Annotated in this window: 55 protein-coding genes, 2 pseudogenes and 1 riboswitch (1 of these 58 only partly in view); of the genes and pseudogenes, 28 read left to right on the forward strand and 29 right to left on the reverse strand. The window is 62.6% G+C overall.

Annotation, left to right across the window (positions count from 1 at the left end; translation table 11 throughout):
• Positions 1 to 313: pseudogene (locus tag EG244_RS13865) on the forward strand (integrase core domain-containing protein); the annotation flags it as partial.
• A gap of 219 nt (positions 314 to 532) precedes the next feature.
• Here EG244_RS13865 and EG244_RS13870 read toward each other — a convergent pair.
• Entirely contained in the window at positions 533 to 1,408 is an 876-nt protein-coding gene (locus tag EG244_RS13870; protein ID WP_233589013.1) for an IS110 family RNA-guided transposase, read from the reverse strand.
• Positions 1,409 to 1,504: 96 nt separating this feature from the next.
• Between EG244_RS13870 and EG244_RS20990 the strand changes: the two are divergent.
• Positions 1,505 to 2,408: pseudogene (locus EG244_RS20990) on the forward strand (IS5 family transposase); the annotation flags it as partial.
• Between the two features lie 39 nt (positions 2,409 to 2,447).
• Here EG244_RS20990 and EG244_RS13885 read toward each other — a convergent pair.
• The 3 genes from EG244_RS13885 to repA form a co-directional block, all read right to left on the reverse strand.
• Positions 2,448 to 3,623: a helix-turn-helix domain-containing protein gene (locus EG244_RS13885; protein ID WP_124965590.1), complete on the reverse strand. Its 1,176-nt coding sequence runs from the start codon at positions 3,621 to 3,623 to the stop codon at positions 2,448 to 2,450.
• Between the two features lie 219 nt (positions 3,624 to 3,842).
• Positions 3,843 to 4,802, reverse strand: a complete 960-nt coding sequence (gene repB / locus EG244_RS13890; protein ID WP_124965591.1) for a plasmid partitioning protein RepB — start codon at positions 4,800 to 4,802, stop codon at positions 3,843 to 3,845.
• A 3-nt stretch (positions 4,803 to 4,805) separates the two neighbouring features.
• Positions 4,806 to 6,002 (reverse strand): plasmid partitioning protein RepA, encoded by a 1,197-nt coding sequence (gene repA / locus EG244_RS13895; protein WP_124965592.1) that lies wholly within the window; start codon positions 6,000 to 6,002, stop codon positions 4,806 to 4,808.
• A 242-nt stretch (positions 6,003 to 6,244) separates the two neighbouring features.
• Here repA and EG244_RS13900 point away from each other — a divergent pair, with 242 nt between their 5' ends.
• Positions 6,245 to 6,799: a DNA-3-methyladenine glycosylase gene (locus EG244_RS13900; protein ID WP_124965593.1), complete on the forward strand. Its 555-nt coding sequence runs from the start codon at positions 6,245 to 6,247 to the stop codon at positions 6,797 to 6,799.
• Here the strand turns inward: EG244_RS13900 and EG244_RS13905 are convergent.
• Positions 6,777 to 7,070 (reverse strand): GIY-YIG nuclease family protein, encoded by a 294-nt coding sequence (locus EG244_RS13905; protein WP_124965594.1) that lies wholly within the window; start codon positions 7,068 to 7,070, stop codon positions 6,777 to 6,779. The two genes, EG244_RS13900 and EG244_RS13905, sit on opposite strands and share 23 nt — an antisense overlap.
• Before the next feature lie 173 nt (positions 7,071 to 7,243).
• Here EG244_RS13905 and EG244_RS13910 point away from each other — a divergent pair, with 173 nt between their 5' ends.
• Positions 7,244 to 7,510, forward strand: a complete 267-nt coding sequence (locus EG244_RS13910; protein ID WP_124965595.1) for a spike base protein, RCAP_Rcc01079 family — start codon at positions 7,244 to 7,246, stop codon at positions 7,508 to 7,510.
• Between the two features lie 60 nt (positions 7,511 to 7,570).
• Here the strand turns inward: EG244_RS13910 and EG244_RS20440 are convergent, their stop codons facing one another.
• Positions 7,571 to 7,735 (reverse strand): hypothetical protein, encoded by a 165-nt coding sequence (locus EG244_RS20440; protein ID WP_158617315.1) that lies wholly within the window; start codon positions 7,733 to 7,735, stop codon positions 7,571 to 7,573.
• 268 nt (positions 7,736 to 8,003) lie between these two features.
• On the opposite strand from EG244_RS20440, the gene EG244_RS13915 reads away from it, so the two are divergent.
• Complete coding sequence (locus EG244_RS13915) at positions 8,004 to 8,210, forward strand: cold-shock protein (protein WP_124965596.1); 207 nt, start codon at positions 8,004 to 8,006, stop codon at positions 8,208 to 8,210.
• Between the two features lie 158 nt (positions 8,211 to 8,368).
• On the opposite strand, the gene EG244_RS13920 is transcribed toward EG244_RS13915, so the two are convergent.
• The 3 genes from EG244_RS13920 to EG244_RS13930 are packed head-to-tail and all read right to left on the reverse strand — an operon-like array spanning position 8,369 to position 11,837.
• Positions 8,369 to 8,689: a hypothetical protein gene (locus tag EG244_RS13920; RefSeq protein WP_124965597.1), complete on the reverse strand. Its 321-nt coding sequence runs from the start codon at positions 8,687 to 8,689 to the stop codon at positions 8,369 to 8,371.
• The gene (locus EG244_RS13925; protein WP_124965598.1) at positions 8,686 to 11,151 is read right to left on the reverse strand and encodes a cytochrome c oxidase subunit I; all 2,466 of its coding nucleotides are present in this window, start codon (positions 11,149 to 11,151) and stop codon (positions 8,686 to 8,688) included. The genes EG244_RS13920 and EG244_RS13925 overlap by 4 nt, the downstream gene beginning before the upstream one ends.
• The gene (locus EG244_RS13930; RefSeq protein ID WP_199737977.1) at positions 11,148 to 11,837 is read right to left on the reverse strand and encodes a cytochrome c oxidase subunit II; all 690 of its coding nucleotides are present in this window, start codon (positions 11,835 to 11,837) and stop codon (positions 11,148 to 11,150) included. The genes EG244_RS13925 and EG244_RS13930 overlap by 4 nt, the downstream gene beginning before the upstream one ends.
• A gap of 54 nt (positions 11,838 to 11,891) precedes the next feature.
• Between EG244_RS13930 and EG244_RS13935 the strand changes: the two genes are divergently transcribed.
• Positions 11,892 to 12,440, forward strand: a complete 549-nt coding sequence (locus tag EG244_RS13935; RefSeq protein ID WP_124965599.1) for a DUF2231 domain-containing protein — start codon at positions 11,892 to 11,894, stop codon at positions 12,438 to 12,440.
• Here EG244_RS13935 and EG244_RS13940 read toward each other — a convergent pair.
• The 4 genes from EG244_RS13940 to EG244_RS13955 form a co-directional block, all read right to left on the reverse strand.
• Positions 12,407 to 12,883 carry a CopD family protein gene (locus EG244_RS13940; protein ID WP_124965600.1) on the reverse strand — a complete coding sequence of 159 codons (477 nt, stop codon included), beginning with the start codon at positions 12,881 to 12,883 and terminating at the stop codon, positions 12,407 to 12,409. The two genes, EG244_RS13935 and EG244_RS13940, sit on opposite strands and share 34 nt — an antisense overlap.
• Entirely contained in the window at positions 12,880 to 13,608 is a 729-nt protein-coding gene (locus EG244_RS13945; protein ID WP_124965601.1) for a cytochrome c oxidase assembly protein, read from the reverse strand. Before EG244_RS13945 ends, EG244_RS13940 begins: the two co-directional genes overlap by 4 nt.
• A gap of 175 nt (positions 13,609 to 13,783) precedes the next feature.
• Entirely contained in the window at positions 13,784 to 14,551 is a 768-nt protein-coding gene (locus tag EG244_RS13950; RefSeq protein WP_124965602.1) for a cyclase family protein, read from the reverse strand.
• 31 nt (positions 14,552 to 14,582) lie between these two features.
• Positions 14,583 to 15,575, reverse strand: coding sequence for a fumarylacetoacetate hydrolase family protein (locus EG244_RS13955; RefSeq protein ID WP_124965603.1), 993 nt, complete (start codon positions 15,573 to 15,575; stop codon positions 14,583 to 14,585).
• A 110-nt stretch (positions 15,576 to 15,685) separates the two neighbouring features.
• On the opposite strand from EG244_RS13955, the gene EG244_RS13960 reads away from it, so the two are divergent.
• The 10 genes from EG244_RS13960 to EG244_RS14005 all read left to right on the forward strand — a co-directional run bounded on the left by EG244_RS13960 (position 15,686) and on the right by EG244_RS14005 (position 24,918).
• Positions 15,686 to 16,615 carry an ABC transporter substrate-binding protein gene (locus EG244_RS13960; protein ID WP_124965604.1) on the forward strand — a complete coding sequence of 310 codons (930 nt, stop codon included), beginning with the start codon at positions 15,686 to 15,688 and terminating at the stop codon, positions 16,613 to 16,615.
• A 21-nt stretch (positions 16,616 to 16,636) separates the two neighbouring features.
• Positions 16,637 to 17,311, forward strand: a complete 675-nt coding sequence (locus tag EG244_RS13965) for a GntR family transcriptional regulator (RefSeq protein ID WP_124965605.1) — start codon at positions 16,637 to 16,639, stop codon at positions 17,309 to 17,311.
• Positions 17,312 to 17,332: 21 nt separating this feature from the next.
• Positions 17,333 to 18,100 (forward strand): ABC transporter ATP-binding protein, encoded by a 768-nt coding sequence (locus EG244_RS13970; protein WP_199737978.1) that lies wholly within the window; start codon positions 17,333 to 17,335, stop codon positions 18,098 to 18,100.
• Positions 18,097 to 18,885: an ABC transporter permease gene (locus EG244_RS13975; RefSeq protein ID WP_124965607.1), complete on the forward strand. Its 789-nt coding sequence runs from the start codon at positions 18,097 to 18,099 to the stop codon at positions 18,883 to 18,885. Before EG244_RS13970 ends, EG244_RS13975 begins: the two co-directional genes overlap by 4 nt.
• Positions 18,882 to 19,658 (forward strand): ABC transporter permease, encoded by a 777-nt coding sequence (locus EG244_RS13980; RefSeq protein WP_124965608.1) that lies wholly within the window; start codon positions 18,882 to 18,884, stop codon positions 19,656 to 19,658. Before EG244_RS13975 ends, EG244_RS13980 begins: the two co-directional genes overlap by 4 nt.
• A gap of 12 nt (positions 19,659 to 19,670) precedes the next feature.
• A complete protein-coding gene (gene lhgO / locus EG244_RS13985) occupies positions 19,671 to 20,867 on the forward strand; it encodes an L-2-hydroxyglutarate oxidase (protein WP_124965609.1) in 1,197 nt (398 codons plus the stop codon).
• Between the two features lie 55 nt (positions 20,868 to 20,922).
• Positions 20,923 to 21,678, forward strand: coding sequence for a fumarylacetoacetate hydrolase family protein (locus EG244_RS13990; RefSeq protein WP_124965610.1), 756 nt, complete (start codon positions 20,923 to 20,925; stop codon positions 21,676 to 21,678).
• 254 nt (positions 21,679 to 21,932) lie between these two features.
• On the forward strand, positions 21,933 to 22,895 hold the full coding sequence (locus EG244_RS13995) for a Bug family tripartite tricarboxylate transporter substrate binding protein (RefSeq protein ID WP_124965611.1): 963 nt from the start codon (positions 21,933 to 21,935) through the stop codon (positions 22,893 to 22,895).
• A 79-nt stretch (positions 22,896 to 22,974) separates the two neighbouring features.
• A complete protein-coding gene (locus EG244_RS14000; RefSeq protein ID WP_124965612.1) occupies positions 22,975 to 23,412 on the forward strand; it encodes a tripartite tricarboxylate transporter TctB family protein in 438 nt (145 codons plus the stop codon).
• Between the two features lie 9 nt (positions 23,413 to 23,421).
• Entirely contained in the window at positions 23,422 to 24,918 is a 1,497-nt protein-coding gene (locus EG244_RS14005; protein ID WP_124965613.1) for a tripartite tricarboxylate transporter permease, read from the forward strand.
• 33 nt (positions 24,919 to 24,951) lie between these two features.
• On the opposite strand, the gene EG244_RS14010 is transcribed toward EG244_RS14005, so the two are convergent.
• Both EG244_RS14010 and EG244_RS14015 read right to left on the reverse strand, forming a co-directional pair.
• Positions 24,952 to 25,746: a crotonase/enoyl-CoA hydratase family protein gene (locus tag EG244_RS14010; protein ID WP_124965614.1), complete on the reverse strand. Its 795-nt coding sequence runs from the start codon at positions 25,744 to 25,746 to the stop codon at positions 24,952 to 24,954.
• 12 nt (positions 25,747 to 25,758) lie between these two features.
• The gene (locus EG244_RS14015; protein ID WP_124965615.1) at positions 25,759 to 27,534 is read right to left on the reverse strand and encodes an acyl-CoA dehydrogenase; all 1,776 of its coding nucleotides are present in this window, start codon (positions 27,532 to 27,534) and stop codon (positions 25,759 to 25,761) included.
• Positions 27,535 to 27,616: 82 nt separating this feature from the next.
• Between EG244_RS14015 and EG244_RS14020 the strand changes: the two genes are divergently transcribed.
• Positions 27,617 to 28,675 carry an AraC family transcriptional regulator gene (locus tag EG244_RS14020; protein WP_124965616.1) on the forward strand — a complete coding sequence of 353 codons (1,059 nt, stop codon included), beginning with the start codon at positions 27,617 to 27,619 and terminating at the stop codon, positions 28,673 to 28,675.
• Here the strand turns inward: EG244_RS14020 and EG244_RS14025 are convergent.
• The 6 genes from EG244_RS14025 to EG244_RS14050 all read right to left on the reverse strand — a co-directional run bounded on the left by EG244_RS14025 (position 28,657) and on the right by EG244_RS14050 (position 35,560).
• A complete protein-coding gene (locus EG244_RS14025; RefSeq protein ID WP_233589014.1) occupies positions 28,657 to 30,294 on the reverse strand; it encodes a long-chain-fatty-acid--CoA ligase in 1,638 nt (545 codons plus the stop codon). The genes EG244_RS14020 and EG244_RS14025 overlap by 19 nt on opposite strands.
• Before the next feature lie 200 nt (positions 30,295 to 30,494).
• Entirely contained in the window at positions 30,495 to 31,208 is a 714-nt protein-coding gene (locus EG244_RS14030) for an ABC transporter ATP-binding protein (RefSeq protein ID WP_124965617.1), read from the reverse strand.
• Positions 31,205 to 31,975: an ABC transporter ATP-binding protein gene (locus tag EG244_RS14035; RefSeq protein WP_124965618.1), complete on the reverse strand. Its 771-nt coding sequence runs from the start codon at positions 31,973 to 31,975 to the stop codon at positions 31,205 to 31,207. Before EG244_RS14035 ends, EG244_RS14030 begins: the two co-directional genes overlap by 4 nt.
• Complete coding sequence (locus EG244_RS14040) at positions 31,972 to 33,090, reverse strand: branched-chain amino acid ABC transporter permease (RefSeq protein WP_124965619.1); 1,119 nt, start codon at positions 33,088 to 33,090, stop codon at positions 31,972 to 31,974. The genes EG244_RS14035 and EG244_RS14040 overlap by 4 nt, the downstream gene beginning before the upstream one ends.
• A 1-nt stretch (position 33,091) precedes the next feature.
• Positions 33,092 to 34,120 carry a branched-chain amino acid ABC transporter permease gene (locus tag EG244_RS14045; RefSeq protein WP_124965620.1) on the reverse strand — a complete coding sequence of 343 codons (1,029 nt, stop codon included), beginning with the start codon at positions 34,118 to 34,120 and terminating at the stop codon, positions 33,092 to 33,094.
• A 96-nt stretch (positions 34,121 to 34,216) separates the two neighbouring features.
• On the reverse strand, positions 34,217 to 35,560 hold the full coding sequence (locus EG244_RS14050) for a substrate-binding protein (RefSeq protein ID WP_233589015.1): 1,344 nt from the start codon (positions 35,558 to 35,560) through the stop codon (positions 34,217 to 34,219).
• A gap of 183 nt (positions 35,561 to 35,743) precedes the next feature.
• Here EG244_RS14050 and EG244_RS14055 point away from each other — a divergent pair, with 183 nt between their 5' ends.
• Complete coding sequence (locus EG244_RS14055) at positions 35,744 to 37,282, forward strand: helix-turn-helix domain-containing protein (protein WP_124965621.1); 1,539 nt, start codon at positions 35,744 to 35,746, stop codon at positions 37,280 to 37,282.
• Here EG244_RS14055 and EG244_RS14060 read toward each other — a convergent pair.
• Genes EG244_RS14060 through EG244_RS14070 form a run of 3 tightly spaced genes read right to left on the reverse strand, consistent with a single transcriptional unit; the run spans position 37,249 to position 40,625 of the window.
• The gene (locus EG244_RS14060; RefSeq protein WP_124965653.1) at positions 37,249 to 40,002 is read right to left on the reverse strand and encodes a sensor histidine kinase; all 2,754 of its coding nucleotides are present in this window, start codon (positions 40,000 to 40,002) and stop codon (positions 37,249 to 37,251) included. The genes EG244_RS14055 and EG244_RS14060 overlap by 34 nt on opposite strands.
• Complete coding sequence (locus EG244_RS14065) at positions 40,002 to 40,235, reverse strand: hypothetical protein (RefSeq protein ID WP_124965622.1); 234 nt, start codon at positions 40,233 to 40,235, stop codon at positions 40,002 to 40,004. The genes EG244_RS14060 and EG244_RS14065 overlap by 1 nt, the downstream gene beginning before the upstream one ends.
• Before the next feature lie 3 nt (positions 40,236 to 40,238).
• On the reverse strand, positions 40,239 to 40,625 hold the full coding sequence (locus EG244_RS14070; protein WP_124965623.1) for a response regulator transcription factor: 387 nt from the start codon (positions 40,623 to 40,625) through the stop codon (positions 40,239 to 40,241).
• 142 nt (positions 40,626 to 40,767) lie between these two features.
• Between EG244_RS14070 and EG244_RS14075 the strand changes: the two genes are divergently transcribed.
• On the forward strand, positions 40,768 to 41,535 hold the full coding sequence (locus EG244_RS14075) for an aspartate dehydrogenase domain-containing protein (RefSeq protein WP_124965624.1): 768 nt from the start codon (positions 40,768 to 40,770) through the stop codon (positions 41,533 to 41,535).
• A 6-nt stretch (positions 41,536 to 41,541) separates the two neighbouring features.
• On the opposite strand, the gene EG244_RS14080 is transcribed toward EG244_RS14075, so the two are convergent.
• From EG244_RS14080 to EG244_RS14095, 4 genes are all read right to left on the reverse strand, one after another.
• Positions 41,542 to 42,519 carry an ABC transporter substrate-binding protein gene (locus EG244_RS14080; protein WP_124965625.1) on the reverse strand — a complete coding sequence of 326 codons (978 nt, stop codon included), beginning with the start codon at positions 42,517 to 42,519 and terminating at the stop codon, positions 41,542 to 41,544.
• Positions 42,516 to 43,250, reverse strand: a complete 735-nt coding sequence (locus EG244_RS14085; RefSeq protein WP_124965626.1) for an ABC transporter ATP-binding protein — start codon at positions 43,248 to 43,250, stop codon at positions 42,516 to 42,518. The genes EG244_RS14080 and EG244_RS14085 overlap by 4 nt, the downstream gene beginning before the upstream one ends.
• Positions 43,243 to 43,998, reverse strand: coding sequence for an ABC transporter permease (locus EG244_RS14090; RefSeq protein WP_124965627.1), 756 nt, complete (start codon positions 43,996 to 43,998; stop codon positions 43,243 to 43,245). Before EG244_RS14090 ends, EG244_RS14085 begins: the two co-directional genes overlap by 8 nt.
• 21 nt (positions 43,999 to 44,019) lie before the next feature.
• Positions 44,020 to 44,631, reverse strand: coding sequence for a YkoF family thiamine/hydroxymethylpyrimidine-binding protein (locus tag EG244_RS14095; RefSeq protein WP_124965628.1), 612 nt, complete (start codon positions 44,629 to 44,631; stop codon positions 44,020 to 44,022).
• Positions 44,622 to 44,731, reverse strand: a riboswitch (TPP riboswitch). (Overlaps the previous gene by 10 nt.)
• Before the next feature lie 462 nt (positions 44,732 to 45,193).
• On the opposite strand from EG244_RS14095, the gene EG244_RS14100 reads away from it, so the two are divergent.
• The 9 genes from EG244_RS14100 to tpa are packed head-to-tail and all read left to right on the forward strand — an operon-like array spanning position 45,194 to position 54,695.
• On the forward strand, positions 45,194 to 46,378 hold the full coding sequence (locus EG244_RS14100) for an ABC transporter substrate-binding protein (RefSeq protein ID WP_233589016.1): 1,185 nt from the start codon (positions 45,194 to 45,196) through the stop codon (positions 46,376 to 46,378).
• A gap of 58 nt (positions 46,379 to 46,436) precedes the next feature.
• On the forward strand, positions 46,437 to 47,291 hold the full coding sequence (locus tag EG244_RS14105; RefSeq protein ID WP_199737979.1) for a branched-chain amino acid ABC transporter permease: 855 nt from the start codon (positions 46,437 to 46,439) through the stop codon (positions 47,289 to 47,291).
• Between the two features lie 3 nt (positions 47,292 to 47,294).
• A complete protein-coding gene (locus tag EG244_RS14110; RefSeq protein ID WP_124965631.1) occupies positions 47,295 to 48,266 on the forward strand; it encodes a branched-chain amino acid ABC transporter permease in 972 nt (323 codons plus the stop codon).
• Complete coding sequence (locus EG244_RS14115) at positions 48,263 to 49,033, forward strand: ABC transporter ATP-binding protein (RefSeq protein ID WP_233589017.1); 771 nt, start codon at positions 48,263 to 48,265, stop codon at positions 49,031 to 49,033. The genes EG244_RS14110 and EG244_RS14115 overlap by 4 nt, the downstream gene beginning before the upstream one ends.
• Positions 49,030 to 49,734, forward strand: a complete 705-nt coding sequence (locus tag EG244_RS14120; protein WP_124965632.1) for an ABC transporter ATP-binding protein — start codon at positions 49,030 to 49,032, stop codon at positions 49,732 to 49,734. The genes EG244_RS14115 and EG244_RS14120 overlap by 4 nt, the downstream gene beginning before the upstream one ends.
• A 2-nt stretch (positions 49,735 to 49,736) precedes the next feature.
• Positions 49,737 to 51,002 carry a Zn-dependent hydrolase gene (locus EG244_RS14125; RefSeq protein ID WP_124965633.1) on the forward strand — a complete coding sequence of 422 codons (1,266 nt, stop codon included), beginning with the start codon at positions 49,737 to 49,739 and terminating at the stop codon, positions 51,000 to 51,002.
• A 3-nt stretch (positions 51,003 to 51,005) separates the two neighbouring features.
• Positions 51,006 to 52,511 carry a M81 family metallopeptidase gene (locus tag EG244_RS14130; RefSeq protein ID WP_124965634.1) on the forward strand — a complete coding sequence of 502 codons (1,506 nt, stop codon included), beginning with the start codon at positions 51,006 to 51,008 and terminating at the stop codon, positions 52,509 to 52,511.
• On the forward strand, positions 52,492 to 53,292 hold the full coding sequence (locus tag EG244_RS14135) for a FadR/GntR family transcriptional regulator (RefSeq protein ID WP_124965635.1): 801 nt from the start codon (positions 52,492 to 52,494) through the stop codon (positions 53,290 to 53,292). The genes EG244_RS14130 and EG244_RS14135 overlap by 20 nt, the downstream gene beginning before the upstream one ends.
• Positions 53,293 to 53,315: 23 nt before the next feature.
• A complete protein-coding gene (tpa, locus tag EG244_RS14140; RefSeq protein ID WP_124965636.1) occupies positions 53,316 to 54,695 on the forward strand; it encodes a hypotaurine--pyruvate aminotransferase Tpa in 1,380 nt (459 codons plus the stop codon).
• Positions 54,696 to 54,737: 42 nt separating this feature from the next.
• Here the strand turns inward: tpa and EG244_RS14145 are convergent, their stop codons facing one another.
• Positions 54,738 to 54,993, reverse strand: the end of a protein-coding gene (locus tag EG244_RS14145) for a TetR/AcrR family transcriptional regulator (RefSeq protein ID WP_124965637.1). It continues 353 nt past the right edge of the window; 256 of the gene's 609 nt are visible here — the last part of the coding sequence; the start codon falls outside the window, past its right edge; its stop codon occupies positions 54,738 to 54,740.

The raw sequence follows: 54,993 nt of genomic DNA on the forward strand, positions 1-54,993 counted from the left end.
AGCGCTTACCTTCGACATGATCTGTGACGCGCACGGCATCGAGCATAGGCTGACAAAGCCCAATCACCCCTGGACCAATGGCCAAGTGGAGCGGATGAACCGAACCATCAAAGAGGCAACGGTCAAACGCTTCCACTATCAGGATCACCAGCAGCTCAGGGCCCACCTTGGAGACGACATGGCCGCCTACAACTACGCCCGCAGGCTGAAGACCCTGAACGGCCTGACGCCCTACGAATACATCTGCAAAATCTGGACTTCAGAGCCGGAAAGATTCATCCTCGATCCGATCCACCAGATGCCGGGACTGAACAACCGGCCAGTTTCACCAGCTCATGGCGCGGATCGATCAGATCGACCAGGCGCGGCCGCAAAAGGTCATCTTGTTCTTCAATGCGAGGACGGTGCTTCATGGCCAGAACCGAAATTACAGAGTTTCAAACGAGATTACCCGAAATCCTGCAACAGAAAACGAGAAAAATTACAACAATTCTGCGTAAAATCAGACGGTTGAGAATTATTCAGACCGAACTCAATACATGTGGTGGACCCGCGCGTTTCCGGCACGGGGGATGCCGCCCCGACGGGTTGATTTGCCGGTAGAATATTCACTGGGCACCAACCCCAGATAAGCCATCAGCCTGAGCGGTATCTCAAACCGGCGCCCCTCCCCGACCTCAGCCATGAATGTCACTGCGCTGATCAGCGCGACGCCGCGCAGAGCCTGGAGCGCATTCACGGCGGGTGCCAGGTCCCACTCAGGCACCCGCGCTTCAATATGGCGGGTTAATCTTTCGAGGCGTTCATTTGCGTGCCGCTCTGCCTGCAGCATTTCCTGCAGAGCAATTTGATGGGCAGGGTGGCCGAAGGACAGGGTTTGCAGCCAGCGCAGATACCGCATCGTCCAGGCCCTGGTTCTCGGGCAGCTCTGTCCGTGCCGTAAGAGAAAGGCCGTGATGAGCTGACGCTTGTGGCGGTGATCCTCTGCTGCCCTCTCGCGGGTCCGAACCAGATCGCGCATTGCCTCATGGGTCACATCGGGCACCCAGATCGGTGCCAGTTCGCCCGCGCGAAGCAGGCGCGCCAGACGCATGGCATCCAGCCGGTCGGTCTTCACTCTGCCGTCTGCGCGGGAGGGGATAAGGGACGGAGCGACGACACAGCACTCAAAGCCGTGTGCATGTATCTGTCGATAGAGCCCGTAACCAGTGGGTCCAGCCTCATAGCAGGCAGAAACCCCGCCGTACCCCGACAGCTTCTTCAGACGTTTTTCAACGCCGACAGGGGTGTTTTCAAAAACTCCCGGATAAAGCGCATCGCCCTGAGCTCCGGCATCAGCCAATGCGACGGCCAGCTTGTCTTGCGAAACATCTATCCCGACAAACAGCCCAATCCCTTTGTGGGTCATGCCTTCCTCCATCACAATGACGGCCGGCGCCGCCTCTGAGCAGAGTAACCGCTGAGCGGTCAGAGGCGGCCGATGAAAAAATCATGCGGTCTTACGATGGAGCAGATGAACGACAGCCTGCTGTTGTGCGGGTTCTTGGGCCTGAGCGTGGAGGAGCGTGTCTGGGTTCCTGCCGTATTCAGCAAGCACCGTGATCGGTTGCTGCACACGGACGTGTCCCGCCGCATCATGGCGGCGATCCTTGCCCATCGTGAGGTAAAGTCCCTCTTGTCCGATGAGCATTTCTCGGTTGATGGCACTCTGGTCAAAGCCTGGGCTTCCATGAAGAGTTTTCGCCGGAAAGGGGGAGTGGCCCCGGAAGAGATGCTCCAGGCATATTTCCAGGCCTGCAAGCCGACATCCTAGCGCCAGTCACGTCCCAGAATACCGAAGCCGGCCAGATACCCACAGAGCCGCAATGCGGCAGTCGATTTCCGCGCGGAGACGCGCAGCAACGCAACTCATGCCTTGGCAACGGATCCGCAGGCACGGGCTTTACAGGAAGTCGCCGGGTGCCAGTGTGTGCTACATTGGCCATGCGCTGATGGAAAACCGTGCGGGCCTGATCGTGCAGGGCGATCTGACCCAGGATGATGGACGGGCAGAGCGCAGCGTCGCATGATCCATTGTCAGTCATCCGGGTCCACCCGCAGATTGACGTTGGGTGGTGACCGGAACTTCGATGTCGCCTCCTTCGTGTCCGACCTGCGAAAAGCTTGTGTCACACCCCATGTTGCCCGGAAATCACAGCACTCAGCCATTGATCGTCGGACTACACGCCACAAGGGATACGCCATGTCCTTCAAACATCGCAAACGGATCGCGGACGCGTTCGGCTGGGCAAAAACCATCGGAGGAATTGCACAAACTGCCTGTCGCGGCATCGGATTCATGCGCACGCTTCATCAGGGCCATGGCAGCCAGCAATCCCGCAAGGCTGCCGAAATTGTTGGCGGCATGACGATCTTAGGCAAACACGGCATGCAATTAGGACGAAAAATCAAAGCAAAACCGGCCGCGGTGAAGAATAACCGTCCTGCGCGCCGGATTTTTTCAGCAGCCTGTCAGTACGATTGACGCACTCATGGGCAACCGGCGCCTCCATAATTGTCCGCGGACAACGGTCGACGTTCATTTGTCCGCGGACAAATTTTCTCACGCCAGTTCGAAACCACCTGATTGGGTCTAGTTGTTCGATGCTCCGACCTAATGCAGCTGCATAGAAATAGGCCGAAGGATGCCGCACAGCACTTCCACGCTGCAGCAAATGCCAGACAAGGGCCGTGATCGTCATGGCTGAATGCCGAACAACTGCCTGATCAAAATGCTGGACAGAAATACCCATCATTGGGGCCAACATCCTGGCATGCGCCAGCGCTTCTCGTTCCGTGCGGATGGGGCTTTCGGCAAAAGCTAAGGCTTCAGGGCAAAGCTCTATCAACAAATTCAAAGTCTCGGCAGCATCTTTATCTAAATGTTCTTTATTGAGACTATGATGATGACGGTCAATTTGTCCGTCACTGCCGGACAAATCATGAGTTGCAGGGTTGGCAGTGGGCAGGGCAGGGTGGTCGTTTACTGCCGGGAGAGTCTCAAGACGCGCTTTCAGTTCATCAGCCGTGATATTCCGCCGGGCGGCTTTGAGGGCATCACACGCTGCTTCATGATCCGGATCCACCACCAGCAGCCGAGCGGCTGCCGCGCGCAGGCGTGCTTTCAGGTAACGAAGCTGGCGCAGGCGTGCTTCTGCTTCAGTTGCACGGGCCTTCAGCTCACCATAGCCTGCGAAAATCGGTGACAGATCAAGGCCAAAGCGTAAAACGCGGTCCTCAACCGGATCAAAACGAGTGAAGCGCTTACGGTTCGCGCTGTCGCTGCGGGTCAGCAGGCCTGCGTCCCGCAAAGCCTCGATATGGCGGCGCAGACTGCGCTCACTGAGGCCACCTGCCCGCGTGATCAAAGTTTCATTCGAGGCGAAGACGATATGGTGGTTGCGCTGCGGTGGCAGGAAGCTGAGCAGGACTTCCAGCGTTCTCAGGACCTGCGGGCTCAGGCCCAGATCCGCTGCGCAAAGCCGCAGGACCGGCAGCAGTTCAGCCATGTTTACAGGGTCTGGCGTGGCGCTGCGCACCACCGACAGGCCCTCATCCTGTGAGGGAAATCTCTGATGGATCATTGTCTTCGGGCAACCTGTCTCCGGTCGCGCCCGTCAAAGTGGCCCGTCTGCTGTCAAAAGGCAGCAAAAATCCTACGGCAGAAACTGCCGGACTTGACTCTTATGGAGAGGAATGGCAGATCTGGTTTGCTGAACACAGATCGGGCTCTCCGAGGGAAACCTTGGGGGGCTCGTTCCTTTTTGGGCTGGCCGTTCCTCCTTTCTCTTTTATTTACAGTCTCAGGTCTGCATGTCAGACCAGCGGCGATGAAGCGCCTGAAGCTCTTCTTCGGCATTGGCCTCAAGCCAGGCCGCGAAACCCGGGTTCTGGCGGTTGTCGATCTTCAGCGTCAGGCTGCGTGCACCGGATTTTAACTCAGCGAGCGGCTGTCCCTGCTCAGAGGTGATCTGGCGCAGGGCGTCGCGCATCGCGGGCCGGGCAGGGGCGGCGCCGACGCGGGCAATGGCCTGCACCGCGGATTCAAAGCGGTCATCGGAGGACAGGCCGGCCGAACCGGCGTCCAGATCCTTGATCAGCTTGCCAAAATCAATTCCGCTGTTTCGCACGGCATCGGCCAGATCTTCCCAACGACGGCGGCCGACACCATGGGCCGGGCCAATGGCCTCAATCAGGCTCATCGGCAGGCTGCGGGCAACTTTCTGCATCCGCGACAGCATCGGGCGATCAATCGCCAGCGCATCCAGGATAACGTTCTGCGTATGACCGCTTTCGCCAAGCTGCGCTGCGAACATGGCTTTTTCGATGAAACTCGGGTCAAGGCGCTGGCTGTTTTCCTGGCCCTGGGCCAGAATCGCCTGGGTGTCATCAAGGGTGCGGACCATCGCGCGCGCAGGCTGTTTAAGCACCCGCAGCGCGGCAAGGCGGCGGCGGCCATAGACGACCTGATAGCGCCCTGGCTGGTCGCGCAGCGGGCGCACCATGATCGGCACCTGCTGACCGTGCAGTCGGATGCTCTCAGCCAGTTCCGCAACGGCCTCCGGACCAAAGGCCAGGCGGTCGCGCGGGCCATCGTCTTCAATCAGCGCCGGGTCGATTTCGCGCACGGCATTGCTGGACATATCGCGCAGGGTGGATTTCATCCCCGTCATCGTGCCGGTATTGGGAAAGCGTGGCGCCCCCGCAGCCTCGCTGGACGGGGCAGGGGGCGGCGGGGGCTGAAACAGATTACGGCGTGCCATGTCTTAAACTTTCCTTCCCCAGGCCTCCTGGAGGACCTTCTCAAACTCGTCTGCAACCCCGTTTACGCTCTCCAAAATCCGCTCAAGTGTGCGGCGGACGACCTGAGAGGGGTCGATCTCATAGATCGTCTGCTGCGTCATCCCGGCGTCAGAGATGGCGGTGGATTTCAGCATGGGCGTATTGAGAACCTGATCGAGCAGGATCGAGCGCAAAAAGCCCGCCATCTGCGACTGCGGCACATCCGTCGGCTCATAACGCGCGATCAGAAACTTCAGGAACCGCCAGTCGGTCGGACCGGTGATTTCTTCCAGAGTTCGGACAGTTTCCCCAGCCATTTCAAGGAATTGTGCCATGGAGGCCACATCAAGCATCGAGGGCACAACCGTGATCAGAAGACCGGTCGAGGCCAGCAGAGAGGTCATGGTCGTAAAGCCCAGTTGCGGCGGGCAATCGATGATGACGAGGTCGTAATTCTCTTCAATTTCTTCCAGCGCGATGGCCAGACGCTGGGTGAAAGCGGGCTCTATCCGGTGCTGCAGCGCGTAAGCCGTCTCGGTTTCATATTCCGAAAGCATCAGGCCCGCAGGCGCGAGATCGAGATTGTGGAAATAGGTTTTGCGGATCACCTGGCTCAGCGGCACCGGGTCGCTGTAACGCAGCGCATCATAGATCGTGCCGCCGTCGGCAAACTCAATCTCGGGACGATAGCCAAACATGGTGGTCAGGCTGGCCTGAGGATCCATATCCAGTGCCAGAACCCGGTAGCCCCGCAGAGCATAGCGCTGCGCCAGATGAATCGCCGTGGTGGTTTTTGAGGAGCCGCCCTTAAAATTCACAATCGAAATGACCTGCAGATCATCACCTTCGCGCCGGCCGGGGCGGTAAATCTCGCCATTGCGGCCCGTGCGCACCATGACGTCGCGAATCGCGTCGATCTCGGCCGCGGTATAGAGGCGGCGACCGCGGCTGTCGGTTTCAACTGCCGGAAAATCGCCTTCCTGATGCCGCGTGCGCAGATTCGACAGGCTGATCCCCGTCAGTTCAGCCACTTCAGCCGGATGGAATTTGCGCAGAGTTTTCCGCACTTCCGGGTGAAAACTGTTGCGCATATGGTCATTTAACGCATGCGAAAGCCGTTCCGCGCTTGAGCTGATGCTGCCTGCGATGGATCCGGGCGTGGGACGAGCTGTGCCTGCCATATGCTGTGGTGCCTCTTGTCGGGCGTGATGTGAGTTGACGCAGAATTGCACAAACATGCGGATTTAGCGACAGAAAAGTTTCTGGCACGCAAGCTGCCGTCTGACAAGCAGATTCGCAACCTGGCGATGGCGATTCCGCGCCGGGGGCCACGGCTCTTCTCTGGTCGTGCCGGAACGCTGGACAGGCCAGCGGGTCCGGCACAAACTGCGGGATCAGACCTTCCCATGCTGAAGATCGCAGAATGACTGTAGCGCCACCCTCTGACTTCTACCTGCGCGATGTGCTGTCGCTCGCGCGCGACCTGATCGGGGTGAGGCTGGAGGGCCGGGGCGCCTCTGGTGTGATTGTTGAGACCGAGGCTTACCGCGCGGATGATCCCGCTTCGCACAGCTTCAACGGGCTCACCCCCCGCAACAGATCGATGTTCGGACCCGCCGGGCGGGCCTATGTGTATCGCGCTTACGGGGTACATCTCTGTCTGAATGTGGTGGGCAGGCCAGGAGAGGCGGTTTTAATCCGCGCCCTTGCGCCTGTTGAGGGGCTCGATCTCATGGCAAAGCGGCGCAGCGGGCGTCTGCCGCTTTGCGCAGGGCCGGGGCGGCTTTGTGAGAGCCTCGGGGTCAGCCTGGACGACGACGGCACGGATTTCGCAACCGGGCCTCTCAGGCTTTGTCTCACAGAAAAGACGACAGGTGCCGTGCTCTGCGGTCCGCGCATCGGCATCAGCCGGGCCAAAGAGCTGCCCTGGCGCTTTGGGCTGGCGGGGGCCCCGCTCAGCCGGAAGATCCCGGGGTAAAGCTCTCGCGCAGGCGGCGGCGAAAGCGGTGATCGCGCTTCAGGTGCCATTCGCGTGACATCGCGCTTTGGCGGTCTGCGCAGGGCTCAAGATGCACAAGGGTCCAATATGCGCCACGGGTGCTTTTCGCGCCCCGGGCGCGGCCTGAATTATGCTCCGCCAGACGCCGCTCAGGGTCCAGGCTCCAGCCGACATAAGTCCGTACACCCCGCGCGTCTTTTGTCGCCAGAACATAAACATAGGCGGTCTCGGCGGCGGGGTCTGTGCTCACTGGATCTGTCTGCGCGAAAGAGGGGGCGATACCGCGACCCTGCAGGCTCTGGCGTCAAAAGTCCAGATCATGAGGCCCCGGCTGCGCCCGCAGGCCCAGGAAAGTGTAAGCCTTTGCGCGGTTATCTGGCCGTGACGCCCGGGCGGTTCCCGGCCTATCTGACAGGAGACAGCATGAGTGATCCGTTCAAAAGCCACGCCCTCGGCCCCGCTGGTCCCGCGATCGGCGGTTTTGCGGTGACGCCCTCTGACAGCAGCGATCTGGCACAGGCGGTGCGCGCGGTGTCAATCGGCGGGGAAGGGGGGACGCTCAGCTTTATCAGCTCGCGCGATGCGCAGACCTATACAACGGGCGAGCTGTTGCCCGGAACCTATCCGCTTTTTGCCCGCCGCATCCGCGCTACGGGCACCACGGCGACGGGTCTGACCGGCTGGATCTGAGACGGAATGGCCCGGCCTTTTCCTGCCCCTTTGTGGGGCAGGAGCCCGCGTCAGAGGCGTTCAGGGCGTCTCAGATTTCACCTCAGGCTCCGCCGAGGCGGTCGCGGCCTTGCGGGTATCTTTGATCCGGCGGTTCTTTTGATATTTGCGGATCCGCTCCGGATCGGATTTTTCGGCAAGAAACGCCGAGAGATCGAACTTTGGCTTCATGGTGAACATCTGCACGGTGCCGTCCTCAGCAGCGAAAGGCTGCGGTTCAGCTATAGCGGGTTTGGCCGGTTTTGTCCGATTTTTCACAGTGTTTCGCGGCTGCTGGGAAAATTCGGGGGCCTGTGTGAAAATTTTTAAAATACCCTCTTGTTATCTTCGGGCTTAACGCGCATCTTGTGTTTGCAGTTACGTTTTTGGGCCTGGTCTTTCGGCGCAGTTCTCGATCATCGCGCTTGCCGGGCCATCGCATTTTGCGGGTGGCGTTTATAAAAGGAACTCCACGATGGCTATGGGCACCGTGAAATGGTTTAACTCGACCAAAGGTTTTGGCTTTGTTGCTCCGGAAGGCGGCAAGAACGACGTTTTCCTGCACATCTCCGCTCTTGAGCGCGCTGGCATCCGCAGCGTGAACGAAGGCCAGCAGATCTCGTTCGACGTCGAAACCGGCCGTGACGGTCGTGAGTCGGCGACCAACGTTCGTCTCGCCTGAGGTACGAATAACCCGCCTTCTGATGGTTATCGCCGCTGATTCTCGAATTGGTGTGCTTGCATAGCTGTCAGGTTTAAAGACGGGAGATACAGAGCCCGGAGATCCTCAGGATCTCCGGGCTTTTGTTATGTCCGGGGTGTTCTCCTGATCACCGCGGCTCACGGCGGCAGGATCTCGCAACTGCTGAGGCCCATCACGGGAAACAGCGTCAGTGCGATGGACGCCAGGCCAATCCAGCCCCCGGCGCGTGCGATCTGCGCCCCTGTGCCGTCGCCGCGCGGTGTTCGCCACAGGATCACTATGGCTCCGGCAAGTGCAGCCAGCCAAAGCGTGTTCAGCGTGAAAACATGCAGATTGCCCAGCGGCGCAGGCTGCAGCACCCACCCCCGCGCACAGCCAAGGCCATGAACCGCATAGATCAGCGCAAAGGCCAGGGCCCAGAGACCCGGTCCCAGCAAGGCACGGGTGGCCCAGTTCATGACAGCCCCTCCTGCAATCCGACCGTGGCAATCAGCAAAAGCGCCGTCACCGTGGTGTAATCCTGCCAGAGCCGCCAGACCGGGGCCGCCCCTGGCCGGTTCGCGGCCATCCTCCCGTCGCGGCGCTGAACCCTGCAAAGCCCGGCCAGCAGAGCCGCGATGACGCAGTGAAGCGCGATATAGCCTAAGGCTGCCGCCCGCAGCGCGTTGCGGGCATGCGCCGTGGGGTCCTCCAGAATGAGCGCCAGCCCGATCACCGCGCCAAGCGCAAGGATCAGAATAATCAGCGCGGGACCCGCGCCGCTCCCCAGGCGCGGTCGGGCCAGCAGGCTGCTGAGCACCAGGCACAGCGCAAGTCCGAGCGACAGCAGCAGCGCAGGCTCTGCGGGCAGGGCGCTTTGCGGGGCAGGCCAGTTCGGTGCAATCACCGACAAAAAGCCCAGCGAAAACAGGAAGCAGCCAAAAAGCGCCCCATTGGCGATCAGCAGGCAGATCAGCCCGCTGCGCGCCAGACTGTCGGGGACCTCATGGTGCACCGGCAGGTAAAGTCCGGGCGCTGCGGGGATCAGATCCTCGCCTTGCGCGCTGCCCATCCAGCGCTGCCACTGCCAAAAAACTGCCGCCACGGCAAAAAGCCAGCAGCCCGCCGCCACATAAAAGCTGCTCAGCATCAAAAGCACAAAGCCCCCGATCACAGCCGCGCTGAGAATGGGCAGCGCACTGTTTGAGGGCAGAACCGCCACATGGCGCGCCTCACCGCTGAGGGCATCGACCACCAGGGTCTCGCGGCGATCGCGCGGCGCGCCAGGCAGGGCTCCCTCGCCACGGGCAATCTGCAGCGCAGCCTGGCCGGGCAGGGGGAGGGAGGCGATGTTGTAGCCCGGCGCGGGCATCAGCATGGCCCATTCCAGGGTTTTCGCCCCCCAGGGGTTGCGCCGCGATTTCGCGCCAAAGAGCCATTGCAGGATCAGATCCAGCGCAAAAAGCGCAAAGCCCGCGGCCATGATGAAGCTGAAAAAGGAACTGCTGAGGTTCAGCCAGATCCATTCAGGATTGTCGGGATAGGTGCTGATCCGTCGCGCCATACCCATCAAGCCGGTCAGATGCATCAGGAAAAACGTGCCGTGAAAGCCGATCAGGATCAGCCAGAAGGCCATGACCCCCGGCCCCCGCACAGCGGCTTTGCCCGTGAAGAGCGGCATCCAGTAGACCGCCGCCGCCATCATCGGAAACACAAATCCGCCAATCAGCACATAATGCAGATGCGCGGTGACAAAGGCGGTGTCATGGGCCTGCCAGTTGAAGGGCACAATGGCCAGCATCACCCCGGTCAGCCCGCCCATCACGAAGGTCGAGAAAAATCCCATCAGATGCAGCATCGGCAGATGCATCTCAGGCCGCCCTTTCCACAGCGTACCGATCCAGGCGAAAATCTGCACCGCCGTTGGCACCGCCACCAGCGCCGAGGCCGCCGAGAAAAACGCCAGCGCCATATGGGGAATGCCCGTGGTGAACATATGATGCACCCAAAGCCCGAAAGACAGAAACACCAACCCCAGGATCGCCGCCACAATCGCGCCGTAGCCAAGGATTTCTGTGCGCGCCATCACCGGCAGGATCGTAGAGATCGCCCCTGCGGCGGGCAGGAAAATGATATAGACCTCCGGATGGCCAAAGAGCCAGAACAGATGCTGCCAGAGCATCGGATCACCGCCGCGGGTGACATCAAAAAACGGCCAGTCGAAGGCGCGTTCCAGCTCCAGCAGAACCGAGGCCAGGATCAGCGGCGGAAAGCCCACCAGCATCATCGCCGCGGTGCCGAGCATATACCAGGCAAAGAGCGGCATCTGCGTGAGCTTCATCCCCGGCGCGCGCATCCGCAGGATGGTCACGGTGATCTCAACAGCCGCTGCCACGGCGGAAATCTCAACAAAAGTAATCCCCAGCAGCCAGACATCGGCGTTGATCCCGGGGCTGTAGGCCTTTGAACTGAGGGGCGTATACATAAACCAGCCGCCATCGGGGGCCACGCCTGCGGCCAGTGCCGTCAGAAGGATCAGCCCCCCGAAGAAATAGCACCACCACCCGAAAGCCGAGAGGCGCGGGAAAGCCAGATCACGGCTCCCCAGCATCTTCGGCAGCAGATACATGCCAAGCCCCTCCAGCAGCGGCACGGCAAACATGAACATCATCAGGCTGCCGTGCATGGTGAAGAACTGGTTATAAAGCCCGACATCCAGGAAGGCCCCGGCGGGCGTCGCCAGCTGCGCCCGGATCAGCATGGCCAGGCAGCCCGCGATGGCGAAGAACACGAAGGCCGCGATCATGAAGCGCAGGCCAAGCTCGCTGTGGTTCACCGAGATCAGGATCCCGCGCAGCCCCGGTGGCCGCCCCCAGACGCGGTCCAGCTCGCGGTGCAGTTTCAGGGCGGATTGCGGCAGATTGGGTTGGGGGGGGGTCATTCTGCGCGCGCTCCTTCGGCATCTTTGTCGGTGAAGGGCGGTGGGGTGTCGCCCTCCCAGGCCAGGACCTCAAAGAGCATTCCGGCAAATCCGGTGCCGGAAAACTCAGCCGAGCGGCCCTGGTAAACCCCGGGGCGGTCTGCCTGAATGCGCAGAAGGTTATCCCGCCCTGGCACGGCATCCATCTTTCCCGCCAGCTGCGGCACCCAGAAAGCATGGATCACATCCTCTGAGCGGATCACCACATCGACCGGGCGTCCCGCCGGGATATGAAGCCGCCCAAGCGTCTCAATCAGCGCGCCACCCGGCCCGGGCTGCCGAAAGCGCCATTCCCACTGACGGGCGATCGCCTCTACCCGCAGCACGCCGGGATCGGGATGGGGCTGAATACGCTCGCCCGTGCGGATGCCGGCGCCGACGACCAGCACCAGGATGCTGAGGGTAAATCCAAGCCCCATGCCGCGGATCCAGAAGCCTTCGCCCGGGCCATCATCCGCCCGCCGGGCAAAGCCGCGCCAGACCAGCGCCAGCACCAGAAGCGTAATCAGCCCCGCACCGATCAGCATGGCCCACCACAGCAGTGCAATCACTGCCGCCGCAGGCCCGTTCGGCTCCAGCGTCGAAAGCGGGCCACGACAGCCCGCCAGCAGCGCCACCGCGCACAGCGGAACCATGCGCAGCCCCACCCGTTTTCCTGACGACCCCCGACAGACCCACACGCCTGAGGAGTGCGAGACCTGATGCCCAGCCCCCGCCGATCCCGCCGCAGACTGAGCGACCCGATCCATGAGCACCGGAGCTTTCACCGGACCGAATCCAAAATTGCCGTCGCGGGTCATCCGATCCATGCCATGCTGGTCACCTTTCCGATCGCGCTCTGCGCCAGCACCCTTGGGGCGGATGCACTCTATTGGTGGACGGGCGATCCCTTCTGGCCCCGTGCGGCACTCTGGGCTGCGGGGGTGGGGTTCCTCATGGGGATCCTTGCGGGTCTTGCGGGCACGGCTGAGCTGTTGCTGGTTCCGGGCATTCGTATCCGGGCGGCAAGCTGGACGCATTTCATCCTCGCGGTGATGCTCCTGTCGGTTCTGGGGCTGAACTGGGGGCTGCGGCTCTCTGATCCGGTCGCGGCGGTGCTGCCCTGGGGGATACTGACCTCGCTTCTGGCGGCGGGAATGACCGCTATGACCGGCTGGCACGGTGGCAAGCTGGTCTTTGATTATGGCCTTGGGACACAGACTGCGGCGGGGTCTGCTCATGGCGGCGAGACCCGCGGGGACAGGAACTGAGCCGGGATCAGGTCCCGAAAAGGTCCTGGGGCGGGCTTCAGCAGCACCAGCCCGAGGACCACCGCCATCAGCGGCATCACCACCACCAGACCCGCAAGCGGGGCCGCCCGCCAGCGGCTGCGCCGCTCCTCGCCGGACCGCTGGATCATATGGCCAAACCAGATATGGATCATCACCATAGCGGCGACAAACCCCAGCTTGATAATCAGCCAGGGCTCAAAGATCCCGGCGGCGAAGATCAGCGCTGTGCCCGCCGCCACAGTGACCAGAGCGGCGGGGGTGGCAAAGCCGATATAGCCAATATGCGTCAGCAGCCGAAAGCGGTCATACTGCCTTTGCCCCCGCGCCGCGCCATGCCCCTGCAGCAAAAGCGGCAGCGCGATCAGCGCGGCACACCAGCAGATCAGGCCCGCGATATGAAGAAACTTCAGCGCCGCGATCATGCGGCCAGCCCCCGCGCCCAGGCCCGCCGGGCGATGATCGCCGCAACAATCCCTGAGGGCAGCAGCCCCGGCACCCACATCAACAGCCCCGCCGCCCGCTGATCGGACAGCGGATCAAGCCCCCAGGCAAGCGGCCCGACCAGATGTTCAGGGTAGAGCAGATGATTTGAGAAAGTGAGAACCGCGCCGATCAGCCCCATGATCCCCGCAAGTGCGCCGATCATCAGCGCCGTCGCAAAGCCCTCATTGCGCGGCCCGGTGGCGACGACCGCCGACCAGAAGCCCCAGGCCGGAAGCAGCAAAAGCGCCTGCATCAGCCAATAGACGACGCGGCTCTCCCAGGCGGCGGAATAAACCGCAGGAATATGCCATGCAACCAGCGCCAGGGCGGTCAGCGCAAAGGCCGGAGTGGGGGCTGTTCGGCGCAGGGGCAGCGACATCGCCAGACAGGGCGCGATCACCCCCAGGATCAGCAGATGATGCAGCGCACGTGCCGAGAAAAGCGCACTGGTCAACGCGCAGAGCGGCGAGACGAAGGCCAGCACCAAAAAGCCCCAGGCCAGCAGAAAGACCGATCTGTTTCCCGCCCGCGGCACCCCCGCCACCAGCATAACCCCAAGTGCCAGAAGCAAAACCGGGTCGGTGTTCCAGCTGCTCATCAGCGCCTCAGGCCCCGGCGCGGGGCCACAATAGGGACTGCTCAGCGCGGTCGCTTCTTCTGGCATGCGCCCCGTCTCCTCCTGCCGCTTGCGGTTGTCTGAGGAGAGAACGGGTGAAACCGCTTAAGGTTTCAATCTTTGGACAATGGCGCAGAGACAGAAATCCGGCCCCGGGCGCGGCAGAAGGTCTGCAACGCCCGGCCGACGAGAGGCCCCCGCCGATCCGCAGGGGCCGCCCCGCTTAATCCAGCAGCGCCACGGCGCGGCACCAGCCGGCAGAGGCTTTCTCGATTTTCACCGGAAAGCAGCTGATTTTAAAGCCGGTGGCGGGCAGATCCTCCAGCTTGTGCAGCTTTTCGATATGGCAGTACCCCGTGTGGCGGCCCGCTTTATGACCCTCCCAGATCAGCGCGCCATCACCGGTCGCGGCGAATTTCTTCGCGGTATGCACGAAGGGCGCATCCCAGCTCCAGCCATCGGTGCCGGTCACGCGGATCCCCCGGTCGAGCAGATACATCGTCGCCTCATAGCCCATACCGCAGCCGCTTGCGACGTAATCGGGCTGCCCGAATTTCGCCCCGGCGGAGGTATTGATCACCACGATCTCAAGCGGCGAGAGGCTGTGACCGATGCGGGCAAGCTCCGCTTCAACATCCGCAGCGGTTACAACGTAACCATCCGGGAAATGACGGAAATCAAGCTTTACGCCGGGCTGAAAACACCACTCCAGCGGGACCTCATCAATCCGCATCGCGGGTTTGCCGTGATCCTGGGTCGGGTGGTAATGCCAGGGCGCATCCAGATGGGTGCCATTGTGGGTCGACAACTGGATCCGCTCAACCGCCCAGCCTTCGCCATCGGGCAGCTGGTCGGCGGTCAGGCCGGGAAAGAAGTTCAAAATCCCCGGCAGGCTTTGCTGGTGGTTGATATATTCGATCTTCGGATCATTGCCGGGCGGATCGGCGGGCACGTCATTTGCCAGCGGCACGGAAAGGTCAATAATGCGCATTATGTTCACTTCTCCCTGAGGGACCCTTTGGTCAGTCTTTTGCGGTGCGGATCTGGTTGCGCAGCACGCCGATTTTCTCGACCTCCAGCTCAATCACCGCGCCGTCTGACAGGAACCAGCCGTTCTCCAGCCCGCAGCCATTGCCCACGGTGCCCGAGCCGAAAAATTCGCCCGGATGGATCCATTCATCCTGGCTGACATGCGCAAGGATTTCTTCAAAGCTGAAGAGCATGTCGCGGCTGGTATTTTTGACCACGGTTTTGCCGTTGATCCGTGCGGTCATGCCCAGGCTGTAGGGATCGGGGATTTCATCTTTGGTGACGATCCAGGGGCCAAGCGCGTTGGAATTCTCGAAGCTCTTGCCCTTTGACGGTCCCAGACGGCCCTGCATTTCCTGCATCTGCTGATCGCGGGCAGAGAAATCGTTGAAGATGGTATAGCCGACAATATGGTCGCGGGCATTTTCAGCTTTGATATTTTTGCCTTTTTTGCCGGTGACGATGCCGAATTCCAGCTCGTAATCCATCACTTTGCTATAGCGCGGCCAGGTCACCACATCTTCCGGCCCGCAGACTGCCAGACGGTTGGTGAAATAATAAATCGGCAACTGGCGGTAAATTTCGGGCAGCTCGGGCAGTTCGCGGGCCATGATTTCGGCCTCTTCCGCCGCATCGCCGCGCGCGCGGGCGGCGGCCAGCGCACGGCCTTTGCCCGAGCCGGACTGCCGGATATGGGTCTCAAAACTCATGCCATCGCGCATCTGCCGCGGCTCCGGCAGCGGGGCGAGCAGGCGTGCGGCGGCCAGATCATGGGTCAGGCCCGGGTCTGCAGCGCGCTCGGACAGGCGGCGGACCGCATCGAGTGCCGCCTCGCCGCCATCCAGCAGCGCCAGCATGGAAAGATAATCCGCCCGCATCTCTCCCGCAGCTTCGGCCGCTGCGCGGATGTCGAGAAGGCGTCCGGTCTCAGGCAGCGCCACGCCGATGCGCGGGCCGTCTGAGGCCATAAAAGTGGCCAGTTTCATGAAGTCCTCCCTGTTGTGATCGCTTGACACGATGCACAATCGAAAGGATTGTCGATAAAATATCGCGAAGTCAACGGAGGAGAGACTTTGCGTATAAAGGGGAGGAACATATGAAAAAGTCTCTGGCCTTCGCACTGGCGGGGGGGCTGACGGCCCTTGCCATGAGCCCGGCGCTTGCGCAGAAAATCCGTATCGGCTGCACGTCTTCGGCCGATTGCGGCACCGCTATGGTGGCGGCCGACAATGGCATCTTTGAGAAAATGGGTCTGGATGTGGAGATGACGCGGATCGCGCTCAACTCCAATATCCCGCCGGCGCTGTTGTCGAATTCGCTCGAAATCGGCGGGCCGACCTCATCGGTCTTCCTGCAGGCCGCCGATGGCGGGCTTGATCTGGTAGCAGTGGCGGGTGCTTCTTATATGCATGAGGCCTCAAACGAGGGCACTGTTGCGGTGATCCGTGACGGCGTCACCATTGAAAAGGCTGCGGATTTTGCCGGTAAAAAAGTCGGCGTGCCGGGCTTTGGTGCCTATATCCACATTCTCTTCGTGCGCTATCTGATGGAAAACGGCGTTGATCCGGCTTCGGTCAATCTGGTGGAAACCTCGTTCCCCTCGATGCCGGATGTGATCCGCACCGGGGCGGTGGATGCGGTGCTGTCGGGCGGGCCGATCGTGGCGCGGATTTTGGAATCGAAAACCGGCCATCTGGGTCCGAAGTTCGTCTCAGAACTGGGCGGCGATGCACCGATCATCTTTTACGCTGCCACCCGCGACTGGGCGACGGCCAACCCGGAGGCGGTGCAGAAATTCCGCGCCGCCATCGCCGAAGCTGCGGCGTTGATTGAGGCGGACCGCGAAGTGGCGATTGCCTCGGTGGCAAAATTCACCGAGCAGAAGCCTGAGCTGGTGCGCGCAACGCCGCCCTCAAAGTATAAGCCCGAGATCACCGCCGACGGCCTGGGCTGGTGGCTTGATCTGATGAAAAAACAAAACCTTCTTCAGGGCAGCGTGGATGCCGCAAATCTTCTCGCCCCCTGAGACCTGACCTGTTGAGCTGACGTGAACGATCTGAACACCGACCCGGACCTGACCCTTGCCGAACGTGCCGCCCTGGTGCTGCGCCAGGACATTCTGACCGGGCGGCACGCCCCCGGCGACCGCCTTGGCGTGGTGGAGCTGGCGCAAAGCCTTGGCATGGGGTCGACCCCGGTGCGCGAGGGGCTGTCGCGGCTGGTGTCTCAGGGTCTGGTGGTTTCAATCGGGCGGCGTGGCTTTCGGGTCAGCGACACCAGCCGCGAGGATCTGGAGGATCTGACCCTGCTGCGCCGTCTGGTTGAGGGAGAGGCGCTGCGCCGCTCGATCAGCCGTGGCGGCGACGACTGGGAGGCCGGCATCGTGGCCGCGCTGCACCGGCTGAAGAGTTTTGTGCGCCGTGAGGGGCTGCAGGCCCCGGAGGGTCATCCCGACTACGACGCGCTGCACAAGGCCTTTCACCTGGCGATGATTTCCGCCTGCGCGGCGCCGCGACTGCTGGCCACAGCGGTTGAACTTTATGACCAGGCGTATCGCTACCGCCGGTTGATGATGACCGAGCTCAAGGACCCTGAGACTTTCATCCGGGTCCATGAAGATCTCGCCGAAGTGGCGCTCTCCCGCGATATGGCGCGGGCCGAAAAGCTGCTTGGCGATCATCTCGAAACGACGCTGGCCTATGTCTACGCGCAGACCGGCTGACCCTGACAAGGAATTCCCTTCGTGACGGCGCTTCCAAAGTTCTCTTTCTCCGGCGCAACTCTGGCTTTTGGTCAGAAACCGATCCTTCGGAATATCTCATTTGATATTCCCGCCGGGCAGTTCACCTGCATTATCGGTGCATCGGGCTGCGGTAAAACCACGGCTCTGCGGCTGGCAGCCGGGCTTTATCAGCCGACACAGGGGGCGGTGCTCTTTGACGGCGAGCCGATGTCTGCGCCGCGCGCGGATGTGGCGATTGTGTTTCAGGATTACGGCAAAGCGCTGCTGCCCTGGCGCACGGCCTTTGGCAATGTCTCGCTGGCGATGGAGGCCGGGGGAGTGCCAAAAGCCGGGCGCGCCGACCGGATTGAAGAGCTGCTGGCGCTGGTGGGTCTCGCCGGTCAGGGCGGTAAATATCCGACCGAGATGTCAGGCGGTATGCAGCAGCGGCTGCAGATTGCGCGCTGCCTCGCGCAAAATCCCTCGGTTCTGCTGATGGATGAGCCCTTTGGCGCTTTGGATGCGATGACGCGCCAGGGCCTTCAGGATGAGGTGCTGGAACTGGTCGCCCGCACGCAGACCACGGTGATCTTCGTGACCCATGATCTCGAAGAGGCGATCTACCTTGGCGACCGTGTCATTGGACTTTTGCCCCATCCGGGCCGTGTGGGCATTGACGTGCCCGTCAACCTGCCCCGCCCGCGGGATCAGCTTGCGACCCGCGAAGAACCTGAGTTTCTGCGCCTTCGCCGGGAGCTTTTTGACTTCATCAAGGGCTCTGAGGCATGAGCGCGGCCGCTGTCCCGCGCCTGCGGGTGAACTGGCTGGGCCTTGCGCTTCCGGCGGGGCTGCTGCTGGCGCTTGAGCTGTGGTTGCGGCTGTCCAACATCACCACCGAAAGCCTGGCACCGCCGAGCGAAGTCTTTGTCACACTTCTGGAAAACCTCGCCAATGGCCGGCTGCCCGCCGCCACGCTGAAAACCCTGACCGGGGCTTTTGGCGGGCTTTTGATGGGCGGCATTCCGGGGCTGCTGCTCGGCATCGCCTTTGCGCTGGTGCCTGCGCTGGACCGCGCCATGGAGGTCACGATTGAGGCTTTGCGCCCGATCCCTTCGGTGGCCCTTTTGCCGGTGGCGCTGATGGTCTTTGGCTTTGGCTATGGCATGGAATTCGCCATCGTCGGCAAAAGCTGCTTTTTCATGATGCTGATCCTGACCCGCGCTGCCGTGCGCGGGGTGGAGCCGCGTTTGCGCGAAGTCTCCCGGGTGCTGCGGCTTTCAAAACCGGCGATGGTGTGGAAAATCATCCTGCCGGCCATCCTGCCGCGGCTTTTCGTGGCCTTTCGTCTGGGGGCCAGCCTTGCGCTGGTGGTCTCGGTCACGATTGAGATTGCCGTTAACCCGCAGGGGCTTGGCTATGAGATCATGACCGCACGAGAGGCTTTGCGCCCGGATCTGATGTTGGCCTGCTTTATCTGGATCGGTCTTGTGGGCCTTGGGCTGAACGCGGGGCTGCTTTTGGCGCAGCGTAAACTTTTTGGCCGCGCGGCGCTGGCCGGTGAGGGAGTGAAATGAGGTATCTTCTCACTTCCGGGCTGATGGGGCGCGGCGTCTCGGTGCTGGTGGCGGCAGGCGTTGTCTGGATCTGGCTGCTGATCTCACGCTCGGGCGCGATCTCGCCGCTGTTTTTGCCGGGGCCGGATAAGGCTTGGGCCTCGCTTCTGCGTGGCTTTGAAAACGGCGTTCTGCTGCGCCAGACGCTGGGCACTTTGCAGCATATGTTCTTTGGCTGGCTGGTGGCCTCGGTGGTGGCGGTGGGACTTGGCTCGGTGATCGGGATCTCGCCTCTGGCGCGCCGGATCTTTTCGCCTTTGCTGGAGTTTCTGCGCCCGCTGCCCGCTTCGGCGGTGATCCCGATTGCCATTGCTTTCATGGGCCTGTCCAATGCCATGGCGATCTTTGTGATCACCTTTGGCACGCTCTGGCCGATCCTTTTGTCGACCGTGCAGGGCTTTAGTTCGGTTGAGCCGCGGCTTTATGAGGTGGCAAAGGCGCTGCGGATGGGCCGGATTGAGACCATTCGCAAGATCGTGCTGCCCTCAGCGCTGCCCGATATTCTGGCGGGGATGCGGATTTCGGTCACCGCCGCGCTGATCCTTTCGGTGGTCTGTGAGATGATTGCAGGGCTTGACGGGCTGGGACACTACATCATGGTGTCGGCCAGACTGTACCGCTCGCCCGACCTTTTTGCGGGGGTGATCCTTCTGGGGGCGATCGGCTATGTGTCTTCAACACTGGTCAGCATGGCAGAGGCCCGCCTGCTGCGCTGGCGTGATCGCGGGCACTGAAGGGCGGGGCGCATGACGACGGGACCGGTTTTTGACACGGTGATTATTGGCGCGGGCATTATTGGCGCGGCCCTTGGGGCGGAACTCAGCCGCCGCCAGCCGGGGACACGGATCCTAGTGGCCGAAAAAGAGAGCCGCGCCGCCTTTCACCAGACCGGACGGAATTCGGGGGTGGTGCATTCGGGGATCTATTACACCCCCGGCAGTCTGAAAGCGCGGTTTTGCCGCGAAGGCCTTGAAGAGACACGGGCTTTTTGCACGGCGCGCGGCATCGGCTATGAGGCGCGCGGCAAGCTGATCGTCGCGACCGATGCCGCCGAAGACGCGCGGATGCAAAATCTGATCACCCGCGCCGCCGAAAACGGCGTCGAAGCGTATCCCCTCGACCGTGCAGCTCTGCGCGCGCTGGAGCCGAATGTGACCGGGGTTGCGGCCCTGGATATCCCCTCAACCGCGATCACCGATTACACCGGGATCACCCGCAGCCTGCTGGCCGATGTCGAAGCCGCGGGCGGAGAGCTGCGCTTTCATGCGCCGGTCACCGAAGTCGCACGCCGGGGCGGGAGCTATGCCGTGACGATCGGCGGGCAGCAGGTGCAGGCCGGGCGCGTTGTGGCCTGCGCGGGGCTGGCCACGGACCGGGTGGCGAAGCTGATGGGGATCGATCCCGGCATTCGCATTCTGCCCTTCCGGGGCGAATATTTCGTGCTGCCTCAGGCCCTGAGCAGGATCACCCATCGGATGATCTATCCGGTTCCCGATCCGGCGCTGCCCTTTCTGGGCGTGCATCTGACGCCGATGATTGATGGCACGATGACCGTGGGGCCGAATGCGGTGCTGTCTTTTGCGCGTGAGAAATACGGCCATTTCTCCGTCGATCTGCGCGACAGCTTTGACAGTCTGGGCTATCCCGGCCTCTGGCGGCTGCTGGCAAAGCACCCCAAAGCCAGCTTCGATGAGTTGCGCGCTTCGCTCTTCAGGCGCGGCTATCTGCGGCTGGTGCAGAAATACAGCCCCTCGGTGCAGCTTTCGGATCTGAGCATCTACCGCTCAGCCAACCGCGCCCAGGCGGTGCGGCGCGACGGCAGCCTTGTGGATGACTTCCTGATCAAATCGGAAGGCGGGCTGACGGCGGTGCTGAACGCGCCCTCACCCGCGGCCACTTCGGCGATGCCGATTGCGCGCTATATCGCCGATCAGCTCTCTTGACCCTGGCGCGAAACCGGTCCCTTCTTGCGCGAAATTCTGCAACAGGGGGAACAGGATGAGCCGGATTATTCGTTTTGAGCATGAGGGTGAGACGCAGTGGGGTCTGTGGCTGGAAGAGGGCATTCGTGCGCTGCCGCAGGGGCCTTATGGCGATCTCACGCCCTCAGGTCCGGTGATCGCGCAGGATGCGGTGCGGCTGCTGGCTCCGGTTCAGCCGCGCAAGCTGATCTGCGTGGGGCTGAACTACCGCCTTCACGCCGAGGAAGCGAATATGGCGATCCCGGAAGAGCCGATGATCTTCATGGTCTCGCCCGAGGCGGTGATCGGCCCGGATGAGGTGATCCAGCTCGACAACGCGCAGGACCGCATTGATTATGAGGCCGAGATCGCGATCGTCATCGGAACGCGTTGCCGCAATGTCGCGGCGGCGGATGCCGCTTCGGTGGTGCTGGGCTACAGCTGCGCCAATGACGTCTCAAACCGGGTGATGCAGAAGAAAGACGGCCAGTTCACCCGCGCAAAAAGCTTTGACACCTATAAGCCGGTCGGTCCCTGGATCGTGCCCTGCAAAGACCCGGACACGCTCGCCATTTCGCTGCGGCAGAACGGTGAGGTGAAACAGGCCTCGACCACGGGGGATATGATTTTCCCGACCACGAAGGTGATTGAGTTTATCTCCTCGATCATGACGCTTGAGCCGGGGGACGTTATTATCACCGGCACGCCTGCAGGGGTCGGGCCGATGAAAAGCGGCGATCTGATCGAGGTGGAAATTGAGGGTATCGGCACGCTCAGCAATAGGGTTGCCTGAGCGGAAAAAAACGGACGGGCGGGGCGGTTTTTTTCCGGGGCTGCCCCCGCCCTGCAAGCGCCGAAATTAAATATCGCTGCGCAAAATATGCAGAACTGTTTTGCAAAAAATCACGCCAATCCGGCCATTTACACTGGCTGCGACATATTGTCCTTTCCCCTCAGGGGATAGCCTTTTCTGCATAGCGCAGAGAGGGAGACGCCAGGAGATCAAAGCTGAGGAGGCTTTGCCCCGGCGTTGGTTTGAGAGGAAAGATGATGAAAGCCATTCTGCTGGCCGCCGCTGCGACGGCTGCTTTTTCGGGCGCAGCCTTTGCTGAATTCCCCGATCGTGCGATCACCTGGATCGTGCCCTTTGGCGCAGGCGGCGTGACCGATATCACCTCGCGCCGTCTGGCCGAGCGTCTGCAGGCCGAGCTGGGCCAGCCGGTGATTGTTGAAAACAAGCCCGGCGCAGGCGGGATTGTCGGCTCGCAGGAGGCCCGCATCGCGGCGCCGGACGGCTATACCGTGCTGCTGGCCACCTCGGGTCCCTTTGGGATCCAGGCGGCGCTGAGCCCGGAGAAACTGCCCTATGATCCGCTGGGTGATTTTGAATTCATCCATGGCGTGACGGCCTCGCCGCAGCTGATCGTGGCGAATTATGATGCGCCTTTCAACACCATGGCGGAACTGGTGGCCTATGCCAAAGAGCACCCGGGCGATCTGAACTTCGGCTCGCCGGGGGTGGGCACGGCGCAGCATCTGGGCGGAGAGTTGTTCAAACGCGCCGCCGGGATCGATCTGGAGCATATCCCCTATACCTCCGGCTCGACCCAGATGGTCGATCTGGCGGCGGGCGTGATTGATCTGTCTTTTGAGTATCAGACCGTTGTCGCGCCCTATGTTGACGACAAAAAGATGAAGGTCCTCGGCGTCACGCTGGGCGAGCGTCTGAAAGCCAGCCCTGATATTCAAAGCGTGGCTGAGGCGGGCTATCCTGATGCGGTCAACGTGGGCTGGACCTTCCTTGCGGTGCCGAAAAACACCCCCGAGGATATCCGCGCCCGACTGGAAGAGGCCATGGCCAAAGTCATGAACGAGCCCGCGATCGTCGCTCAGGTTGAATCCGACGGCCGCAGCGTGGTGAACCTCAAGGGTCACCAGCCGGGCCACGATTATATCTCGGCTGAGATCGCCAAGTTCAAAGCGGCGGCCGAAGGCATTTCGCTGAAATAAGCCTCTCTCTCTTCTGCGGGCCGCCCCTGCCCTTTCGGTGCGGGCGGCCTTTCTGACACGACCGATCCCGGAGCAGAACATGCGGCGCGAAACGGCGGCAGGGCTGACCTTCCTTGTCATATCTCTCTTCTTTCTGTTCTTCGGGATGGAGCTTCCGATGGGCACCGCCCGCCGGGTTGGTCCCGGGGTGATGCCGGTCGGCGCCGCGGCGCTGCTGCTGGTGCTGGCGGTGGTTATTCTGGTGCAGGATTTCCTCAGCCGCTCAGGCCGCCGCATTGACGGGTTCAACTGGCGCGGGCTGGCGGCCATCGCGGCCTCGGTGCTGATCTTCGCGCTGGCGGTGCATCCGCTGGGCATGGTGGTCACGGTCATTTTGTCGGTTCTGGTGGCGGGGGCGGCGGAAAAGCCGTTCCGCGCGCTGGAATCGCTGATGCTGGGCTGCGGCCTGGCCCTCGCCGCAGTGGCGATCTTCATCTACGGCATCGGGATGCGCATCCCGGTCTGGCCGAACTTCTGAGGGCCGGATATGGAATTCTTCGACAACGCCATTCTGGGGCTGACCACGGCGCTGACGCTGCAGAACCTGGGCTATGCCTTCATGGGCTGTCTTTTGGGCACGCTGATCGGGGTGCTGCCGGGGCTGGGGCCGCTGGCAACCATTTCGATGCTTTTGCCGCTGACCTATGCGCTGGATCCGACGGCGGCGCTGATCATGCTGGCGGGGATTTATTACGGCGCGCAATATGGTGGCTCGACCACGGCCATTCTGGTGAACCTGCCGGGTGAAAGCTCGGCGGTGGTGACGGCGCTTGACGGCTATCAGATGGCGCGTCAGGGCCGTGCGGGCGTGGCGCTTGCGACGGCGGCGATTTCTTCCTTCATCGCGGGTACCTTTGCGACCGTCTTTATCATGGCGCTGGCGCGGCCTCTGGCGCAGGTGGCTTTCAGCTTTGGGCCGGGTGAATATCTGGCGATGATGGTGCTGGGGCTGATCCTTGCGACCGTATTGTCAAATGCGCGGCTGATTGAAAGCATTGCCATGGTGCTGGTCGGGATCCTGCTCTCGACCGTGGGCCTTGATAGCGTCACCGCGGATGAGCGCTTTACCTTTGGCGCGATGAAGCTTTTTGACGGGCTGGATTTCGTGGTCATGGCCATGGCGGTCTTTGGCTTTGCAGAGATCGTGAAGAACCTCGGCGAAAGCGATGACGGCCCCAAGGGCACTGCGAAAATCTCGCGGCTGATGCCCAACCGGAGCGAGCTTGCCGAAATGACCCCGCCTGCGGCGCGTGGCACCCTTCTGGGCTCTTTCCTTGGGATCCTGCCGGGGGGCGGCGCTGCGCTGGCCTCCTTTGCCTCTTATGCCATGGAAAAGCGTCTGGCCAAACGCCCGCTGAACTTCGGCAAGGGTGAGATTGCCGGTGTGGCAGGCCCTGAGGCTGCCAATAACGCGGCCTCTCAGACCTCCTTTATTCCGCTGCTGACGCTGGGGATCCCCTCGAACGCCGTGATGGCGCTGATGGTCGGGGCGATGATGATCCACGACATCACGCCGGGCCCGAAGGTCATGGAGACCAATCCGGCGCTGATCTGGGGGCTGATCGCCTCGATGTGGATCGGCAATGTGATCCTGGTGATCCTGAACCTGCCGCTGGTCGGCGTCTGGGTGAAGCTGCTGAGCGTGCCTTACCGGCTGCTTTATCCGGCCATCGTGATCCTGTGCTGCATCGGGGCCTGGTCGCTGAAGAACGACAGCTATGAAGTTCTGATGTGCGCGGTGATGCTGGTTGCGGGCTATCTGATCGTGCAGATCGGCCTGCCGCCTGCGCCGCTGCTGATGGGCTTTATTCTTGGCCCGATGATGGAGGAGAACCTGCGCCGGGTGCTGCAGCTGTCGCGCGGCGATGTGATGGCGGTCTTTTCCTCGCCGATCTCCATCGGTTTCTATCTGCTGGCGGCGGGGGCGATCATTGCCATGGCGCTGCCCTCGTTCCGAAAGAACCGCGACGTTCTGGAGGAGTGACGGAAAAGGCCCCGGGAAACCGGGGCCTTTGTCTTAGCCTTCGAGCGTGACCTTATGGGCGCGTTTGTGGACGAAATCCCCCAGCCGCGTCTGCACATCCTCGCCGCTTTGCACCATGGCCATGATGAGGCCCTCGGTATAAAGCCCGTCGGTGGCCGACATATCAGCGATTTTATGAATGCCGGTGACGATGGCGTAATTCGACAAAGGCGCATTGCCGGCGATTTTGCGCGCCAGCTCCATCCCCAGCTCTGCCGCCGGTTTGTCGCCTTTGGCCGCATCGCAGATGTAGTGGCAAAGACCCATGGCCTTGCCCTCATGGACATCGACCACACGGCCCGTCAGCATCATTTCGACCATGCGGCCTGGCGTGATGATCCGCGCGGTGCGCACCGTGGCGCCGCCGCCGGTGAAGATCCCCCGCGTGCCTTCAGGCAGCGCGAAATAGGTCGAGGTATCGGCCACCCGCACATGCGCGGCAGAGGCCAGCTCCAGCCCGCCGCCCACGACAGCGCCCTGCATCACAGCCACCACCGGCACGCCCGAGTGCTGGATGCGGTCAAAGGCGCGGTGCCAGCCCTGACAGACCCGCATGAATTCCACACCCGAGCGGACCTTATCGTGATGCTCGCGCAGATCGAGGCCGGCGCAGAAGTGATCGCCCTCAGCCTTCATCAGCACTACACGGATGTGTTTGGGAATATTGGCAAACCAGGCCTCAATCTCATTGACGGAGGCCTCATCAATGGCGTTGCGCTTCTCCGGACGCGAGAGGGTGACAATGGCGATGCCGTCGTCTTCGGTCACGCTGAGATAGGGTTTATGCATGGGTCGTCCCTTTCAGAAAGCCTCGGGTGCAAGCGCAAGGGCGCTCGCGGCACCGTAAAGAATGCGGTCGCGCTGCAGCGCGGCTTCGGGCAGCAGATGGGCCGCGTAAAACTGCGCAACGGCGATGCGGGTTTTCAGGAAGGCCTCGTCGCCGCCGGTGCGCAGCGCCGCTTCTGCCGCCAGAAGACCGCGGCCCAGCTGCCAGCCCGCCACCAGATTTCCCGCCAGCATCAACAGCGGCACCGAGCCTGCCCAGGCCGCATTGGGATCACTTCCGGCCTTCTCAAGGCTCCAGGACAGCGCATCCTCAAAGGCTTTGCGCGCGGCCCCAAGGTTCATGGCGTAATCGCGCGCGCTGCGGCCTCCGGCGGCCAGATCGGCTTCGGTCGCCATGATCTGCGCGATCAGAACCCGCGCAGTCCGGCCACTGTCGCGCAGGATCTTGCGGCCGAGGAAATCATTGGCCTGGATCGCGGTGGTGCCTTCATAGATCGGTAAAATCCGGGCGTCGCGCAGATGCTGCGCCGCGCCGGTCTCCTCAATAAAGCCCATACCGCCATGGATCTGGAGGCCGTCCGAGGCAACCTGCACTGCGTTTTCCGTGCAAAAACCCTTCACCAGCGGCACCAGGAGTTCATAAAGCGCCGCCGCTTCGGTCCCCTCGCCGTGATGGGCGCGGTCATTCAGCGCGGCGGCGTAATAGGCAAGCGCCCGGCCCCCCTCGGTCAGCGCCCGCATTTTCATCAAAAGGCGGCGGATATCGGGGTGATGGATGATCGCCACGCTGGCCTTTGCAGAGCCATCGACGGGGCGGCTCTGGATCCGGTCACGCGCATAGGCGGTGGCCTGCTGCAAAGCGCGCTCGGAGAGGGCCACGCCCTGCATCCCCACGGCAAAGCGGGCGGCGTTCATCATGACGAACATATACTCAAGCCCGCGGTTTTCCTCGCCGATCAGAAAGCCGACAGCGCCGCCGTGATCGCCGAACTGCAGCACTGCCGTCGGGCTGGCTTTGATGCCGAGCTTATGCTCAATCGAGGTGCAGTGCACATCATTGCGGCTGCCGGGATTGCCCTGTGCATCGGGCAGATATTTCGGCACCAGAAAGAGCGAGATCCCCCGCACACCTGCGGGTGCATCCGGCGTGCGCGCCAGCACCAGATGGCAGATGTTTTCCGCCAGATCATGCTCACCATAGGTGATGAAAATCTTGGTGCCGAAAATGCGGTAGCTGCCCTCTGAGGTGCGCTCAGCCCGGGTGCGCAAAAGGGCGAGGTCGGAGCCTGCCTGCGGCTCGGTCAGGTTCATGGTCCCGGTCCAGGTCCCGGCGATGAGCTTTGGCAGATAAAGCGCTTTCATCTCCTCAGAACCTGCGGTCAAAAGCGCCTCAATGGCCCCGTCGGTCAGCAGCGGGCAAAGCGCAAAGCTGAGGTTGGCGGCGTTCAGCATCTCCGTCGCCGCCGCGCCGATCACCTTGGGCAGCGCCTGGCCGCCAAATTCCTCCGGATGCGACAACCCCTGCCAGCCGCCCGCAACATAGGCGCCCCAGGCCTCTTTGAACCCGGCGCTGGTGCTCACTTCGCCACCCGACCAGGTCGAGGGCGCACGGTCGGCCGGCGCGTTCAAAGGTGCGATCACCGCTTCGCAAAGCCGCCCGGCCTCTGCGAGCACGGCCCGCGCCGTTTCCGGATCGGCCGCCTCAAGCCCGGGATGGCGGGACAATTCCGCAAGTCCGGCGATATGCTCCAGGGCGAAGATCACTTCCTCAAGGGGGGCTTTATAGCTCATGCAGGCGCTCCATCTGTCGCCGCTATGCTAGCCGCGGGGCGCGGGGCATGATATGGCGGGCAGTGACAGGGATTTTGCAAATATGGCCAATATTGCGGAAAAGAATGCCGTGAAGGCGCGGGCAGAGGGGGCTGATTCAGCATATCTCGCCACGCTCTCGGCGGAATTCACCGCCGATTGGATCACCGCCCTGCGCGGACTTCTGCCCCCGGCAGAGCTCAGCGCGCTGCTGCGCGAGACGGGTCTTGCGCAGGCCGAAGGGCGGGTGAGCCACGATCAGGTGGTGCGGCTTTACCGGGCGGTGGTGGCGCAGAGCGGCGATGAGATGATGGGCCTCTGGGCGCGTCCGGTGCGGCGCGGCGCGCTGAAATATCTCTGCACCGTGGTGCTGGAGGCGCAGAGCCTTGGCGCGGCGCTGCACCGTTTTGCGCAGTTCTGGAACCTGCTCCTTGATGAGGTTCATCTCTCGCAGCCCCGGCCCGGCCTGCTGCGGCTGACCTTCACCGGGGCCGAGCCGAACCGCTTCGGGCAGATGCTGCTTTTGAAGCTCTCGCATGGCATTCTGTCCTGGCTGGCGGGGCATGAGCTGGCGCTGCGCGAGCTGCGGCTGCCCTTTGCCCGCCCGGGTTTTGCGGGGGATTATGCGGTGATCTTTCCCGCCCCGGTGGTCTTTGGTGCTGCAGAGGCAGAACTGCAGTTCGCGCCAGGTCTGGCCGCCCTGCCCGTCGCCCGCGTGCATCATGATCTGAGCGGTTTTCTGGCCCGTGCGCCGCGCGACTGGATTTTCACCCGCCACGTGGCCCATTCGCTGCATCTGCGCCTGCGCGCCCATCTGCAGGAGCATCTGCGCGAGGATCCGGGGCTGGGCACGGCGGCCCGCAGTCTGGGGCTGTCGGCCCGCACCCTCTCGCGTCATCTGGCCCGCGAGGGGCAAAGCTTTCAGGCGATCCGCGATGATCTGCGCCGCGATCTGGCGCTGCGCGACCTGACCGGCAGCCGCAAACCGATTGAGGCCATCGCCTGGGAGCTGGGATTCAGCTCGCTGGCGGTCTTCTCCCGCGCCTTCCGGCACTGGACCGGTGAGACCCCGGCGGCCTGTCGCCGCCGGGCTCAGATGCCTCCTCAGGAGGCGTTAAAATAGTCGCCCAGCTCTTTGCGCAGATCTTTTTTCGAGATCTTGCCCGTGGCCGTCATCGGAAGGGCGGCGACAAAGGCCACATCTTCCGGCACCTGCCATTTCGCCATCCGGGCGGCGACCGCTTCGCGCACGGCCTCAGGGGTGACCTCTGCGCCCTCTTTTTTGACGATGACCAGCAGCGGGCGCTCATCCCATTTGGGATGCGGCACGGCGATGGCGGCGGCCATGGCCACACCGGGGCAGGCCAGAGCAGCATTTTCAAGATCGATCGAGGAGATCCACTCTCCGCCCGATTTGATCAGATCCTTGGTGCGGTCGACGATGGTCAGATCGCCTTCCGGCGAGATCCGCGCCACATCGCCGGTGCGGAACCAGCCCTCGGTGTCAAAGGCGTTGGCGGTGTGCTGCGGCGCGTTGAAATAGCCCGAGATGACCCCGGGTCCGCGCACCAAAAGCTCGCCCGTGGCCTGGTCATCGCGCGGCAGAGCCTGGCCTTCTTCATCGACGATCTTGAGATCAATCCCGAAGATGCGCTTGCCCTGGGGGGTCGCGTTCTTCACCCGCTCAGCCCGGTCATGGGCGGCTTTCGGGCGCGAGGTGGTGCCGATCGGGCTCATCTCTGTCATGCCCCAGCCGTGCACGGTGCGGATGTCAAAATCTTCCAGCAGCTCAATCATGGCCGGCGCCACGGCCGAGCCGCCGATCAGCAGCATCTCAAGCGATTTCGGCTTGCGGCCCTGCTTTTGCATCTCGGCAATCAGGCCCTGCCAGATCGTCGGCACGCCCCAGGCCCCGGTGGTTCCGGTGGTCTCCATCAACTGAAAAAGCGAGGCCCCGTCGAGCTTTGCGCCCGGAAAGATCAGGTCCGTCCCGGTCAGCGGTGCGGAATAGGGCAGCCCCCAGGCATTGACGTGGAAAAGCGGCACCACCGGCAGGATCCGCGAGGCCTCGCCATAGCTTTGCGGCACCGCCATCACCGAGCCAAAAGCATGCATCAGGGTCGAGCGGTGCGAATAAAGCGCGCCCTTGGGATCGCCCGTGGTGCCAGAGGTATAGCACAGCGCCGAGGCCGCATCCTCCGGCAGATCGGGCCAGTCAAAGCTGTCGGGCTGACCCGCGAGCAGGCTTTCATAAGCCAGCGTCTCCGTGCCCAGGCCTTCGGGGCGATGCGCTTCATCCGACATAAAGACCTGGCGGATGCCTTTGGGCATCTTCTCGCCAAGCGCTTTGACCAGGGGCGCGAAGGTCAGATCGAAAAAGATCGCCCGATCATCGGCATGGTTCATGATCCAGGCGATCTGCTCGGGGAAGAGGCGCGGGTTGATGGTATGGCAGACCGCACCAATCCCGGCGATGGCGTAGTAGAGCTCAAAATGGCGATAGCCGTTCCAGGCCAGGGTCGCGACCCGGTCACCGGGGCCAATGCCAAGCGCCTTCAGCGCATGGGCGAGCCGCGCAATCCGCACCCAGGCTTCGGCATAGGTATAGTCGTGAAGCCCGCCCTCAACCGTCGCCGAGAGGACGCGCCGGTCGCGGTAAACGTCGGCGGCGTAGTCCATCACTGCCGGGATTGAAAGCGGGCGATTCATCATCTGCCCCATCACAACTGACCCTGACGCCATCTTATCCTCCCTGGCTGGTTTCGGGCGCTATCGGAGCCAGGCGCGGGCACTTTCGCAAGAGGAAGAACACCAAAACCCGTCAAACCGACGTGACGAAACTTCGGCGGCGGAGGTGACGAAAGGTCCGGCAGAGCTGTCTCTGCCGGACCTTAACCCCTGAAGCCACGGGAAGGGGGCCGCCGCCTCAGGGGATCTGCGGCTCAGATCGCGAGATAGCGGTTTCTGAGGTCTGCATCGGCCAGAAGTTCGCGCGCCGAGCCCTCAAAGGCCAGCTCGCCGGTATCAAGGATCACTGCGCGGTCGGCGATTTTCAGGGCGGCGACGGCGTTTTGCTCCACGATGATGGTGGTGATGCCGGACTTTTTAATGTCCTGAACAATATGCTCAATTTCCTCGACGATCACCGGGGCAAGCCCCTCATAGGGCTCATCGAGCAGCAGAAGTTTCACCTCTCGCGCAAGGGCCCGGGCGACCGCCAGCATCTGCTGCTCACCGCCCGAAAGGGTCACCCCCTCCTGCTGGCGGCGTTCGGCGAGACGCGGGAAGTGGCTGTAGATCTGATCGAGCGACCAGCCCTTGTTGGGGGCCACCTGCGCGAGGATCAGGTTCTCCTCCACCGTCATGCCGGGGATGATCCGGCGGTCTTCCGGCACCAGCTGGATCCCCGCCTGAGAGGCCTGCCAGGACTTCATGGCATGGACCGGTTGGCCCTCCAGCCAGATTTCGCCCCGCGTCATGCCCGGATCATCCGCCCGCGCGATGGTGCGCAGGGTTGAGGTTTTGCCCGCCCCGTTGCGGCCCAGAAGGGCAAGAACTTCGCCCTTGTTGATCTTCATGGAGACGCCCTGAACGATATAGCTTTCGCCATAATAGGCATGCACGTCGCGCAGCTCAAAAAAGACGTCACTGCTCATTCGGTATGCCCCCCGAGATAGGCTTTCTTCACATCCGGATTGACCCGGATGTCTTCGGGCAACCCCTGGGCGATGATCCGCCCCTGAGCCAGCACCGAGATTTTATCGGCCAGCGAGAAGACCACATGCATGTCATGCTCAATGATCACCTTGGTCATGCCACGGCTTTTGATCTTTTTCAGCAGATCAATCGTGGTGTTGGTGTCATGGCGCGACATGCCGGCCGTCGGCTCATCCAGAAGCAGCAGCCGCGGGTGCTGGATCAGGCACATGCACAGCTCCAGCCGCCGTTTGTCACCGCGGGACAGCGCGCCTGCGTGGTCATTGCGGCGCTCCCACATGCCGAAGTCCTGCAAAAGATGCTCGGCCTCGGCGCGGATTTCATCTTCGCGCGCGGTGGTGCGGAACATCGACAGCCGGAAGGCCCCGTCCCGGCGCGCAAAGGCCGGCGCCATGACATTGTGCAAAACCGAGAGGTCAGCGAAAATCTCGGGCGTCTGAAAGACCCGTGAAATCCCAAGCTGGTTGATCTCATGCGGGGCTTTGCCGGTCAGCACGGTGCCGTCAAAGATCACTGCACCAGAGGTCGGCGGGATGCGCCCGATGATGACATTCAGAAGCGTCGATTTGCCCGCGCCGTTCGGCCCGATGATGGCATGGGTCTTGCCCTCTTCGATCTGCAGATCAATGTCCGAGAGCGCGCGCAGACCGCCGAAGTTTTTGAACACATCCGCCGCATGAAGGACGATATTGGGAGTGGTGCTCATTTCTTTTCCCTCCCCTTGCCGCGGAAGCGCGCCATAAGTTTCTGCCAGCCCTCCACCAGGCCGCCCGGCAGGAAGACCACGATGAAGACAAAGAGCAGACCCAGCGTCAGGTGCCAGCCCTCGCCCACGAATTTGGAGGCCACGGTGACGATGACGTTTTGCAACCCATCAGGCAGGAAATCGAAGGTCTGATTGAGGATGTTTTTGTTGATCGCTGAGAAGATATTCTCAAAGTATTCGATCACCCAGGCCCCGATGACCGGACCGATCAGCGTGCCGACACCGCCTAAGATGGTCATCAGAACGATATTGCCCGATTCCGTCCAGCGCATCCGCTCGGCCCCGGCGATGGGATCGGTGACGGCCAGAAGGCCACCTGCCAGCCCGGCAAACATGCCCGAGATCACAAAGGCCGCCAGGGTATAGGGCTTGGTGTTGAAGCCGGTATAGATCATCCGGGTCTGGTTCGATTTGATGCCGCGCAAAGCCAGACCAAAGGGCGAGGCGAAGATCTTTTGCGCGATGAAAAACGCAAGGATCAGCAGCACAGCGCAGAGGTAAAAGCCCGAATAGCCGCTCATTGCGATGCCAAGGAAGGTCGGCGAGGGTAGCCCCTCAGCGCCGACATGGGCCGCGCCCAGGGCGGTGTCGATGATGCGCGGGTCATTGCGGGTCAGCAAAAGCCCGGTTTCGCCATTGGTGATGGGGGTCAGCACCGAATAGGCCAGGCTGTAGCACATCTGCGCGAAAGCCAGCGTCAGGATCGAGAAGTAAATCCCCGTCCGGCGCAGCGAGAAAAACCCGATGACCAGAGCGAAAATCCCCGAGACGATCACCGCAAAGATCATGGCGGGCAGAATATCCATGGTCAGCAGTTTGAACGACCAGACGGCCGTATAGCTGCCCACCCCAAGGAAGGCGGCGTGACCGAAGGAAAGATAGCCGGTCAGGCCAAAGAGAATGTTAAAGCCGATGGCAAAAATCGCATAGATCGCGAATTTCTGCATCAGGCCGGGATAGGCCGCGCCCAGCGGCGTCAGCCAGATCGGCATCAGCAGCACCACAGCCGCGAAGGCCAGCAGTTTCAGCCGGTCGGTTTTGGAGAGGTATAACATCTCAGCTCTCCATCACGCCGCGCCGACCCATCAGACCACGGGGACGCACAAGAAGAATGATAACGGCGACAAGATAGATGATGACCTGGTCAATGCCGGGAATGATCGACTTCACTTCGGTCATAGAGGCAAAACTCTGCAAAATCCCAAGGAGGAAGCCCGCCAGCACCGCACCGGGCAATGAGCCCATGCCGCCGACCACGACCACCACAAAGCTTAAGACCAGAAAATCCATGCCGATCTGATAGTTCGGCGGCAAAAGCGGCGTATACATCGCCCCCGCAACCCCCGCGACCACGGCCGCAAGACCAAAGACCACGGTGAAGCGCCGGTCGATATCGATGCCCAGAAAGCCCACGGTTTCGCGGTCTGCCATGCCGGCCCGCACAACCATCCCGAAGGTGGTAAAGCGCAGGAAGGCAAAGACGCCCGCAATCACCGAAAGCGCGAAGAAGAGATAAATCATCCGCCACCAGGGATAGGTCAGCGCGCCCGGCTCCATGCCGATCCAGCGGCCGATATCAGCGGCAGAGCGCAGCGCATTCGGGATCGGCTGCGGCCAGGGGTTGGGGCCAAAGCCCGCTTTCACCACTTCGCCGATGACGATGGCCAGACCAAAGGTCACCAGGATCTGCTCGGCGTGGGTGCGTTTGTAGAAATGCCGGATCAGCCCGCGCTCGATGCCGATGCCGATGGCAAGCATCACAGGGATCGTCAGCAGGATCGACAAAGGCACCGAATAATCAACGATCACCGTGCCCCAGCTGCCCAGCCAGTCCTGCACGACCGGCGTGCGGATCTCCAGAGGCTGGCCCCAGGGCGACAGTTTGGTCGGATCGATGGTAATGGTTTCAATGGTAATAAGAGCGCGGAAGGCGACCGCACAAAAGCAGCCCAGCATAAACAGGGCGCCATGCGCAAAGTTCACCACGCCCAAAGTGCCGAAGACCAGCGTCAGACCAAGAGCGATCAGGGCATAAGCCCCGCCCTTGTCGAGCCCGTTCAGCAATTGCGCAAGAAAGGCGTTCATTCTCCCCCCCGGACGGGTTTTCGGACCCGCTTTTTGTTGAAAGGCGGCTGTGGTGCGGGCCGGGGCTCCTCTCCCCGGCCCGGCGACAGGCTCAAATCAGCACTGGTTCGGCTCGTAGGGGCCAAGCTCCCCACCGAAGATCGACGGGTCATAGGTGACCTCATCCCGGGTGGCTTTGCCGATCACGTTCAGCACGTCGAATTTGCTGGACGGATTGTCATTGCCCTGCACCACCAGAACGTCTTTGAAGCACTGGTGATCGCTGTCACGATAAAGCGTCGGGCCGATGCCCACGCCGTCAAACTCATGACCCTCAAGTGCTTTGATGACTTCCGGCGGATAGAAGCTGCCCGCACGTTCCACCGCATCCGCGTAAAGAATCGCCTGCACATAACCGGTATGGGCGGCCTGGCTCGGCGGCACGCCATAAGCTTCGCCGTAAGCCTTGGTGAAGGCCTGGGTTCCGGCATCTTCCAGCGCCCAATGCCAGTTCGAGGTGCCGATGATGCCTTTCACGGCTTCACCCGCGCCCACGGCCATAAGTTCCGAGAACATCGGAACGACGATCTGGAAGTCTTTGCCATTGGCCTGACGGTCGCGCAGACCGAACTGCACGGCCTGGGGCAGCGAGTTCACCATGTCGTGGCCGTAGTGGTTCAGGATCAGAACATCCGCGCCCGAGTTCAGAACCGGGGTGAGATACTGCGAGTAATCGCCCAGACCCAGCGGCGTGCGCACGGTCGCCACGGTTTCCCAGCCAAGCGCCTCGGTGGCGGCTTTGATCGATTCCTCCTGGGTCCAGCCCCAGGTGTAATCGGCGGTCAGGTGATAGGCGCGGCGGTCTTTGCCGTAAGCGCTGGCCAGATGCGGCGCGATGGCCACGCCCGACTGATAGGCGTTGAAGAAGTGGCGGAAGCCATAGCGGCGCTTGTCTTTGCCGGTGGTGTCGTTCGAATGGGTCAGGCCCGCCATATAAATGACGCCCTTTTCCTGGCAGAGCGACTGCACCGCAATCGCCTCACCCGAGGTGACCGAGCCGGTCACCATGATCGCGCCATCGCGCTCGATCATGCGGCGCGCGCCGTCGCGGGCGGCGTCGGTATTGGTCTGGGTATCGCCCGAGACGAACTCGACCTTCTTGCCCAGCACGCCATTGCCTTTCAGCGACAATGGCTTGAGGGTGTCGAGCATACCGCCGCCCTCGTTGATATGCTTGATCGCCAGCTCATAGGCTTTCAGCTGCTCCAGGCCCTCTTCGGCGTAAGATCCGGTCTGCGGCACGTTAAAGCCGAAGATGATCTTGCCGCTCTTTTCGGGGCTGTTGCAGAACTCATTGGCCCATGCGCCGCGCGTAAAGAACATCGGCGAGGCCATCGTCGCCGCCGCCCCCGCGCCCATGGTGCGCAGTAACCCGCGCCGGTTCATCAGAAGTCTCGTCACGTCTCTTCCTCCCTGGTTGAAACAGAGTCCTCACTCCACGTCACAGGAGAGGTCAGTCAGGAAAGGTTCTCAATAATAAACTGAGAATGCAGGATTTTTTTGTAAAGACTTTCTGGAACCATTGGCTATTCTGTAAAGAATTTACAAATTCTTAAGAAGATATTTCAGCCCGAGGCTCAGCCCATGCGCGCCCCTGTTGGTCCCAAAATCCGCCGTCGCCGCAAAGAGATGGGCCTGTCGCAGGCCGGACTTGCAGCGGCGTCGGGCATCTCGGCAAGCTATCTCAATCTCATTGAGGCCGACCGTCGCGAGGTGGGGGGGGCGCTGCTCAACCGCATCGCGGAGGGCCTTGGGCTTTTGCCCGAAGACCTCTCCGGCGCGCGCGAGCAAAAACTGCTGCAGCGGCTGGAGGAGGTTCTGGCCGATCCGCTGCTGATCGGGCTGAGCCCGCCTGAGGGCGATCTGCGCGATCTGGTGGCGCGCTTTCCCGAACTGGCGCAGGCGCTGTTGCGGCTGCACCGCGCCCAGGCAGAGGCGGGGGCGGAACTTGATTATCTCTCCGACCGCTTCTCCTCGGATCCGGTTCTGTCGGCCATGCTGCATGAGGCGCTCAACCGTATGACGGGGCTGCGCTCGGGGGCTGAAATCCTGGCCGAGGTCCCCGACCTCAGCGAGGCCGAGCGCGCGCGGTTTTCCACCTCAATCATGCAGGAGGCCCGGGGTCTCAGCCAGACCATGCGCGGCCTTGCGGGCTATTTTGAGCAATCAAGCCAGCGGCGCAGCGGTCTGTCGCCGGTGCGCGAGGTGGAGGACGCTTTTATCGCCGCGAACAACCACTTCCCCGAGCTGGAGGCGGCGGCAGAGCGCATCTGCGAAACCCTGGACGGCCCCCCCGATGAGGCGCATCTGGCCGATATTCTGGAGCGCCGTCACGGGTTGCGCTGCCGCCGCACGGGGGATGACGGCGCGCAGCGGGTGCGGCGCGAGGGCGGCACGCTCTGGCTCCGCAGCTCAGACCCCCAGGCGACGCGGCGGTTTCAGCTGGCCCGGCAGATCGTCTCGCTGTCGGAAGGTGAGGTGCTCGACCGGCTCTGCGCGGATCTCGGCCCCGCTTCGGACGAAGGCCGCCGCCTTGCACGCTCGGCGCTGGCCTCTTATGGGGCGGGGGCTATGATCATGCCCTATGACCGCTTCCTCGAAGCGGCAGAGCGGCACCGCTATGACATTGATCTGTTGTCGCACAGCTTTGGGGCCAGTTTTGAGCAGGCGGCCCACCGTCTGGTGACCCTGCGCCGCCCCGGCGCAGAGGGGGTGCCTTTTGGCTTTCTGCGGGCTGACCCCTCGGGCCGTCTGACCAAGCGCTTTCCGGTGCATGGCCTGTCCTGGCCGGGGGGCGGTCACGGCTGCCCGATCTGGCCGGTCTATCTGGCCCCCGCCGCGCCCGATGTGGTGCGCCAGGTTGCGGAATTTCCCAATGGCCACCGCTATCTGCTGATCGCCAAGGCGGTGCCCAAACGCATCGCCAGCTGGCGCGAGCCGCCTTTGACCTTCTCGATCATGCTGGCCTGTGATCTGCTGCAGGCGGACCGCACGGTCTACGGCAGCGATCTGAAAATCTCGGGCACGACCCCGGCGGTGCCGGTGGGGCCTTCCTGTGCGCTTTGCCCGCGGCCCTCCTGCAGTCACCGTCAGGAAGCGGCGATGCTGACAGCGCCGCTCTGAGGGCTGCGGGGACGGGGCAGCGGCAGGGTGATGCGGAAACAGGCGCCCGGAAGCGGCCCCTCAACCAGGTCAATCCGGCCGCCGAGTTTCTGCAGGATCGTGCTGGAGATGCTGAGCCCCAGCCCCAGCCCCGGCAGCGAGCCCCCGGCGGTGCCCGGCGCCGCCGTCAGGCGCAGAAATTTCTCAAAGACCGCCTCGCGGAACTCAGGCGCAATGCCGCTGCCGTTGTCGGAAATCTCCACCACCCAGGCCCCCTCCTTCACCTCGGCGGTGACCAGCACCACCGGATCTGCGGCGCGGTTGTGCGAGATGGCATTGGCGATGATATTGATGAAGACCTGCGCCAGGCGGTCCGGATCCCCGGCCACCGTGACCTGCGGGCCTTTGGCGGCGCGGTGAATGCGGATGTTGCGCGGCCGCGCCAGCGCCTCGCAGACATCGCAGGCCCGCGCGAGAGCCGCGCTGCCGTCGATGGGGCGGTTGAGCCAGTCGCGCTCACCATGCTCCAGCGCGCTGAGATCAAGGATTTCGTCCAGCAGCCGCGTCAGCCGCAGGCTTTCCTGGTGGATCAGTTCCACAAAGCGGCCCCGCTGCCCCTCAGGCAGATCGCTCTCGCGCATCAGGATTTCCGAGATCGAGCGGATCGAAGTCATGGGGGTTCGCACCTCATGGCTGACCTGGCTGAGGAAATCATCCTTCTGGCGGTGCAGCGTGTGAAGTTTGGTATTGGCCTCCTGCAACTTGCGGGCGGTCAGGCGCAGCTCGGCAGATTTGCGTTCCAATTCATTGGAATGCGAGATGACCTGCAGCGTCTCGCCCGCGATCTGCATCGCCTCTTCCAGCGACAGCCCGTCCCCCTCGACGATTTTTGACAGCAGAATATGCGCGGAGGCCGCCCCGATCAGCCCTGCCATCTCGCGCTCCAGGCGGCTGACAAAGGCAGGCGGCACAGCGTCTGCGGCCCGCGCCCCCGCGCGCGCGATTCCGGCCTCGGAAAACATCGCCTGCGCGCGGGTCCAGCCCAGCACCCGCTCGGCGAGAAAGAACAGATCCTCCGCCGCCACCCTGGCCCGCGCCACCGCCGTTCCCGGCGCAGGGGCCGCAAAGCAGTCGGCAAAGGCATCGGCCTGGTCACGCTCCGTCGCGCTCTGACGGGTCAGAAGCGAGACCAGCGCCAGCAGGCCTGCGTTCACCAACAGGCTCCAGAAGATCGAATGCACCAGCGGGTCCACCCCTGTCATGCCAAAAAGCGCTTCGGGGCGCAGCAGGCCGATGCCCCATGGCCCCTCCTGGACCCAGGCCGCGATGCGCGGATGCGAGGCCGCAAAACTTGGCAAAAAGAGCGTCCAGGCCCAGAGGATAAAGCCCGCCGACAGGCCCGACAGCGCCCCCGCCATGGTCGCGCGCCGCCAGTAAAGCGCCGCCAGAAGCGCGGGCAGAAACTGCACCACCCCCGCAAAAGAGATCAGCCCGATGGTCGCCAGTGCCCCGCTTTCGCCGGTCAGCCAGAAATAGATGAAGCCCGAAAACAGAATGAGCGCGATGGAGACCCGTCGGCTCATCAGCAAAAGCCGCGCAAAGCCGCGGGTTCCCGCCTCGCTCAGATCATCGGTCAGCCGCAGCGCCAGCGGCAGAACGATGTGGTTCGACACCATGATCGACAGCGCAATTGAGGCCACGATAATCATCGAAGTGGCCGAGGAAAACCCGCCGATAAAAGCCAGAAGCGCCAGCCCGTCCTGCCCCGCCGCCAGTGGCAGGGTCAGCACAAACATATCCGGATTGGCCCCCGCAGGCAGGGTCGCAAGGCCCTGATAGGCGATCGGCAGCGTAAAAAGGCTGATAATCAGCATATAAAGCGGGAAGGCCCAGGAGGCGGTGCGCAGGTGATCTTCGTTGCTGTTTTCGACCACGGTGATCTGAAACTGCCGGGGCAGGCAGATCACGGCCGCCGCGGAAAGAAAGAGAACCGTCACCCAGCGGGAGCCAAAGGGGGCGGCCTCATGCACCTCATAGCCCGCAGCCGTGGCGCGCGCGAAGATGTCAGAGGGGCCGTCACTGACCCCCGTCAGCACCCACAGCCCCACCGCCACCAGCGCCACAAGCTTGATCACCGCCTCAAAGGCGATGGCCGCGACCACGCCGGGATGCTGCTCGCGCGCATCGACATTGCGGGTGCCAAAGAGGATGGTAAAGACCGCCATCCCGGCGGCCACGATCAGCGCCAGGGTCGCATCGTCCAGCGTTGAAAGCCGCGAGGGCCCGGCGGTCTGCTGGGTGATGACCTGCAGCGAGGCGGTGATCGCCTTCAACTGCAGCGCGATATAGGGCGTGATGGTCACCGTGGCGATGATGGTGACCAGCACGGCAATCCGGCTCGACTTGCCATAGCGCGACGACAGAAAATCCGCGATTGAGGTGATCCGCTGCCCGTGACCGATGCGCAGCAGTTTGCGCAAAACGAACCACCAGCCGACAAAAACCAGCGTCGGCCCCATGTAAATGGCCATAAATTCCAGACCATTACGCGCCGCCGTGCCCACCGCGCCATAAAAGGTCCAGCTGGTGCAATAGACCGAGATCGACAGCGTATAGACCAGCGGCGAGCGCAGAAAAGCCGCCCGTCCCTGGCGCGACCACACGTCCGAGCCCCAGGCGAGAAGAAACAGCAACCCCACATAGCTGACCGAGGCCAGCACCACAAAATCGGCTGACAGCATCATCCCGGATCGCGCCCGGCCCGTACGCGGCGCGAATAGACCGCGGCCCCGACAATCAGCAGGGCCCAGACGGTAAAGAGGTAAATCACCTCCAGCGGGATCTCCCAGACCAGCACCCGGCGGGTGAAAAGATTAAGCAGCGGCGGCAGCAGCAGCAGCACCCCAAGCGCGGGCAGCACCAGCGCCAGGTCTCTGCGGCGCGCCTCCTCCTGGGTCTGACTGCGCTGCGGCATGGCTCAGCGCCCGCCGGTGGCGGCAAAGCCCTGCAAAAGGCGCTGCACTTCGCGGATCAGCTCATCATTGGCAAAGGGCTTTGAGATGAAGCCATCCGCCCCCAGATCCAGCGCCAGCTGACGGTCGGCCTTTTGCCCGCGCGCGGTCAGGATCAGCACGGGCAGCCGCGCATAATCACTGTCGCCCCTGAGCGCGCGCAGCACATCAAGCCCGCTGCGCCCGGGCAGCATAATGTCAAGAATGACCAGCCCCGCGCGACGCCGTCGCAGGGCGGGCAGCACGGCTTCGCCGTCCGCCACCGTCTCACAGCGCCACCCCGCACGCCCCAGCAAAAAGCTGAGTGTTTCAGAAATGGCCGGTTCATCTTCTGCAATCAAAACGTCGAACATTCGGGCTGCTCCCCCACAGTCAAATGCTCTATTCATGACCGAATGCTAGGCAGCCTTGCGCTGCGGAGCAAGAAAATTAGCTGAATTCTCTCGCGAAGCCTGTCTCCCGGGGGTAAAGCCAGTAAAAATCGGAGGGACCGAGATGCAAAAGCGCAAAGTGGGGATTTTCGGAGCGGGCACCATTGGCCGCGCCGTTCTGGCAGAGCTGAAAAAGCACGAGGGTGTTGAGCTGGTCTTCGTGCTCAACCGTGATCCGGCGAAGATTGCCGATCTGAACCTCGCGCCGGGTGTGGCGACAGCCGATCCCGAAGAGGCATTGTCGCGCGGGGCCGATCTGGTGATCGAGACCTCTGTCGCGCAGGTCGTGGCCGATTATGCGCCGCGTGTGCTGGAAAGTGCTGATTTCTGTGCGTTTTCCGGCACCGCTCTGGCCGATGCAGCCCTTGAGGCGCAGATCCGCGAAGGGGCCGCCCGCTCGGGTCGCCGCTTCTATCTGCCCCATGGCGCGGTTCTGGGGCTTGATGGTCTGGCCGATGCCGGTCCGATCCTGCAAAGCGTCACCATCACCACCCGCAAAAGCGGCAAAAGCCTTGGCCTGCCGCCCGAGACCGAGGGCGTGATCTTTGAAGGCGCGGCCCGTGAGGCCTGCCTGAAGTTTCCGCGCAACGTCAATGTCCACGCCGCCGTGGCGCTGGCCGGAATGGGCATGGACCGCACCTTCAGCCGCATCATCGCCGTTCCCGGCCAGGGCGTGAATGAGCACCGCATTGAGGTGACGGGCGAGGGTCTCGCCTGGGTCATTGAGGCCTCCTCCCCCTCGCTTGGCGGTGTGACGGGGGCCTATACCCCGCGCTCTGCCGCCGGATCGATCGCAAGGATCCTCGGCGGCGGCGGGCTGCAGATCGTCTGAGCGCGCTCAGTCGCGCCAGGACTGGTCATACCAGTCCGAGACATCCCCCGGCCAGACCAGAGCCTGACCGCTCTGGTCTTTTAACACCCCGCTGTCATAGAGAAATTTCGCCATCTGCGCGAAACGCTCCGGCCGGATGCGGCCGGTCTCGCCGCTTTCATCGCGCAGCCAGCCGCCCGCCATGATCGCCGCCATTGAGGCGTGAACCAGCTCGGGGCGGGGGAAATCTCCGGCCTGAACCAGCAGATCTGCCGCCGCCCCGGGGTTATCTGCGGCCCAGTCATAGCCCGCCTTAGTCGCGCGCATAAAGGCGGCGACCACTTCGGGCTGTTCGCTCAGCAGGCCGGCGCGGGTGGCGATATAGCCGTTGTGCTGGTCGGGCACGCCATAATCCTGATAGCGAAAACTGCCCTGACGGCGGCCCAGAAGCTGGCCGTTCACCCCCTCCCAGGTCGCAACTTCCAGCGTGAAATCCACCGCGCCCGAGGCCAGCGCCTCATAAGCGCCGGTGCCCAGCGTCACGCTATCCCATTCGGGTGTGCCGCCGTCATGGCGGATCATGGTGGCGATCAGCGCCGCCTCCCAGGCGCTGCCGAAACCGGCATAGGTTTTGCCCGAAAGATCTGCGGGGCGCTTAATCTCCGTGTTATCAAGGTTATAGACCAGCCGCCCCGTCTCATGCTGCATGGTGGCCCAAAGCGCGGTCAGATCCGCGCCACCCGCCTTTGCGCTGAGAAAGGCCAGCGCCGAAAGATAGCCAAAATCAGCTGCAGCCGAGGCCACCAGCGCCGCAGAACTGGTGTCTGAGAAGGGTAAAACCTCAACCGTCAGCCCTTCAGCTGAGTAAAACCCGCGGTCGCGCGCGGCGATGATGCCGATGTGATTGGTGTTCAGCGTCCAGTCGAGCGCGACGGAGAGCGGTGTCTGCGCGGCAGCACTCAGGGGAAGCGTGAGAAAAGCGGCGGTCAGAAGGGGTCGGATCATGGCGGGCATTCCTCCAGAAGCAGGGATTTCAGGGTCTCGCGCAGGGGCGCCATGGCGGCCTCTGTGCGCTCAGAATGGGGCATATCGACGGGCAGTGTGACGCCGTGTCCGGCTGTGATGACGCAGATCCGGTCGGCAAGTGCCGCCGCCTCCTGCAGATCATGGGTGACCAGAAGGCCCCCTCGCGGCGTGGCCGAAAGCCGCGCCAGAAGCCAGGTCTGCATCTTCAGCCGTGTCACGGCATCCAGCGCCGAAAAAGGCTCATCAAGAAGCACGAAGGGGCGTTCCTGCACCATGGTGCGCAAAAACGCCGCCCGCTGGCGCATGCCGCCGGAGAGGTCTTCGGGATAAAGCCCCTCAGTTCCCGCCAGACCAAAGGGCGCGAAAAGCGGCAGCACCCGGGCGGTGGCCAATTTTGCAGAAACTCCGGCCATGCGCAGCCCGAGGGCGGCGTTCTCAGCAATCGTCAGCCAGGGAAACAGCGCATCGTTTTGTGGCTGGTAAGCCAGCAGACGGTCGCCTGTGGGGCGCGGCTGGCCGTCAACCAGAACCTCGCCCTCAGCCTGCACCCCCTCGGGCAGGATGCCCGCAAGCCATTTCAGCACCGAGCTTTTTCCGCAGCCGGACGCGCCCAGCAGGGCCGTGATCCCCTGCCCCGGCACCTGGAGCGAGAGATCCTGCAGCAATACCCGGCCCCCCGCCCGGAGGGTCAGCCCGCGGATCTCAAGCATGGTGCCGCCTCGCCGGACCGCGCGCGCTCAGCGCCTCAATCGCGCGCAAAGCCCCCAGCAGGCCCAGCGTCAGAAGGGCAGAGACCAGCACCGCCGCCAGCACCAGATCGGCGCGAAAACTGTTCTTTGCGGCCAGGATCCAGATCCCGATGCCCTGTCGCGCCCCGGCATATTCGGCAAAAATCGTCGCCACGATGGCATAGGTGGCGGAAATCCTGAGCCCCGCGAAAAAGGCCCCCCGCGCCGAGGGCCAGGTCGCCCGCAGAAAGATCTGCCTTCGCCCCGCGCCCATGCTGCGCAGCAGATCCCGGAAGGCCGCGGGCGTCTGGCGATAGCCCGACAGCAGGCTCAGAAGCACCGGAAAGAAGGTCACCAGAATGACCAGCAGGATTTTCGGCAAAAGCCCGAAGCCAAACCACAGGATCATCAGCGGCGCCAGCGCCACCAGCGGCACGGTCTGGCTGGCCACAAAAACCGGCAGCACCGCCCGTTCCGCCCTTGGGTAAAAGTGCAGCGCGACCGATGTCAGCACCGCAAAACTGACGGAGAGCGCAAAGCCCGGCACCGCCACCAGAAGCGTGGCCAGGGCATGGCCGCCGATCGCCTCACGATGGATGTAAAGCGCCCGCAGGACCGCAGAGGGCCCCGGCAGCACCAGTTCTGAGACCCCGCTGAGGCGGCAATAGCCCTCCCAGGCAGCGAAAAGCAGCGCAAAAAGCGCCAGCGGCGGCAGCACGCGCGACAGCATGTCCAATCCTCTTTGCGAAGATCAGCGCGGCGAAGGGCTGTTGGCCGAGGCGGTCAGATCAATGGTCACATGCCCCTCTGCCGGGCCAAAGCGCAGAAAAGCCTGGCGCAGGGTCTCAAACACCGGGCCGGCATCGCCGCGCAGCCGGGTGCAGAAGTTCTTTGAGCGCAAAAAGGTGCCGCTTTCTTTCAGAAAAGCGATGCAGCCATAGATTTCATCCATATGACCGCCGCTGCCCATCACATAAAGTGAGAACTGCAGGTCAATCTCCACCCCGCTGAGGGGGGCCGCCGTCACGGCTGCAAGCGCCAGCCGCTGACGCTCGGCCAGGGGCTGGCTTTGCGCGACTGACAGGACATCGCAGGCGCAGGAGGGATCATCCGGCTCTCCCGGACAGCCGCGCGACAGGGTCACATGCATCGCCACATGCGCAGGCCCCTTTGCAACCCCGGCAAAGAGATCGCGGATGGCGTCGAGCAGCGGACCCGGTGCCCCGACCATCAGGGTCGAGATGTCATCGGTCTCAATCCGGAGCGCATCGCGGTAAGGATCAAGGGCCGAAAGCCCCGAAAGGATGACCCCGACAAAATCACGGGTCATCGGATAAAGTGACACCTGCGCGCCAATAAACATAAGTCCCTCGCTCCGCCGGCATTATCCGGATCAGCTGTGAAGGGTTCGCGCAGATCTGCGCATCTCAGCCCCCGTCGCGGAAGCACCCCTGGTTATGGGCAGGACTGTGTCGCGCCCCGTCCCGCCTGTCAACAGCTTTGCGAGGCACCTTGTGCAGCCGCGCGCCGGCAGGGCCGGTCAGGGCGGCGGTAAGCCTGCTGCACTAAATTCCCGGGCGCTCGCGCGTTTCTACGGCTGGAAAGGCGCGGATGTCCGGGCCCCGCGAACAGTCAACTCAGCCAATGCCTGCAAAACAGGCACTGAATCCGGTCCGCTGCGCGGCGCCCCTCAGGAAGGCCATCCTGGTAAATTTCAACCTCAGCAATAGCTTGCCAGAAAGCCTCTTTCAACCAGCCAGGGTTGAGCCCATGGCCCAGGCCCGGCCGGTGATGATCTGCAGGCCAGCGCGATCAAAATCGCTTTACGGAATCAAAAATCTATCCGTATAGTTACGACTATAAGAACTGATAAGCGAACACGCATCCAACGGGGAACCATCATGATCGGAAGAAGAAAACTACTTTTGAGCACTGCTGGCGCCGGGCTTTTCCTTGCCAGCCCCGGACTTCTGCGCCACGCCTCTGCGGCGGGCGATGTGCTGAAAGTCGGCATTCCGGTGCCGATTTCGGGCGGCAATGCTGCCAATGGCAAATATGCCTCGATGGGGGCGATCATCGCCGCAGAAGAGGCCACGGCGAAATATGGCCGCGAGGTGAAGACCTTCGATCTTGATACCGAAGGCAAGCCCGCCACGGCGGTGCGCAAAGTTCAGGATGCGATCCAGCAGGAGGGTATTCAGCTTTTCGCAGGCGGGATCCTGTCGTCGGAATCGCTGGCCATGGGCAAAGAGGCCGATAAGGGTGGCGCGAATTTCATCACCACCGCCGGTGCCGATGAGATCACCGGCACGGAATGCAATGCCGCCACCTTCCGCTGGTCGGTGCCGACCTTTGGTGCGATCAACCAGTCGATCCGGCCGATCATTGATGCGCTGCCCAATGCCAAGCGCTGGTATACCATCACCCCGCAATATGTCTTCGGCGAGGGCCTGTTGCAGGCCACCAAAGACGTGCTGGAGGAGAAGGGGCTGGAGCTGGTCGGCAACTCTTACCACTCGCTGACCGAGAAGGAATTCTCGGGCTATCTGACCAATGCCATTGCCACCAAACCTGATGTGCTGCTGATCCTGAACTTCGGGGCACAATGCGCCGATACTTTGCGCCAGGCTGTCTCTTTCGGTCTGAAAGAGCGCATGACCATCGTCGTCGCCTGGGCCTCGGGGCTGGAGCAGTTTGAGGCGCTTGGCGCGGATCTCTGCGAGGGGATCTATTTTGGCGCGCAATATTGGCACACCATCGACAGCCCGGCCAATGCCGAACTGGTGAAGCTGACGCGCGCTAAATATAATGAGAACCCGAACTATTCGCTCGCGGGCTCTTATATCTGTACCAAGCTGATGATCGATGCCGCCATGAAAGCCGGCAGCACCGATCAAAAGGCGGTTCAGGCCGCGCTGAAGGGCATGACTTACGCCGGTCTCACCGGCGAAGAGCATGTCCGGCCCGAAGACAATCAGGTCATCAAAAACTACTATCTTCTGAAGGCCCGGGCGAAATCCGCCATGGCCAATAAGGACGATTTCGCCGAGGTGATCTCATCGGGTCAGTCCTTCCTTGAGGTGGCAAAGACCGGCTGCAAGCTGAGCTGACGCCCCTGAAAGCCGCAGGGCCCCTGCCCTGCGGCTGATCCTTACGGGAGACCCTCTGGTGACCTATCTCTTCCAGGTGCTGAATGGCATCGGGCTGGGCATGCTGTATTTTCTGCTGGCTGTCGGGCTGTCGATCATTTTCGGCCTTTTGCAATTTGTGAACTTTGCCCATGGGGCGTTTTATCTGCTGGGCGCTTATCTGACCTATGATCTGGTCGAGCGCGGCATGAGTTTCTGGCTTGCCATGCCCATCGCGGCGCTGATTGTGGCCGTGGTCGCGGGCGTCACAGAGGCGCTGCTGCTCAGGCGAATATATAAGCTGCCACATACCTTCCACATCCTGGTGACCGTGGGGATCGCGCTCTTTATCCAGGAGCTGGTGATCATCCTCTGGGGGCCTTTGGGCGGCAGTGTCGCGGCCCCCGACGGGCTGAACGGCGTGGTGATCTGGGGCGACTTTATCTATCCGAAATACCGCCTTTTCACGATCGCTTTCACAGCGGTGCTGGCCCTCGTGCTCTATTGGGCACTCGAGCGCACACGGCTGGGGGCCATTGTGCGGGCAGGCTCTGAAAGCACGGAAAACATGGCCCTTCTGGGCTATGATACTTTGCGCATCAACACGGTGGTTTTTGCCGCCGGGGCCGGTCTTGCGGGCCTTGCGGGCGGCCTTGTCTCGCCCATTCGGGGTGTTGAGCCCTTCATGGGGGTTGAGGCGCTTTCCATCGCCTTTGTGGTCGTGGTGATCGGCGGCATGGGCTCTTATGTCGGCGCGCTGGTCGCGGGCATTCTGGTCGGCGTGGTGCAGTCACTGATGGCCACGATCTGGCCCGAGGGCGCGCGTCTGATGATCTATATCGGCATGGCCTCGATCATCGTGATGATGCCCCGCGGCCTCTTTGGGAGGGCGTGAGAGATGCTGTTGATCAACCGACCTCTCGTGCAGTTTGGCCTCGCCCTGCTGACGGTGCTGGCGCTGCCTTTGTTCCTGCGCTCCGGGATCCTTGCCTCGGAGGTGCTGATCTATGCGCTGATCGCGGCGGCCTGTAACCTTCTGCTGGGCTACACCGGGCTTTTGTCCTTCGGTCAGGGTATTTTCTTTGGCCTTGGCAGCTATGTGGCGGGGATTTTTCTGACCCGTTACGGCGTGCCGGTCTGGATGGTGCTGATCATGGCCACGCTTCTGGGGGCGGCGGTGGCGACCCTGGTGGGCTGGCTGTCGATCCGGCGGCAGGGCGTTTACTTCGTCATGCTGACCCTGGCCTTTTCGCAGCTTTTCTACTTCCTGGCCTATACCTTCTCGGATCTGACGGGGGGCGATAACGGGCTGATGGATGTGCCGCGCCCCGATCTGGGGGCCGGGCCTATGAACAATGCCTGGAGCTTTTATATCTTCGTGGCGGTCTCGTTCCTAGTGCTCTTTGCGCTGATGCTGCAGGCGACGCAGTCGACCTTTGGCCGCACGCTGATCGCCGTGCGCGACAATGAAGAGCGCGCTGCCGCCATCGGCTTTCCGGTCAAGGCTTTCAAGACCGCAGCCTTTGCGATTTCGGGCGCGGTCACCGCTTATGGCGGCGCGCTGAAGGCCATGCTGATCGGTGTGGCACCGCTGGCGAATATTGAACATCACACCTCTGAGATGATCCTGATCATGACGATCATCGGCGGCTCAACCAGCCTCTTTGCCTCGGTGATCGGGGCTGCGGCCTATATGATCCTTGCCGATGTTCTTTCGCAGATCTGGCCGCGCTGGCTGCTGCTGCTGGGGCTGGCGCTCGTCTGTGTGGCGCTTTTCCTGCAAAAAGGTCTCTGGGGGCTGATTGAGAAGCTTTGGGTGATGTTCTTTCAGAAAGATCAAAGCCTTGAGAAGAAGGAGGCGGAGCATTGAGCCCTGATATTGCGCTCACCACCCGCGGCCTCGGCGTCACCTACGGCAAATTCGTGGCGCTGGCCGATATGGATCTCGATATCCGCCGCAACTCGGTGCATTCGATCATCGGCCCGAACGGCGCCGGGAAAACGACGATGTTTCACGCGCTGACCGGCCGGGTCATGCCCTCTCACGGGCAGATCCTGCTGAACGGCACCGACATCACGAAGTTCCGCGATGATGAGCGGGTCCGCCAGGGCATCGCGCGGTCCTTCCAGGTCACCAGCCTGTTCCCGACGCTGCCGGTCTCAGAAAACCTGCGCCTGGCGGCTCAGGGCAAAACCCCCTGGGCTGCGCTCGCGCCCTGGCGCATGGCCGAAGCCAATCGCCCGGCCATGGCGACGGCGGCAGAAGTGATGGAGCGGATGAACCTGACGGCGGTGCACAACCGCCCCGCAGGTGAGCTTTCCCACGGCCAGCAGCGCCGCCTGGAAGTCGGCATGGCCATGGCGGCAAAGCCCTCAGTGATCCTGATGGATGAGCCGACCTCGGGCATGGGGGTTGAGGATATTGAGGAGATGAAACGGCTGATCCGCGATCTTGGCCGCGATCACACCGTTCTTTTCATCGAGCATAACATGGGGATCGTGATGAATATCTCGGATACGATCACCGTGATGCGGCTCGGGCGCAAACTGACCGAGGGGCCGCCCGCTGCGGTGCGCGAAAACCCGGATGTGCAAAGCGCTTATCTGGGCTCCATGATCACGGGGGACATGGCATGAGCGCGCTTCTTGAGGTGGAAAACCTGCATGCCTATTACGGCAAAAGCCACATTCTGCAGGGCGTCTCGCTCAGCGTGAATGAGGGTGAGGTGGTGACGCTGCTGGGCCGCAACGGCGCGGGCAAATCCACCACTTTGCGCGCCATTGCCGGGGCGCTGACGCCGGGCCAGGGCGTCGTGCGGCTTCAGGGCCAGGACCTTGCGGGGCAGCCCGCCTTTCGCATCGCCAAACAGGGCGTCTCGCTGGTGCCGGAAAACCGCGGGATCTTCTCGCTGCTGACGGTTGAGGAGAACCTGCGCATCGCCGAGCGGCGGGGCGCGGCCTGGGGGATGTCGGATATCTACGCGATCTTCCCCCGCCTTGAAGAGCGCAAAAGAAACGGCGGCGGCCAGCTTTCGGGTGGCGAGCAGCAGATGCTGTCGATCGCGCGGGCGCTGCTGACCGGGCCGAAGCTTCTGATGCTCGATGAGCCGGTTGAGGGGCTCGCGCCGGTGATCGTAGATGAGATCGTCGCGCAGATCCGCAAAATCGCCGCCACGGGGGTGTCGATCCTCTTGGTTGAGCAGAACCTGGCCGTCTGCACGGCCCTTGCGCGGCGTCACAATATCATTGAGTTAGGCCGCATTGTTTATCACGCCACGGGCGAGGAATTTATCCGCGACAAAGACGCCCGTGACCGCTATCTGGGGGTCAAAGCCTGAGCATGACGAACCTGAAAATCCGCGGCGAGCGTCTTTGGGACAGCCTGATGGAGACCGCCCAGATCGGCGGCACGCCCGATGGTGGTATCCGCCGCCTGACGCTGAGCGAAGAAGACGCCCGGGTCCGCGCCTGGTTTCAAGCGGCCGTTGCGGCGGCGGGGATGACGCTGAGCCACGATCTCTTTGGCAATATGTTCGCGGTCCGTCCGGGTAAAAACAACGCGCTGCCACCGATTGCCATGGGCAGTCATCTCGACACCCAGCCCACGGGCGGAAAATTCGACGGTGTGCTGGGCGTGCTGGCGGGGCTCGAAGTGATCCGCACTCTCAATGACGCGGGCCTTGAGACCGAAGCCCCTCTGATGGTGGTGAACTGGACCAACGAAGAGGGTTCGCGCTTTTCGCCCGCCATGCTCGGCTCGGGCGGCTTTGCGGGCGTCTATAGTGTGGACCAGGTCAATGGGCGGCGCGACAGCGAGGGCATCTCTTTTGGCGATGCGCTTGAGGCCATCGGCTGGCGCGGTGATCTGCCGCCCAAAGGCCAGCCCATCGGGGCGATGTTTGAGCTGCACATCGAACAGGGTCCGATCCTGGAGGCTGAGGGGAAAGACATCGGCATCGTCACCGGCGTTCAGGGGCTGCGCTGGTATGAGGCGGTCTTTGAGGGCCGCGCCGCCCATACCGGATCAACGCCGATGGCGTTGCGCAAAAACGCGCTGCTGCCGGCCGCCGATCTGATCCGCGCGGTCGATGCCATCGCCCATGCCCATGCGCCTGATGCGGTGGCCACGGTGGGGCATGTCTCGGTCAGTCCCAATTCCAACAATGTCATCCCTGGCGAGGTGCGTCTGACGGTGGATATGCGCCACCCGAAAGACGCGGTTCTGGCGGCGATGGATGCCGAATTGCACAGCGCCTTCGCGCGGATTCTGGCGGGCTCCGGCGTTTCCGGGGGGCTGACGCCGGTCTCTGACGTCGCCGCGGTGGCCTTTGATCCCGACTGCATCCGCGCGGTGCGCGATGCGGCGGAACGGTCGGGCCTGAGTGCGCGGGAGATTGTCTCGGGTGCGGGCCATGATGCGGTCCATATCGCCCGCCTTGCCCCCACCACGATGATCTTTGTGCCCTCCGCCGGGGGGCTCAGCCACAACCCGGCGGAAAGCACCGCATTTGAGGAATGTGCCGCCGGGGCACAGGTACTGCTGGATGCGGTTCTCGGCTATGATCGCCGCTGCGCCGAAGCGCTGCGCGAAAAGGAAACCGTCTGAGCCATGCGACTGCTGATTGCCCAGGTCAACCATGAGACCAATACCTTCTCGCCGCTGCCCACGCTGCTTGCGGCCTTCCGCCCGGTTTACGGCGCAGAGGCGCTGGCGGCTGCGCGCGGCAAACAGACCCCGGTAGGCGCTTTTCTCGACTGGGCAGAGCGGCGCGGCTTTGAGGTCACCTGCCCGATCCTGGCGCATGCCTTCCCCTCCGGCCCGGTGGCGGATGCGGCCTTTGAGCAGATCTGCGACGCTATCCTTTCAGCGCTTGATGACAGCATCGATATGGTGCTGCTGGATCTGCACGGCGCCATGGTCACCCGCAGCCATGAGGATGGCGAGGGCGAGCTGATCGCCCGCATCCGCCGCCGCCGCCCCGATGTGCCGATCGGCGTCGCGCTGGATCTGCACGCCCATGTCACCGGGGCGCTGGCCGGATCGGTGCAGGCGATCTGCGGCTATCTCAGCTATCCGCATATCGACATGTATGAAACCGGTGAGCGGGTTTGCGAGGCGATGGAGCTGCGCGGGCGGCTTGGTGATCTGACGCTGTGTCATCTCGCGCTGCCGCTGATCGCGCATAGCCTGCCGATGAATTCAGAACGGCCGGGTGTCATGCGCGATATGCTCGACGCGGTCGCCTCGCTTGCGGAAGAGACGGGTCTGGTCGATGTCAGCCTCTTTGGCGGCTTTCCTGCGAGCGATATCCGCGAGGCGGGGATGTCGCTGGTGGCGCTGGCCGAGCCCGGCCATGATCCCGCCCCGGCGCTGGAAAAGATCGCCGATGCGATCTGGGCGCGGAGGGCGGAATTTATCTATGATCAAAAGCCGCTTGAAGCCTCGCTTGATGACGCGGGGGCCGCGCTCGCATTGCCGGGGGAAGGCCCGGTTCTGCTGCTTGATCACGGTGACAATTGTATGTCGGGCGGCACCTGCGACAATATCGATGTGCTGAAAGCGGTGCTTCAGGCGGGCTTTACCGGGGTGGTGGCCGGACCCTTCCATGACCCCGCCGTGGTGGCAGCCGCCTTTGCGGCGGGCGAAGGCGCGGAGATCACGGTCGGGCTTGGCAATAAGATCCCGGCGGAGCATTTTGCCCCGCCCGGCCCCCCCCTGATCCTGACAGCCCGGGTCGAACGGCTGGGCGCGGGGGATTATACCGTCACCGGGCCGATCTATACGGGGATGCTTTGCCAGATGGGGCGCGTGGCGCTGCTCAGCACGCCCGAGGCAAAGATCCTGGTGGCTGAGACGCCCCATGAGCCCTGGGATCGCGGGATCTTCACCTCGGTCGGTGTGATCCCCGAAGAGGCGAGAGTTTTGCTTTTGAAATCACGGATGTATTGCCGTCCGGTCTTTGAACCTCTCTCCAAAGCTGTGGTAGAAGTTGCCGGAGGCGGGGTCACCGGATCTGACTTCAGCCTCTTTGATTTTAAAAATCTCAGGCGTCCGATTTATCCGCTCGACGCGGACGCCAGCCGGAAGACCCATGATGACCCAAGAACTCCCTGACGAGGGCCAGACCGCCGCACCGGGTCGCAAACCTCCGATCCGGCGGATCAAGCTTTCCGATCAGGTCGCGGAAGAGCTGCGCCGCTGGATCGCCCGCGAGAACCTTGGTCCCGGCGACCGGCTGCCGCATGAGAAAAACCTGATGGAGCATTTCGGCTGCTCCAAAGGCACCGTCCGCGAGGCGCTGAAGGCGCTGGAGGTGGAGGGGCTTTTGATCATGCAGGCCGGACCCAACGGCGGGCCGGAGGTGCAGGCCACGTCGCCGGACGTGGTGATCCGCCAGATGCGGCAGTATTTTCACTTCCAGGATCTGGACTTCAAAGACGTCTATGATCTGCGCAAAACCCTTGAGGTCATGCTGATCGAGAATGTCGCCGGGCGCATCACCCCCGCCGATTTCGCGCGGCTGGAGGAGAATATCGCCGCCTGCGTCGATGCGGCGGGGCGCGAGGATCTGAAAATGGCGCGTCAGGTGGAAGTCGGCTTCCACGACATTTTATGCGAAATCTGCGACAATCCGATTCTCGCGCTGATGTGCCGCTTTCTGAATGCCATGCTGCGCGACCTCGTGACCAAACGGACCGGCAGCATGCGGGAACATAATGAGTTCGGGCAGCATAATATTGAGGCACATAACGATCTGCTTGATGCGTTGCGGCGCAATGATCGCACGGCCATGGCCTCAATCATGCGCCACCACATGCATTGCGCCGAAGGATATATGCATAACCTTGACGCGGCGTTTCACATGGATCTGCTGTCACGTAAACACAGCGAATGAGCCCTGATCGGGAGGAGAAGACGATGGATCTGGACTACAAAAAGAACGACCTCTCGCAGGTAATCGCCGCGGATAAGGCCCATGTCTGGCACCATCTGAGCCAGCATAAGCAATATGAGACCACCGACCCGCGGGTCTTTGTGGAGGGCAAGGGCCTGAAGCTCTGGGATGCTACGGGGCGGGAGTTCCTCGATGCGGTCTCGGGCGGCGTCTGGACGGTCAATGTGGGCTATGGCCGCGAAAGCATTGCCAATGCGGTGCGCGATCAGCTGATCAAGCTGAATTATTACGCCGGGGCCGCGGGTAACGTGCCCGCCGCGCTTTTTGCCGAAAAGCTGATTGAGAAGATGCCGGGCATGAGCCGGGTTTATTATTCAAACTCCGGCTCAGAGGCCAATGAGAAGGTCTATAAGATGGTGCGCCAGATCGCGCATCGCAAACACGGCGGCAAAAAGTGGAAGATCCTCTACCGTGAGCGGGATTACCACGGCACCACCATCGGCACCCTTGCCACCTCCGGCCAGCCGCAGCGCGCCGAGCAATATGGCCCCTACCCCGAGGGGTTCGTTTCGGTGCCGCATTGCCTTGAGTATCGCAAGCAGTGGGATGTGGAAGATTACGGCCGCCGCGCCGCTGATGCCATCGAAGAGGTGATCCTGCGCGAAGGCCCGGAAACCGTGGGCGCGATCGTGCTGGAGCCGGTGACCGCAGGCGGCGGCGTCATCCTGCCGCCCAGGGGCTATTGGGAGCGTGTGCAGGAAATCTGCCGCAAATACGACATCCTGCTGCATATCGATGAGGTGGTCTGCGGTCTGGGCCGCACCGGCCTGTGGTTTGGCTATCAGCAATATGGCATCGAGCCCGATTTCGTCACCATGGCGAAGGGCGTCGCCTCGGGCTATGCGGCGATCTCCTGCACCGTCACCACCGAGCGGGTCTTTGATCTGTTCAAGGAAGACCCCTCTGACAGCATGAGCTATTTCCGCGATATCTCGACCTTCGGCGGCTGCACCTCTGGCCCGGTGGCGGCGCTGGAGAATATGCGCATCATCGAAGAAGAGGGCCTTTTGGAGAATACCATCGCCATGGGTGCGCGCTGCATGGCCAATCTGAAAGCGCTGCAGGAAAAGCACGCGGTGATCGGCGATGTGCGCGGGCTTGGCCTTTTCCTTGGCGCGGAGCTGGTAAAAGACCGCAGCGCCAAAGAGCCGGTCGACGAAAAGCAGGCGCAGGCCGTGGTGGCGGAATGTCTGGCCCAGGGCGTGATTATCGGCGCGACCAACCGCTCACTGCCGGGCTTTAACAACACGCTGTGTCTGTCCCCGGCGCTGACCGTGACGGCCGAGGAAATCGACCGCATCACCGATGCGATTGATGTGGCGCTCACGAAGGTCTTTGGCTGACCTCTCTCTCACGTCCCTCCGCAGGCTCTGCGGGGGGACGCTTCAGACCAGCCCCGGCCAGCGGCCCAGAAAATGCGCCACGCTGTCGAGTACGGCGGGCACCTCATCCTCCGGCACCGGCGTTTGATAGACGAAGCGGCGGATGCCGATATAGATGATGCTGCCGTGCAAGCGCCAGATATCTTCGGGCGTGGCCTCTGCGGGGGCGATGGCGGCGTTTAACTCCTCCAGCATGGGCGACAGGATCACCTGCTGCAGGTGGCCGAGGTAGCGCCGGTTCAACTCGGCCCCTTCAAGC

Source organism: Falsigemmobacter faecalis, from assembly GCF_003863335.1.
Lineage (GTDB): Bacteria > Pseudomonadota > Alphaproteobacteria > Rhodobacterales > Rhodobacteraceae > Wagnerdoeblera > Wagnerdoeblera faecalis.

Coding starts and splice junctions, on each gene's coding strand:
- EG244_RS14010 (WP_124965614.1), bottom strand. CDS start 25,746: ATGCATAAACCCTATCTCAGCGTGACCGAAGACGACGGCATCGCCATT.
- EG244_RS14075 (WP_124965624.1), top strand. CDS start 40,768: ATGCAAAAGCGCAAAGTGGGGATTTTCGGAGCGGGCACCATTGGCCGC.
- EG244_RS13975 (WP_124965607.1), top strand. CDS start 18,097: ATGAGCGCGGCCGCTGTCCCGCGCCTGCGGGTGAACTGGCTGGGCCTT.
- EG244_RS13920 (WP_124965597.1), bottom strand. CDS start 8,689: ATGAACTGGGCCACCCGTGCCTTGCTGGGACCGGGTCTCTGGGCCCTG.
- lhgO (WP_124965609.1), top strand. CDS start 19,671: ATGACGACGGGACCGGTTTTTGACACGGTGATTATTGGCGCGGGCATT.
- EG244_RS14070 (WP_124965623.1), bottom strand. CDS start 40,625: ATGTTCGACGTTTTGATTGCAGAAGATGAACCGGCCATTTCTGAAACA.
- repA (WP_124965592.1), bottom strand. CDS start 6,002: ATGGCAGGCACAGCTCGTCCCACGCCCGGATCCATCGCAGGCAGCATC.
- EG244_RS13870 (WP_233589013.1), bottom strand. CDS start 1,408: ATGACCCACAAAGGGATTGGGCTGTTTGTCGGGATAGATGTTTCGCAA.
- EG244_RS13995 (WP_124965611.1), top strand. CDS start 21,933: ATGATGAAAGCCATTCTGCTGGCCGCCGCTGCGACGGCTGCTTTTTCG.
- EG244_RS14020 (WP_124965616.1), top strand. CDS start 27,617: ATGGCCAATATTGCGGAAAAGAATGCCGTGAAGGCGCGGGCAGAGGGG.
- EG244_RS14125 (WP_124965633.1), top strand. CDS start 49,737: ATGACGAACCTGAAAATCCGCGGCGAGCGTCTTTGGGACAGCCTGATG.
- EG244_RS13940 (WP_124965600.1), bottom strand. CDS start 12,883: ATGATCGCGGCGCTGAAGTTTCTTCATATCGCGGGCCTGATCTGCTGG.
- EG244_RS14065 (WP_124965622.1), bottom strand. CDS start 40,235: ATGCCGCAGCGCAGTCAGACCCAGGAGGAGGCGCGCCGCAGAGACCTG.
- repB (WP_124965591.1), bottom strand. CDS start 4,802: ATGGCACGCCGTAATCTGTTTCAGCCCCCGCCGCCCCCTGCCCCGTCC.
- EG244_RS14035 (WP_124965618.1), bottom strand. CDS start 31,975: ATGAGCACCACTCCCAATATCGTCCTTCATGCGGCGGATGTGTTCAAA.
- EG244_RS13980 (WP_124965608.1), top strand. CDS start 18,882: ATGAGGTATCTTCTCACTTCCGGGCTGATGGGGCGCGGCGTCTCGGTG.
- EG244_RS14135 (WP_124965635.1), top strand. CDS start 52,492: ATGACCCAAGAACTCCCTGACGAGGGCCAGACCGCCGCACCGGGTCGC.
- EG244_RS14025 (WP_233589014.1), bottom strand. CDS start 30,294: ATGGCGTCAGGGTCAGTTGTGATGGGGCAGATGATGAATCGCCCGCTT.
- EG244_RS13915 (WP_124965596.1), top strand. CDS start 8,004: ATGGCTATGGGCACCGTGAAATGGTTTAACTCGACCAAAGGTTTTGGC.
- EG244_RS14030 (WP_124965617.1), bottom strand. CDS start 31,208: ATGAGCAGTGACGTCTTTTTTGAGCTGCGCGACGTGCATGCCTATTAT.
- EG244_RS14095 (WP_124965628.1), bottom strand. CDS start 44,631: ATGTTTATTGGCGCGCAGGTGTCACTTTATCCGATGACCCGTGATTTT.
- EG244_RS13960 (WP_124965604.1), top strand. CDS start 15,686: ATGAAAAAGTCTCTGGCCTTCGCACTGGCGGGGGGGCTGACGGCCCTT.
- EG244_RS14120 (WP_124965632.1), top strand. CDS start 49,030: ATGAGCGCGCTTCTTGAGGTGGAAAACCTGCATGCCTATTACGGCAAA.
- EG244_RS14080 (WP_124965625.1), bottom strand. CDS start 42,519: ATGATCCGACCCCTTCTGACCGCCGCTTTTCTCACGCTTCCCCTGAGT.
- EG244_RS14110 (WP_124965631.1), top strand. CDS start 47,295: ATGCTGTTGATCAACCGACCTCTCGTGCAGTTTGGCCTCGCCCTGCTG.
- EG244_RS14015 (WP_124965615.1), bottom strand. CDS start 27,534: ATGAGCTATAAAGCCCCCCTTGAGGAAGTGATCTTCGCCCTGGAGCAT.
- EG244_RS14085 (WP_124965626.1), bottom strand. CDS start 43,250: ATGCTTGAGATCCGCGGGCTGACCCTCCGGGCGGGGGGCCGGGTATTG.
- EG244_RS14055 (WP_124965621.1), top strand. CDS start 35,744: ATGCGCGCCCCTGTTGGTCCCAAAATCCGCCGTCGCCGCAAAGAGATG.
- EG244_RS13900 (WP_124965593.1), top strand. CDS start 6,245: ATGACTGTAGCGCCACCCTCTGACTTCTACCTGCGCGATGTGCTGTCG.
- EG244_RS14040 (WP_124965619.1), bottom strand. CDS start 33,090: ATGTTATACCTCTCCAAAACCGACCGGCTGAAACTGCTGGCCTTCGCG.
- EG244_RS13910 (WP_124965595.1), top strand. CDS start 7,244: ATGAGTGATCCGTTCAAAAGCCACGCCCTCGGCCCCGCTGGTCCCGCG.
- EG244_RS13950 (WP_124965602.1), bottom strand. CDS start 14,551: ATGCGCATTATTGACCTTTCCGTGCCGCTGGCAAATGACGTGCCCGCC.
- EG244_RS14000 (WP_124965612.1), top strand. CDS start 22,975: ATGCGGCGCGAAACGGCGGCAGGGCTGACCTTCCTTGTCATATCTCTC.
- EG244_RS14005 (WP_124965613.1), top strand. CDS start 23,422: ATGGAATTCTTCGACAACGCCATTCTGGGGCTGACCACGGCGCTGACG.
- EG244_RS14045 (WP_124965620.1), bottom strand. CDS start 34,120: ATGAACGCCTTTCTTGCGCAATTGCTGAACGGGCTCGACAAGGGCGGG.
- EG244_RS13885 (WP_124965590.1), bottom strand. CDS start 3,623: ATGATCCATCAGAGATTTCCCTCACAGGATGAGGGCCTGTCGGTGGTG.
- tpa (WP_124965636.1), top strand. CDS start 53,316: ATGGATCTGGACTACAAAAAGAACGACCTCTCGCAGGTAATCGCCGCG.
- EG244_RS13955 (WP_124965603.1), bottom strand. CDS start 15,575: ATGAAACTGGCCACTTTTATGGCCTCAGACGGCCCGCGCATCGGCGTG.
- EG244_RS14060 (WP_124965653.1), bottom strand. CDS start 40,002: ATGCTGTCAGCCGATTTTGTGGTGCTGGCCTCGGTCAGCTATGTGGGG.
- EG244_RS14130 (WP_124965634.1), top strand. CDS start 51,006: ATGCGACTGCTGATTGCCCAGGTCAACCATGAGACCAATACCTTCTCG.
- EG244_RS13925 (WP_124965598.1), bottom strand. CDS start 11,151: ATGACCCCCCCCCAACCCAATCTGCCGCAATCCGCCCTGAAACTGCAC.
- EG244_RS13990 (WP_124965610.1), top strand. CDS start 20,923: ATGAGCCGGATTATTCGTTTTGAGCATGAGGGTGAGACGCAGTGGGGT.
- EG244_RS13945 (WP_124965601.1), bottom strand. CDS start 13,608: ATGCCAGAAGAAGCGACCGCGCTGAGCAGTCCCTATTGTGGCCCCGCG.
- EG244_RS14090 (WP_124965627.1), bottom strand. CDS start 43,998: ATGCTGTCGCGCGTGCTGCCGCCGCTGGCGCTTTTTGCGCTGCTTTTC.
- EG244_RS13935 (WP_124965599.1), top strand. CDS start 11,892: ATGCCCAGCCCCCGCCGATCCCGCCGCAGACTGAGCGACCCGATCCAT.